Source organism: Enterobacter cloacae (genome assembly GCF_011078175.1).
Taxonomy (GTDB): Bacteria; Pseudomonadota; Gammaproteobacteria; order Enterobacterales; family Enterobacteriaceae; genus Enterobacter; species Enterobacter cloacae_Q.
The window spans coordinates 113,782-171,452 of sequence record NZ_JAALCJ010000009.1; the positions used below are offsets into that span (position 1 = coordinate 113,782).

The following is a 57,671-nucleotide window of genomic DNA, read 5'->3' on the forward strand; positions in this document are numbered from 1 at the left end:
GGCGGGGCCGTCTATTGGCACACGCGGGTTGAGGCGCTCGGCAAGCGCCACATAGCCTTCATAAGGGACGATTTGATAAGCGGTATGGGTAAAGGCGTGAAGCTGTTTTTCGATGGCGGCGATAACTTTAGGATGGCGATGCCCGGTATTCAGCACGGCGATCCCGGCGGCAAAATCAATATACTCGTTACCCTCCACGTCCCACACCGTGGCGTTTTCGGCTTTGTCGGCATAGAAGTTACACATGACGCCGATACCGCGCGGCGTCGCCTGTAAACGCCGGTCGTTCAGTTCGTTATTTTTCACCCTGTCACCCTCTGAAAGTCGCCTGCTTAGCGCATCAGTAAGTGTTTGCCAGGGGGGAGAAATTCGCCAGAGCGGGCGCTAAAAAAACAGAACCCCCGAATTTGCATTCGAGGGTTTTTATCCTTCATATTTCAAGCCGCAGGTGCGTTGGCTGCTCTCGTTCACCCGAATCACTTACTGATGTAAGCTCATCGGGATTCACTCGTTTGCCGCCTTCCCGCAGCCTGAACGATTTCGGCTAAAGGTGTACTTCGCGGAAATTACGCTTCGATAGCGGCGCGAAGTTTTTTCATGGCGTTTTTCTCAAGCTGACGCACGCGTTCAGCGGAGACGCCGTAGCGGTCGGCCAGTTCCTGCAACGTGGACTTGTTATCTTCGTCCAGCCAGCGGGCACGGATGATATCCTGGCTACGCTCGTCGAGGCCTTCCATCGCGAAGGTCAGCTTGTTCGCCGCCTGGTCTTCCCAGTTATCCTCTTCAATGCCGTCAGCAAAGTTAGAGGTTTTATCCTGTAGATACAGAACCGGGGCCATCGGCTGGCTGTCGGACGCGTCATCGTCGGCAGACATATCAAACGTCATGTCCTGCGCGGCCATACGGGATTCCATCTCGCGGACATCTTTGCTGGAAACGCCCAGCTCGCGCGCCACCATTTCCACTTCATCCTGATTGAACCAGCCCAAACGCTGCTTGGTTTTACGCAGGTTGAAGAACAGTTTGCGCTGCGCTTTCGTCGTGGCGACTTTCACAATACGCCAGTTACGCAGAACGTATTCGTGAATTTCAGCTTTGATCCAGTGCACGGCGAAGGAGACCAGTCGCACACCCACTTCCGGGTTAAAGCGACGTACCGCCTTCATCAGGCCAATGTTACCTTCCTGAATCAGGTCCGCCTGCGGCAGGCCGTAGCCCGCATAATTACGAGCAACGTGAACAACAAAGCGCAGGTGAGACAGGATCAGCGTTTTAGCTGCTTCCAGATCGCCCTGGTAATGCAGCTTTTCAGCAAGCTCCTTTTCTTCCTCGGCCGTTAACATCGGCCAGGTGTTCGCAGCCCGGATGTAAGATTCCAGGTTACCAACAGGGGCTAAAGCTAAAGTTTGCATTTCTTTGGTCATTCATTCCTCTCAATGTTTCTTCTGGTCCAGGTTGTCCCCGTCAGGCAACAACCATGCCAAAGCGTTTGAGCAACGAGATTAGCATTCACTCTTTTATCAGACAGTGATTTTATCCACAAGTTCCAGGTGCAACAGTGAATAAATTACGCACAAAATGTGACATGACGATGATTACAGGGGAAGAGACAACAGGGACGCTTTCCCTGCAAGCGAACATCTCGGTGCAGGGAAAGATTATATCACGCTTTTATTAGTCGGGAGTAAAGTGGCGTAAATGTTGAACCGTTGCCAGCCATGCCGCCACCCAGCCGATCATGGAGCACACCAGCAGCAACAGCAGGCACTCATCGAAACCTAAACCACTGATATCAAACTTGGTTCCGAAAACCTGCGCTACCTCGGTGACGGCAGACGACAGCCGCATCACCAAAATTTCTGACAAAATCAATGAAAGAAATGCACCAGAAAAACCTAATAACGCGCCGCCGTAGAGGAACGGGCGGAGGATGAAACCATCCGTTGCGCCAATCAGTTTCTGCACGTTGATGGTATCGCGACGGGCGAAGATGCTCAGGCGTACGCTGTTACCGATGACGAGGAACACCGCCGCCACCATCAGCACGCCGATCATCGCCGACACGCGTCCTACCAGCCCGGTCAGGGCGGCAAGACGGGCAAACCAGCTGTCGTCCATGCGCACTTCATCAATCCCGTTAATGCGGGTAATGCGGTCGCGCAGGGTGTTGAGCGACTCCGTGCCCTGGAAATCGAGCTTCGGGATCACCACCGCCACGGCGGGCAGCGGGTTCTCTTCAAGCATATCCAGCGCGCCGCCAAATCCGGACCAGTTGCGGAACTCGCCCAGCGCTTCATCGCGGGAAAGATAGTTCACCTTCTCCACGCCCTGCTCGGCCTGAATCTGCCCCACTACCTGAGCCGCCGCGTTATCGTCGAGCGCTTTATCCAGATAAACGGTGATCTGCGGTGACGGGTAGTACTGGGACGCCGCCTGGTTTACGTTTTTGTAAACCATGTAGCAGACGCTGGGCAGCGTCAGGGAGATGGCAATCACCATCACCGTCAGGAACGTCGCCAGCGGTTTGCTTTTCAGATCCTGCAACGCGCCCTGGAAGGCGTAGCGCACCTGCTCGTTGAATACGTTGGTTTTGCGGGAATTCGGTTTCGGTGTCGGTTTGGCACGCTTAGGCGCATTACGATTGCCGTCCCCACCGCCCTGAGGCTGGCGGAAACGGTCAAACCGGTTGCTGAACTGCCGAATCTGGTTCATTGCATCACGCTTATTCACCGTGGCCTCCGTGCAAATGCCCGTCGCTCAGGGTCAGCATGCGGTACGAACGGCGGGAGATCAGCCCCATGTCGTGCGTCGCCATCAGTACCGTGACCCCCACGCGGTTAAATTCCTCAAACAGACGCAGGATCCCTTCAGAGAGGGCATCGTCCAGGTTACCGGTCGGTTCATCCGCCAGCAAAACGGCAGGCTTGTTCACCACCGCGCGGGCGATACCCACGCGCTGCTGCTCACCGCCGGAGAGCTGGATTGGGAAGTTCTTCGCTTTGTCCAACAGCCCGACTTTATCCAGCGCTGCCGAAACGCGACGGCGGATATCATCGTAACTGGCACCGGCAATAATCAGCGGAATCGCGACGTTATCGAAAACCGTGCGATCCATCAGCAGGTGGTGATCCTGGAAAATCATGCCAATCTGACGGCGCAGGAATGGAACTTCTCGGTTCTTAAGGCGGCTAATTTCATGGCCGCTGAACCAGATTTTCCCGGCGCTTGGCCGCTCGATCCCACAGATCAGCTTGAGCAAGGTACTTTTCCCCGCGCCGGAATGGCCGGTCAGGAATGCCATCTCGCCTGGCTGGAGGTGAAATGTCACCCCCTGTAGCGCTTGTCTCCCACCGAGATAGGCCTTGCTGACGTGTTCAAAGCGAATCATTGTTAGTCCTCTCGGGCAAATAGTGCCTCAATAAAGTCGTCCGCTTTAAACGGACGTAAATCCTCAATACGCTCGCCCACACCGATGTAACGGATAGGAATGCCGAACTGGTCGGCTACGGAGAAAATCACCCCGCCTTTCGCGGTGCCGTCCAGCTTGGTCAGCGTGATCCCCGTCAGTCCTACCGCTTCATGGAACAGCTTCGCCTGGCTAATGGCGTTCTGCCCGGTGCTGGCGTCGATAGTCAGCATAATTTCATGCGGTGCATCTTCGTCCAGCTTCTTCATGACGCGAACGATTTTCTTCAGTTCTTCCATCAGGTGCGATTTGTTCTGCAAACGCCCTGCGGTATCCGCAATCAGCACGTCCACGTTTCGCGACTTCGCCGCCTGGATGGCATCGAAAATCACGGACGCGGAATCCGCGCCGGTGTGCTGAGCAATGACCGGAATATTGTTGCGCTGGCCCCACACCTGGAGCTGTTCCACCGCTGCCGCACGGAAGGTATCGCCCGCCGCCAGCATCACCGATTTACCCTGCTGCTCAAACTGGCGCGCCAGCTTGCCAATAGTAGTGGTTTTACCCACGCCGTTGACGCCAACCATCAGGATAACAAACGGCATTTTGCCTTCAATATTAAGCGGTTCGTCAACTTTTGCGAGAATTTCACCCATCTCATCTTTCAGCAGGCCGTACAGCGCCTCGGCGTCACGCAGCTGTTTGCGGCTCGCCCCTTCGGTCAGGTTAGCGATGATTTTCCGGGTGGTTTCCACGCCCACGTCCGCAATCAGCAGTTGCTCTTCCAGCTCCTCAAACAAATCGTCGTCGATCTTTTTGCCGCGGAACAGACTGATAAATCCGGAACCTAAGTTTTCTTTGGTTTTGAGCAGGCTGCGCTTCAGGCGCGCGAAGAAACCTTCTTTGGTCGGTTTTTCCTGCTCCTGAACGATCTCTTCTTCAGGCTGCTCTTGCTCTTCCACCGGCACGACGATCACCGCTTCTTCAGCGGCTTCCGCCGCCAGCGCCTGGGCTTCCAGCTCTTCGTCGGTCAGCTCAGGCTCAAGGGCCGCTTCTTCTTCCACCGCCTCAACAATTTCAACGGTTTCCGCTTCGGCCTGCCACTCTTCGGCAGAAACCTCTTCAGCTTTCACCTCTTCCGGCAGCGGCAGATCTTCGTGTTCGACAGCGGCCTGCGGCGCTTCGGTAAGGGTGTCAACGATAACCGGCTCTGGTTTTTCGCTCTCCTGAACCTGTTCAGTAACCTCAACCACCTCTTCGGCAAAGGATTCAATCTCTTCTTTGCTGTGGGCTGACTCTTCCGCTTCGATAACCGCAGCGGTTTCGACAGGCGTTTCAGGCTGTGACTGCTCTTCTACAACCTGCTGTTCTTCGGTTTTCTGTTCTGTTTCTTGCTCTTTTTCACCGAAACCCAACCAGGAAAAGAAGCCACGTTTTTTTTGTTTTGCCATCTGCGACTACACTCCTCGCGGCGCTATATACAGGGAAGCTAAAAAAATGATGAAATAGTCTAACACTTTACTTAATTGACATCACCGCCCGCAATCGCAGGGCAATGGTTAACAGAGCTTTCCTGAGATGAAGAAACCCACCCGCGCCCCGGCCGGTCAAATTCGCATTATCGGCGGTCAGTGGCGAGGCCGGAAATTACCGGTGCCGGACAGCCCCGGTTTACGCCCCACCACGGACCGCGTTCGCGAGACGCTGTTTAACTGGCTCGCCCCGTCTATGGTAGACGCCAACTGCCTGGACTGCTTCGCCGGAAGCGGCGCATTAGGGCTGGAAGCGCTGTCGCGCTATGCTGCGAGCGCCACGCTGCTGGAGATGGAGCGCGGCGTCGCGCAGACGTTGCAGCAAAATCTGGCTACGCTGAAGGCAACCAACGCCAAAGTGGTGAATACCAACACGCTGAGCTTCCTCGCCCAACAGGGGACGCCGTTCAGCGTGGTGTTTGTTGACCCGCCGTTCCGTAAAGGGCTGCTGGAAGAGACATTATCGTTGCTGGAAAAAAATGGCTGGCTGGCGGACGACGCGCTGATTTACGTTGAAAGCGAAGTGGAAAATGGCCTGCCGCCCGTTCCCGTTCACTGGGATCTGCACCGCGAAAAGGTCGCCGGTCAGGTGGCTTATCGTCTGTATCACCGTCAGGCACAAGGAGGATCCGATGCCAGTACTGATTAACGTAGGGCGCTTGCTGATGCTGGGCGTATGGGCATTTTTAATTTTGAATCTGGTGCACCCGTTCCCGCGTCCGCTAAATATCTTTATTAACGTGGCGCTGATTTTTACCGCGTTCATGCATGCCTTGCAGATGGTGATGCTGAAAAACGGTCTGCCGAAAGATGGCCCACCGATGACCGGCTGGCAGCAGCTGCGGGTGTTTATTTTCGGCGTATTTGAGCTGCTGGTGTGGATGAAGAAGTTTAAGGCGCAGGTGAAGAAGTAGGGTGCGGCCTGATACCTCAACCTAACCCTCTCCCACCGGGAGAGGGGACCGATCGCGCATTATTCCGCCCTAAACCCTTCAAACCGCGACCCTTTGTAGTTCAGCGTGCCTTTCTCCCCCACCGTCAGCTGGTGGTACTGCTGCGCCTCCAGGCGGAAGGTCATCTCCAGCCCGCCGGTTTCCGGCTTAAAGCTTGCTTCATAGCGCATCGTTGTGCCGGCAGGCGTCACCTGCTGCTGGCGAGATCGGCGGTCGTTGAGCGGCTTTTCACGCTTGTTCGTCACCACCACGCGCTTTTGCATCAGGGGCGCGGCGTCGTTGTCGGCCTTCTCACGGCGCTGCTGCACGAAGCGAAACGAGGCGGCAATGATGATAATCGCCACCACGATAATGAAAAACAGCGGCATCTTGCTCATTGAAAAATCCCATCAGATTATGCGGAATTCAGGATACCTCGCCTGCCCCGGCATTGCCAAACGCCCGCTCGCGTCACTACACTGGATCAGGAACTGATCATTCAGCCTCAACAGTTACAGGGAGTTAATATGCTTTGGTCATTTATCGCTGTCTGTTTTTCCGCATGGCTATATGTCGATGCGTCTTACCGTGGCCCAGCCTGGCAGCGCTGGTTGTTTAAACCCGTCACGCTATTACTCCTGCTGTTGCTTGCCTGGCAGGCACCGATGTTTAACGCCATTAGCTATCTTGTCCTCGCGGGGCTGTGTGCTTCCCTGATTGGCGATGCCTTAACCCTGCTGCCGCGCCAGCGCCTGCTTTACGCCGTGGGGGCGTTCTTCCTGTCGCATCTGCTCTATACCATCTACTTCGCCAGCCAGATGACGCTCTCCTTCTTCTGGCCGCTGCCGCTGGTGCTGCTGGTGATTGGTGCCCTGCTTATTGCGGTGATCTGGTCGCGTCTGGAAGAGATGCGTCTGCCGGTCTGTACGTTTATCGCCATGACGCTGGTGATGGTGTGGCTGGCGGGCGAGCTGTGGTTCTTCCGACCGACCTCTCAGGCGATGTCTGCATTCTTCGGCGCCGCGCTGTTGTTAATCGGCAATATCGTCTGGCTGGGCAGTCACTATCGCCGCCGCTTCCGTGCGGATAATGCGATTTCCGCCGCCTGCTACTTTGCCGGACACTTCCTGATTGTGCGTTCGCTGTATATCTAAATAACGCTTGACTCTGGAGTCGACTCCAGAGTGTATGCTGCGGTAAATGAGAAAATTATCATTACCGGAGACTGCCATGTCGACTCCAGAAACACCTAAAAAAGCGCCTCAATTCTCGGCCCTTAAGCTCAGCCCGGTTCCGCCAAAAGAGGACTGCTGCTGCGAGGGTACGTGCGAAACGCAGGTCGAAGCGCTGCCTCAAAACGGCAATCACTACAGCTGGGTGGTCAACGGTATGGACTGCGCGGCCTGCGCCCGCAAAGTGGAAAACGCGGTGAAGCAGGTGCCGGGCGTGAACCACGTTCAGGTGCTGTTCGCTACCGAAAAGCTGCTGGTTAGCGCCGAAAACGACGTCAGCAGACAGGTTGAAGCCGCCGTCGGCAAAGCGGGTTATACCCTGCGCAGCGAAACGGCGCCCGCTGAAAAAACGTCCCCGCTTAAAGAAAACCTGCCCCTTATCACGCTCATCATTATGATGACCCTGAGCTGGGGACTGGAGCAGATTAACCACCCGTTCGGCAATCTGGCATTTATCGCCACCACGCTGGTCGGCCTGTTCCCGATTGCCCGTCAGGCGTTGCGCCTGATGAGAAGCGGCAGCTGGTTTGCCATCGAAACGCTGATGAGCGTGGCGGCCATCGGCGCGCTATTTATTGGCGCGACGGCGGAAGCGGCGATGGTGCTGCTGCTGTTCTTGATTGGCGAAAGGCTTGAGGGCTGGGCGGCGAGCCGGGCACGTAAGGGGGTGAGCGCGCTGATGGCGCTGAAGCCGGAAACCGCCACGCGGATTAATGAAGGCAAACGTGAAACGGTCGCCATCAACACGCTGCGCCCGGGCGACGTGATTGAAGTCGCCGCAGGCGGGCGTCTGCCAGCCGACGGGGCTCTCGTTACCGCCACCGCCAGCTTTGATGAAAGTGCCTTGACCGGAGAATCCATCCCGGTAGCGCGCGCGGCGGGTGAAAAAGTACCTGCGGGTGCCACCAGCGTCGACCGACTGGTCCAGCTCAAGGTCCTGTCCGAACCGGGTGACAGCGCCATCGACCGTATCCTCAGGCTGATTGAAGAGGCCGAAGAGCGCCGCGCGCCGGTCGAACGCTTTATCGACCGTTTCAGCCGAATCTACACCCCCGCCATCATGATGGTGGCGCTGCTGGTTACCGTGGTTCCACCGTTGTTCTTCGGCGCGGCGTGGGAGGGCTGGATTTATAAAGGGCTGACCCTGCTGCTGATCGGCTGTCCGTGCGCGCTGGTGATCTCCACCCCGGCAGCGATAACATCGGGGCTGGCGGCGGCGGCACGTCACGGGGCGCTGATTAAGGGCGGTGCGGCACTGGAGCAGCTGAGCCAGATCCAGCATATTGCCTTCGATAAGACCGGCACGCTCACGGTCGGCAAACCGCAGGTAACCGGCGTTTATCCACGGGACATCAGTGAAGACGCCCTGCTGACGCTTGCTGCTGCCGTAGAGCAGGGCTCCACTCACCCGCTGGCGCAGGCGATTGTGCGTGAAGCGCAGTCGCGCGGGCTGAACATCCCTTCAGCAACCGCCCAGCGAGCGCTGGTCGGGTCAGGGATTGAAGCCGTGGTCGAAGGCAAAAAAGTGCTGATCGCCGCGGCAGGTGCGTTCGCGAATCCACAGGCTGAGGCATTAGAGCAGGCCGGTCAGACGGTCGTTGCCGTGATGCAGGACAGTGTACCGATGGGCATGCTGGCGCTGCGCGATACCCTGCGCGACGATGCGAAAGACGCCGTCGACGCGCTGCACAGGCTGGGGGTACAGGGCGTGATCCTGACCGGTGATAACCCGCGCGCGGCGGCCGCGATTGCCGGCGAGCTGGGGCTGGCGTTTAAGGCCGGGTTATTGCCTGCGGACAAGGTGAGTGCCGTAACGGAATTAAACGCGCACGCCCCGCTGGCGATGGTCGGCGACGGTATTAACGATGCCCCGGCAATGAAAGCTTCTACCATCGGCATTGCAATGGGCAGCGGCACCGACGTAGCGCTGGAGACCGCCGACGCGGCGCTGACGCACAACCGCCTGACCGGGCTGGCGCAGATGATAGATCTTGCGCGTGCGACGCGCGCCAATATTCGGCAGAACATCGGCATTGCGCTGGGGCTGAAGGGGATATTCCTGGTCACCACGCTGCTCGGCATGACCGGCCTGTGGCTGGCGGTGCTGGCGGATACGGGGGCGACAGTGCTGGTCACGGCGAACGCGTTGCGGCTGTTGCGTCAAAGGTAAAAGTGAAACGGCAACCGGGTTGCCGTTTCTCGTGTTTGCCCCCTCTCCCCGCGGGAGAGGGCCGGGGTGAGGGCATCAGGCCGCACGCATCACTGCATCCCTAACACCCCCGGCAGCCACAGTGATATCGCCGGGATGTACGTCACCATTCCCAGCACCACCAGCAACATACCGTAAAACGGCAGCATCGCCCGCACCACGTGCTCGATCTTCTGCTTACTCACCGCGCTCGCCACGAACAGCACCGACCCGACCGGCGGCGTGATCAGCCCAATCCCCAGGTTCACCATCATGATCATTCCAAAATGCACCGGGTCGATCCCCAGCGAGTTGGTCACCGGCAGCAGCACCGGGGTCAGGATCAGGATGATCGGCGCCATGTCCATCAGCGTGCCAATCAGCAGTAGCATGATGTTAAGGTACATCAGGATCACGTATTTGTTATCGGACAGCGAGGTGAAGAATTCGGTGATGCGCGACGGCAGCTGCATATAGGTCATCACTGCGCCAAACGCCGCGGCAAAGCCTATTAAAATCATCACGATAGTGACCGTTTTCACCGTCCGGCACATCAGCTTCGGCAGTTCGCTCCATTTGTAATCACGGTAGATGAACATGGTGACGAAGAATGCCCAAAGGCAGGCCACGGCGGCGGATTCGGTCGCCGTGAATATCCCGGACAAGATCCCGCCGAGGATAATCACCACCGTCATCAGCCCCCACAGGGCATCAAGTAAAATCTTCACCGCCTGCTTAAACGGGATTTTCTCACCCTTCGGGTAACCGCGCTTGTGGGCGAATCCGAGACAGAGGATCATCAGGCACAGCCCCAGCAGCAGCCCCGGCAGCACGCCGGCGATAAACAGCGTGGCGATGGAGACCGTTCCCCCCGCCGCCAGAGAGTAAATTACCGAGTTATGGCTGGGCGGGATCAAAATTGCCTGCACCGACCCGCTGGCCGTCACCGCCGCCGCGTATTCGCGCGGATAGCCTTTCTTCTCCATCTCCGGGATCATCACGCTGCCGATAGACGCCGTATCCGCCACCGACGAGCCGGAAATCGCGCCGAAGAACGTTGATGCCACGATGTTCACCAGCGACAGCCCGCCGCGAATAAAGCCGACAAAAACGTACGCGAAGTTAACCAGCCGTCGGGCAATGCCCCCTTCCGCCATGATCGCCCCGGCAAGAATGAAGAACGGGATCGCCAGCAGGGTAAATTTATTGACCCCGCTGGTGATCTGGATCATCAGCGCCTCCAGCGGCAGGTCAATCCACAGCGCGCCCGCCACGGCGCTTAAGCCGACAGCGAAGGCCACCGGCATCCCCAGCGCCAGCAAAATGGCGAGGGTGAATAACAAAACAAACGCATCCATTGTTCACCCCTTAACTGTGATTGCCGATCAGCACGACCGGACGGTTTTCCTGCGAGCCAAACAGCAGGCGTTCAAGCACAAACAGGATCAAAATGGCCGACCCGACAGGCAGCGGCAGATAGCTTTCGCCGGAGGTCAGGAGCGGAAACTCCGCCACCGGCTGTTCCCACAGCTCGACGCACAGCCAGTAGCTGTACCAGCACATCAGGCCGGAGATGAGCAGCATCAGCAGATCCACCGCCCGGGCGCACACGCTTTGCAGCGACGCGGGCAGGCGGTCGGTGAGCATGTTGACCGCTATATGCGACCCGGCGCGGTAGCTCACCGCCGCGCCGATAAAGGTAAACGTCACCATGCAGATAATGGCGATCGGCTCCGGCCAGGATTCGCCGCGATTGAGCACATAGCGAGAGAAAATGCCAATGGGGATCACAATCGTCATCACCAGTAGCGAGAGACCCGCCACCACCATGGCAAGCAGGTACAGACGGTCCATCCACTTCAGGTAGAGTTCGGACATACGTACTCCGGCTTACTGGACGTCAGCGATGGCTTTCATCAGATCCTGATGCTTGTCGCCATACTGCGCGCGCACCGGCTCTGTCGCCTTGATAAACACCGTTTTATCGATGTCGTGGAACTGCACGCCGCCAGCCTTCATTTTCGCCAGCGCCTGGTCGTTATACGCATTCCACAGCTTGCGCTGCTCGAACTGCGCTTCGCGGGCCAGCGTCAGGATCTTTTGCTGTTCGTCAGCGCTGAGCTTGTCCCATTTCACTTTGGAGTAGAGCAGCATTTCCGGGGTGATAAAGTGGCCGCTTAGCGTGTAGTTTTTGGCGACCGGCATGTAGTTATGGGCGATAAAGGTTGGCGGGTTGTTCTCCGCGCCGTCAATCACTCCGGTCTGCATGCCGCTGTACACCTCGCTGACGCCCATCGCCACCGAGTTTGCCCCCATCGCTTTCAGCGTGGCCAGCGCTACCGGGCTGCCCTGCACGCGGATTTTCTTCCCTTTCAGATCGTCCGGTTTGACGATCGGCTCTTTGGTGATCAGGTTGCGGGTGCCGGAATCCATCCAGCCAAGGAAGACCAGACGCGATTTCGGGTTGGCGGTGAGTTTGTCGCCGATCTGCCTGCCGATATCCCCGTCGATCACCTTGTGCATGTGGTCTTCATCGCGGAACACGTAGGGCAGCGTAAACACTTCGATATCCGGCAGGATGGCGGCCACCGGTGCCATGGAGACGCGGATCATGTCGATCGCCCCCATCTGCGCCTGCTCAATCATCTGCTTTTCATCCCCCAGCACGCCGCCGGGGAAGACCTTAATCTCCAGCCTGCCATCGGTTTGTTGTTTGAGTTTTTCACCCATGTGCTGAACCGCCACCACGTTCGGATAGCCTTCAGGATGCACATCGGCAGCTTTTATGGTTTGTGCGGAGACGGTGCAGGCAAAAGCAGACAGGCACAGCGCGGCCAGTAACGGCTTGAGGGTCGTTTTCATTGAGTCAACTCCAGGGCAGTGAGATAAGCGTTAAAACAGTGTTTTAGTTTTTGACGTTTAAAAAATAGACTACGGCTGGAAAAGGGAGGGTGAAGCGCCTCACAAAAAGCGCGAAATTTTGAAACGCTGGTTTAGAAAGGCTTTCTTCCTCTCCCTGTGGGAGAGGGCCGGGGTAAGGGCTTATCCCTTACGAATCAAATACCGGTACGGCAAGGTCTCGGTTTGCTGCGCCACCAGTTCATGTTCCATAAAGGTACAAAAGCCGGGGATATCACGGGTGGTAGCCGGGTCATCGGCGACGATCAGCAGCGTTTCGCCGCTCTGCATGTTACGGACGGTTTTACGCACCATCATTACCGGCTCCGGGCAGCGGAGGCCCTGAGCATCAAGCGTGTGGTCTGGGCTGGAAAACAGGTCGGTCATTTTCTTCTCGTTCAGGTAAAAACGGCTGTAGTTTACGCCCCGCTATCGTCAATGCAAACCAGGTTAACGATTGCGTGAAAATTAGCCATTGCAAAGTGTCGTCAAAGCAGTATCATGCGGCGGCTTTATTGGGTTCCCTCACCCCAAATATTAATCAAAAAGGTACAATATGAACTCCTTTACACAATCGCAGCGCGTCAAGGCGTTGTTCTGGCTTTCGCTATTTCATCTGCTGGTGATCATCTCCAGTAACTATCTGGTACAGCTCCCCATCTCCATTTTTGGTTTCCATACCACCTGGGGCGCGTTCAGTTTCCCGTTTATTTTCCTCGCGACGGATTTAACCGTGCGTATTTTTGGCGCACCGCTGGCGCGGCGGATTATTTTTGCGGTGATGATCCCGGCACTGTTCGTCTCCTATGCCATCTCCTCGCTGTTTTACATGGGCAACTGGCAGGGCTTCGAAGCGCTGACGCACTTCAACCTGTTCGTCGCGCGTATTGCCACCGCCAGCTTTATGGCCTATGCCCTGGGGCAGATCCTCGATGTCCACGTGTTTAACCGCCTGCGTCAGAACCATCGCTGGTGGATGGCGCCAACGGCCTCCACGCTGTTCGGGAACGTGAGCGATACGCTGGCCTTCTTCTTCATCGCCTTCTGGCGCAGCCCGGACGCCTTCATGGCAGAACACTGGATGGAAATCGCTCTGGTGGACTACGCCTTCAAGGTGCTTATCAGCCTGGTCTTCTTCCTGCCAATGTACGGCGTACTGTTGAATATGCTGCTGAAAAGGCTGGCAGATAAATCTGAAATCTCCGCATTGCAGGCAGGTTAAGGGTTCGCTTTATCAGTTGTGATAAGATGAACGAATGAGCCGTTATGGCCGTTTATCGAAAGGAAGAAGTCAATGCGCAATCTGGTTAAATATGTCGGGATTGGCCTGCTGGTTGTTGGCCTTGCAGCCTGTGATAACAGCGACACCAAAACGCCTGCTCAGGGCGCGTCAGCAGAAAGCAACGCCAGCGGTCAGCCGGTGAGCCTGATGGATGGCAAACTCAGTTTCTCTCTGCCCGCGGACATGACCGACCAGAGCGGTAAGCTGGGCACCCAGGCGAACAACATGCACGTCTATTCCGATGCCACCGGCCAAAAAGCGGTGATTGTGATCGTCGGTGACGATACCAGCGAAGATCTGGGCGTGCTGGCCAAACGCCTGGAAGATCAGCAGCGCAGCCGCGACCCGCAGCTTCAGGTGGTCACCAACAAGTCTGTTGAACTGAAAGGCCACACGCTGCAACAGCTGGACAGCATCATCTCTGCCAAAGGCCAGACGGCGTACTCCTCCGTGGTGCTCGGCAAGGTGGACAATAAACTGCTGACCATGCAGATCACCCTGCCCGCAGACAATCAGCAGAAAGCGCAGACCGCCGCTGAAAACATCATTAACACCCTCGTGATCCAGTAATCATTCACCAGGCTACCGTGGCCTCCGTCGCTTGCGCCGGGGGCCATTTTTTTGCCACGACTTTCAGACTAACGCTCCAGACGAAGCCCATCCGGCGCACTACAATTAACACGCCCCCCGGAAAAAGGAATTCTTATGACTGCCAGCCCGCCCGATAAAGTCGGACTTCATATTTTATTAAAACTTGCCTGCCTGGTGGTTATCCTTGCGGGTATCCACGCCGCGGCGGATATTATTGTTCAGCTTCTGCTGGCGCTGTTTTTCGCCATCGTGCTCAACCCGCTGGTGACATGGTTTTTACGCCGGGGCATCAGCCGCCCGGTCGCGATTACCATTGTGGTTATGGTGATGCTGGTTGTCCTGACGGCGCTGTTCGGCGTGCTCGCCGCCTCGCTGAGCGAATTTTCCACCATGCTGCCGCAGTACAATAAAGAGCTGACGCGCAAGCTGGTCGATCTTCAGCGCATGTTGCCGTTCGTGAATCTGCATATCTCACCGGAACGGATGCTGCGCAGGATGGATTCCGAGAAGGTGATGACCTACGCCACCACGTTGATGACCGGGCTTTCCGGGGCAATGGCCAGCATTCTGCTGCTGGTGATGACGGTGGTGTTTATGCTGTTCGAAGTGCGCCACGTGCCCTATAAACTGCGTTTTGCCCTGAACAATCCGCAGATCCACATTGCCGGCTTGCACCGCGCGCTGAAGGGCGTGTCCAAATATCTGGCGCTGAAAACGCTGTTAAGCCTGTGGACCGGTGCGATCGTCTGGCTGGGGCTGGTACTGCTTGACGTGCAGTTCGCGCTGATGTGGGGCGTGCTGGCGTTTTTACTGAACTACGTACCCAATATCGGCGCGGTGCTTTCCGCCGTTCCGCCGATGATCCAGGCGTTCCTGTTCAACGGTTTTTATGAGTGCATGCTGGTAGGGGCGCTGTTCCTCGTCGTGCATATGGTGCTGGGTAATATTCTTGAGCCGCGCATGATGGGTCACCGTCTGGGCATGTCGACGATGGTGGTGTTTTTATCGTTACTGATCTGGGGATGGCTGCTGGGTCCGGTGGGTATGCTGCTCTCAGTGCCGCTTACCAGCGTCTGTAAAATCTGGATGGAAACCACGAAAGGAGGCAGTAAACTCGCCATTCTTCTGGGTCCGGGTCGGCCAAAAAGCCGTTTGCCGGGATAACCGGATGAGCAATGCGGCACTTTAGATTATATTATGGGGGAAACCCGCCCGATTGATTGCGAATTTATTCAGAGCAATAACTTTGCCTTTGGCGGCATCAATACCTCGATAATCATTCAACGCTGGGCGTAACTATGTACCAGTTTGTACTGGGAAAGATCTCCACCCTTAGCGCGGACCCGCTGGCGTCAACGCTCGCAGACATGGCACCACAGGGTGCACGACACGCTTCCTGGCTTGCAGGCCGGACGCTGCTCGCCAGAACCTTATCCCCCTCACCGCTTCCCGAGATAATTTACGGCGAGCAGGGAAAACCGGCCTTCGCTAACGGTCATCCGCTGTGGTTTAACCTGAGCCACAGCGGGAACGACATTGCGCTGCTGATGAGCGATGAGGGTGAAGTGGGCTGCGATATCGAAGTGATCCGCCCGCGGGAGAACTGGCAGGCGCTGGCAAATGCCGTTTTCAGCCTCACCGAACATGACGAGCTGGAACGTGAAGCGCCGGAAGAGCAGCTTTCCGCATTCTGGCGCATCTGGACGCGCAAAGAGGCAATCGTCAAACAGCGCGGCGGCAGCGCGTGGCAGATTGTCAGCATTGACAGCACCGCCCAGTCGCTCCCGGTCAGCCAGCTACGTTTTGGCTCGCTGAGTCTGGCGGTCTGTACCCCTACGCCTTTCACCTTAACGGCGGAATGTGTTACTTACCCCGACATTTCTGCGGCATAAAAAACGGCCATGCCGGTAAAATCCAACATGGCCGATGTCCCGTTCACGTGTTACCGATCTTATTTTAAATTTTCCGGGAAGTTTGCAGGCAGCTCGCTGGCCGCGCAATTGATCACGCTATCATCATTCGCACCACAGTCGCGCACGAAGGTGATGGTGGCAAATTCATCAATCACTTCTGTCGGATACGCCGGCCCGGCATCACGGTAGCTGTTCATCAGCGGAATGTGATCGTTCTGGAAGCAGACGGTTTTTTCCGGATTATTCATGACCCAGCGCGGGAAGAAGATGGTGCCGTGGAACAGGCTGTCGCCCAGGTTCACGATCAGGCTCACGTCGGTACCGGTTGGTTCCGTCCAGGAAATTTTATAGATGCTTTCCCCAACGCGAACGATATATGCCTGCTGATCTTTTACCCAACGGTTACCCACCAGACCACTGTGAATACGGTAGTCGAGGGTATTCTCGTTTTTGACGTAAATTTCGTAGTTCCAGCCATTATCGTAGGTATAAACCAGATGTTTGCCGACGAAGCCGCTTAAATCATGTTTGTCGAAGGTGTTCATAAGATGTCTCCTTTGTTTTGATGAGACGATCGTACTCCTTTAAAAATCGAATGAATAACGCTATGTTTGAATCAAATTCATCCAAAATTTAGATCAGTTATGCATAAGACGACGCTCGAACAATGGGCCTTGCTGGAGAGAGTCATCGAGGCTGGCAGCTTCGCTAAGGCGGCGGAAGAGACCCACCGCAGCCAGTCCTCAGTCAGCTACAACCTGTCGCTTTTGCAGGAGCGGCTGGGCGTGGCGCTCTTAATGACAGAAGGCAGACGGGCCGTGCTGACCCCGGCGGGCGAGCTGTTGCTGAATCAGGTTAAACCGCTGTTGAAAGCTTTCGCCTATGTTGAAACGCGCGCTGCGACCCTGCGCAGCGGGATGCGAACCCGTATCGACTTGATGGTCGACAGTATTTTTCCGCGCAGCCGGCTGTTCGCGATTTTGCGCCAGTTTCAGCAGTTGTACCCGCAAACGCAGGTTCGGCTCACCGAAGTGCTGGAAAACAGCCGCGCAGATGCGCTCAATGATGAAGCCGACGTGATGGTCTTAACCCGCCGCCAGGACATTACCGGCCTGGGCGAATGGCTGATGAATATCGATTTTGTTGCCGTCGCGCATCACGCGCACCCGCTGTTTGCGCTGGATACACCGCTTAACGACGAGATCCTACGACCGTGGCCGCGCATTCAGATCGCAGACAGCCAGCCCACCGTTCGCCCCTCCGGGGAGTCGTGGACATTCTCCACCATCGATGCCGCGATCGAAGCGGTGATGTATCAGGTTGGATACGGCTGGTTACCGGAAGAACGCATTCAGACCCCGCTCCAGCAGGGCATCCTTAAAACGCTGCCGCTCAGCCACGGCGTACGTCGCGCCACGCCGCTGCACCTCATCGTCAAACGCTCCCTCAGCCCTCTGGACGAGCAGGTCGAGACGCTGTTGCGCCTTTTTAAAGAGGGTCCGCCATCGTCAACTGCTACGCTTTAAGCGTAAAGGCATAAGACGACAAGGAGCGAATGATGAAAATTGATTTAACGGGGAAAGTGGCGCTGGTGACCGCGTCTACCGGCGGTATTGGATTTGCCATCGCCCGGGGGCTGGCGGAGAGCGGTGCGGAAGTGATCGTGAACGGGCGCAGCGTCGACTCGGTGAACAAAGGCATTCAGGCGCTACAGCAGGTGGTGCCTGGCGTGCAGGTCCGCGCCGCCATCGCCGACCTGAGCTCGCAGGAGGGCGTTGACGAACTGCTCAGGGTTGCCACGCACGTCGATATTCTGGTGAATAACGCCGGGATTTATGGCCAGCAGGATTTTTATTCCACCGACGACGAGACCTGGGAACGCTACTGGCAAACAAACGTGATGTCCGGCGTGCGTCTCTCCCGCGCCCTGCTACCCGGCATGGTACAAAAAGGCTGGGGTCGTGTGGTGTTTATCTCGTCAGAATCGGCCTGCAATATTCCTGCGGATATGATCCACTATGGCGTGACGAAAACCGCCCAGCTCTCGCTGGCGCGCGGGCTGGCGAAGTTCGTGGCTGGCAGCGGCGTCACGGTGAACAGCGTGCTGCCGGGCCCGACAATGTCGGACGGTTTTGCTGCGATGATGAAAGACGAGATCGAGAGAACCGGTAAATCGCTGGAGCAACTGGCGAAAGAATTTGTCATGGCCAACCGCCCCAGCTCGGTTATCCAGCGTGCGGCCACGGTAGAAGAGGTGGCCAATATGGTGATTTATGTTTGTTCGCCCCAGGCCTCCGCCACCTCGGGCGCAGCGTTGCGCGTCGACGGTGGCGTGGTGGATGACATCGTCTGATCCCGTTACGCTGCACTGCCCATCACACGGCGGGCCGTGATGTAATGTGCCTGCCAGTAGTTATCGGTCAGGGTGGAAACCGTCACACCCTGGCTGCTGGAGGCGTGAATAAACCGGTTGTCACCGATGTAAACGCCGACATGCTTGCGGTTTGGTCCCGTCTGGAAGAAGACCAGGTCGCCGGCTTTAAGACGGTACTGCGCCACCCGCACGCCGCGATGGATTTGCTCGCTGGTCGTGCGCGGTAAATTAAGATGCGCCGCATCGCTGAACAGGTGCTGCATTAGCGCAGAACAATCCACGCCGCGGTGACTTGTGCCACCCCACTTATACTGGGTACCCTTCCACTTATGGTATTGGTCGAGAATGCGCGAGCGCAGCGGGCCCGTTTCCTGATGAAACAGCGCCGATTTCGCGGGTGATTCCGCAAATGCAGCGTTCATTGAGATCATCGATGCGGGCAGTTGAAAACTCATTGCAGAAAACGAAGCAAAACTGAGTGTGAGGATTGAAATAAGCGATCTTAACGTCATATCAAAAATCGTGGCTTAGCGTGAATTTTTCCTTACGTGTGGGGGCCAATGTTCCCCCGAAATATCTTTCGATGTGGCGATAATATAGACAGTTCATTTTTTCACCAACGACTATCGAGACCAAAAATGGACTCACTTTCAGATCGCAAGATCGTGAAAAAAATGGTGGTGATGTAAGGACTGTTCAGATAAAGCAGGTAAACTGATCCGCAGAATGTGTATTACAGCTAAGACGTATTTATGACCAATATGATTGCCGACGAAGCCGTGGCGAAGTCCAGCGTGCTCTCTGTCTTTGACTTTGATGGTACGTTGACGCACCACGACAGTTTTATCCCGTTCCTGCGCTTTGCCTTTGGCAAGCGCTACTTTGCTGGCCGACTGGTGCGCATGGCCCTGCCTACGCTGCACTGTGTGCGCCGCAAGCTGACGCGTGATGAGCTGAAAGAGGTGTTGATCAAAACCTTCCTGACGGGGGTGGATGAGCACTGGTTACGTCAGCAGGCGGAAGCCTTCTGTGAAAAATACTGGAACAAGCTGATGCGCCCGGAAGGCGTGCTGGCCGTCGCCAATGAGGTCAATTCCGGTGCGGAAGTGACAATTTGCTCCGCCTCCCCGGCGCTGGTATTGCAGCCGTGGGCCGATAAGCTCGGCATTAAGCTGATTGGCACGCAGCTGGAAGTGAAAGACGGTAAGCTGACCGGGCGGATCACCGGTCATAACTGCCGTTGTGCACAGAAGGTGGCGAGGCTGGAGAAAGTCTATGGCGATCTGAACGCGTATCACCTGCGCGCCTGGGGCGACACGCGTGGCGACCATGAGTTGCTTGCCGCGGCGCAGGATCCACACTGGCGGCATTTTCATCCGCCAGGCAAGCGCCGGAATTCACCGATTAAGCGTTAATCAGCTGCGGTCTGGTGCCGTCATCCCGGCCCTCTCCCACAGGGAGAGGGAGAAAAGAGATACATCAGGCCTCACGTTTTCCGGGGAACATTATGCTCGCAATGATCCCCAGCGCCAGTACCCCCAGCACCACAAACAGGCTTGCCGTGGCACCGATGTTATAGCCGTGATGCCAGAAGTGGTCGGTCGCATTCAGCCCCAGCTTGAACGCCACGAAAAACAGCAGTAACACCACCGCTTTTTCCAGATGCACCAGATACTGCTTCAGCGCTTCCAGCACGAAGTAAAGGGTACGCAGGCCGAGGATCGCGAACATCATGGCGCTGTAGATAATCAGCGGCTCACGGCTGACGGCAATGATTGCGGGTACGGAATCGAAGGCGAACATCACGTCGGACAGCTCCACCACCGCGACGCAGAGCAGTAACGGCGTCGCGTAGCGCTTCGCCTTCTTCACGCGGCCGACCATTACATCCTTGTTTTCAGGCTTCTCCAGTTCGGCATCTACCTCTTTTTGGGTCAGGATAAACGCATGGCTGCTGATTTTTGGCCAGACCGGGTAGAAGCGTTTCACCAGGCGGTACGCCAGATGGCCGGAGTAATCTTCTACTTCATCGCTCTCTTCATTGCGCTTCAGCATCATCACCGCCGTCCAGCCGACGACCAGCGCAAAAATGACCTCAACATACGGCCCCAGGCTCAGCAGGCTGGTACCGATGGCAACAAAAATACCGCGGAACACAATTGCCCCGAGCACGCCCCAGTAGAGTACGCGGTGACGATATCTATCCGGCACGCCGAACCAGGCGAAGATCGCCATCATCACAAACAGGTTATCGACGGAGAGCACTTCTTCCAGCGCATAGCCGGTCAGGAACAGACTGGCCATCTCCGCGCCGTGGTGCACGTATAAGAATCCGGCGAAGGCCATCGCCATCATGACCCAGAAGATGGACCACATGACCGCGCTTTTCAGCGAAATCGGCTTATCGTGACGGTGCATGAAGAGGTCGATAAACATCGCCCCAACGGCCATCACCACAAAAACAACAACGGTTTCCGTCGGGAAACCGAGATGAGCAGCTGACATAGACAACCCTTTTAAGAAGACAAAACACCATGCACACAATAAAAAGCGTGAACCCGTTAAGGACGCAGCACGCTAAAGAAATAAATATTAACCGTTCTTTTCAGCCAGTGCCTGCGCGCATGCCCAGGCACTGGCCCACGCCCACTGGAAGTTATAGCCGCCGAGCCAGCCGGTCACGTCCATCACTTCACCAATGAAATAAAGACCCGGCACGTTGCGGGCTTCCATCGTGCGGGATGAGAGTTCGTTTGTATCCACGCCGCCCAGCGTGACTTCCGCCGTGCGGTAACCTTCGGTGCCGTTTGGCTGTACGCGCCAGTTCGTCAGCGTCTCCACCAGCGTTTCCTGCTCGCGGCTGTTGAGCTGCTTGAGCGCAACATCCGGAATTTGCCCTAACACCTGCAAGCACTCCACGAGACGCTTCGGCAACTGCATCGCCAGGGTATTTTTCAGGCTTTGATTCGGGTGCGCGGCGCGTTGCTCGTTGAGGAAGGCGTCCAGATCGCAGTCCGGCACCAGGTTGACGGAGACAAATTCCCCCGGCTGCCAGTAGCTGGAGATCTGCAATACCGCCGGCCCCGAGAGTCCGCGATGGGTAAAGAGCAGGTTTTCACGGAACACCGTGCCGTCTTCGGCCGTAATGACCGACGGCACAGACACGCCGGAGAGCGTCTGAAGCTGTTCCAGCAGCGGCTTATGCAGCGTGAACGGTACCAGACCGGCGCGGGTGGGCAGGACCTTCAGGCCAAACTGCTCGGCGATTTTATAGCCGAACGGTGAGGCACCCAGCCCCGGCATCGAGAGGCCGCCGCTGGCGATCACCAGGTTATCGGCGCTGACGGTTTCACCGTTGAGTTGCAGCGTGTAGCCCTGCTCGTCACGGGCGACGTCCAGCACTTCGGTGCGCAGGCGCATTACTACGCCGCCTTTTTCGCACTCGGCCACCAGCATATCGACAATTTGCTGCGCGGAGTCGTCGCAGAACAGCTGTCCCAGCGTCTTTTCATGCCACGCGATACCGTATTTACCCACCAGTTCGATAAAATCCCACTGGGTGTACCGCGCCAGCGCAGACTTGCAAAAATGTCGGTTCTGGCTCAAATAGGCGGCAGGCTCAACATATAGATTAGTAAAGTTGCAGCGCCCGCCGCCAGACATCAGGATCTTGCGGCCAGGCTTTTTTCCGTTATCCAGCAGCAGCACGCGGCGACCCGCTTGCCCGGCCATCGCCGCACAAAACATACCCGCCGCACCGGCGCCAATTACTACGGCATCAAACCTTTCCACGTCAAAATCCTCTTCATTAACTGCCGCGGATTGTAAAGTTTCCTCAGTGGTCGCACCAGCGTAAAAAGATATTACAAAGCCATTTCATTGATATTTAAAGATTATCCTTTCAGGCACATTTCTCAAATCAGGTGGTATGTCAAAAAAAGTCTATATTTCACTTTGCCCGTTGCGCATTTGTCCTGGATAATGCGCCGCGTTCATGTCCTCAAAATGGCGTAACGTCCTATGCTACATTTGTTTGCCGGCCTGGATTTACATACCGGGCTTTTATTATTGCTTGCTCTGGTTTTTGTTCTGTTTTACGAAGCGATCAACGGCTTCCACGACACTGCAAACGCAGTAGCAACGGTTATCTACACTCGCGCAATGCGATCGCAACTTGCGGTCGTTATGGCGGCGGTATTTAACTTTTTTGGTGTCCTTCTGGGCGGACTGAGCGTTGCGTATGCGATCGTGCATATGCTGCCAACGGATCTGCTGCTTAACGTGAGTTCCGGTCATGGCCTTGCCATGGTGTTCTCAATGCTGCTTGCTGCCATTATCTGGAACCTCGGTACCTGGTATTTTGGCCTGCCTGCATCCAGCTCTCACACCCTCATCGGCGCGATTATCGGCATCGGGTTAACGAACGCCCTGATGACCGGGACATCCGTCGTTGATGCGCTGAACCTGCCTAAAGTTCTGGGCATTTTCGGTTCTCTTATCATCTCCCCTATCGTGGGTCTGGTGGTTGCGGGTGGATTGATTTTCATCCTGCGTCGCTACTGGAGCAACACCAAGAAACGGGCACGTATCCACCTGACGCCAGCAGAGCGTGAGAAGAAAGACGGTAAGAAAAAGCCGCCATTCTGGACGCGTATCGCGCTGATCATTTCCGCTATCGGCGTGGCCTTCTCTCATGGCGCGAACGATGGGCAGAAAGGCATTGGTCTGGTGATGCTGGTTCTGATCGGTGTCGCACCGGCAGGGTTCGTGGTTAACATGAACGCCTCTGGTTATGAAATCACCCGTACCCGTGATGCCGTCAACAACGTTGAGACCTATTTCCAGCAGCATCCTGATCTGCTGAAAAAAGCAACCGGCGTTGATCAGCTGATCCCGTCTCCGGAAGCCGGTGCAACCACCGCGCCTGGCGAATTCCACTGCCATCCGGCAAACGCGATTAACGCGCTGGAACGCGCCAAAGGCATGCTGGGTGATATCGAAAGCTACGACAAACTGGCCGTTGAACAGCGTGGTCAGCTGCGTCGTATCATGCTCTGCATCTCTGACGTGACCGATAAAGTCGCGAAACTGCCAGAGGTGAATGCTGACGACAAGCGTCTGCTGAAGAAACTGAAAGGCGATATGCTCAACACCATTGAGTACGCGCCAATCTGGATCATTATGGCCGTCGCGCTGGCGCTGGGTATCGGTACAATGATTGGCTGGCGTCGTGTGGCAACCACCATCGGCGAGAAGATCGGTAAGAAAGGCATGACCTATGCGCAGGGGATGTCCGCGCAGATGACGGCGGCGGTATCTATCGGTCTGGCGAGCTACACCGGTATGCCAGTATCCACCACCCACGTACTCTCCTCGTCCGTGGCAGGTACCATGATTGTTGACGGTGGCGGTCTGCAACGCAAAACCGTGACCAACATTCTGATGGCCTGGGTGTTCACCCTTCCGGCGTCCATCCTGCTGTCTGGCGGTCTGTACTGGATTTCGCTGAAGCTGATTTAATCGGCTGAGGTGACAAAAAGCGGGTCAGGAAACTGGCCCGCTTTTTTTATGCTCAGTGCCAAATCATCAGTGCAATCATACTCACCACAACCAGACCACACAGGGCGCTGGTTAAAATGAACTGACGACGCAGGCGCTCGCAGCGACGGATAAACTCTTCATCGTGGTGATCGCGGTAGCGCTGGTAGTAGATATATCCCACCAGTCGCATCTGTTTGCTGGGCTGTCCATGCGAGGTGAAGAACCCTCCACCGTCCACATACTGATAAAGCAACGGATCGCAACCACGAAGTACCACTAACAGCGCACGTAACGATGAGAAGTAGCGCGCCATATTCACTATGCAAACCACGCATAACGCCCAAAACAATGCGACGGTGCTAATCATACATCCTCCCCGGCGTCCGCCCACGAAGCAAGGCTCCTGAGCTACCGCACCCCAATGCCCTGACAGACAGTTCAGTGAAAGAATGACCAAAAGTCGATCCGGTTCGCGTTTTAATATCCGAACGGCTCATTAAATAGTGTAGGAGATCCGTTAATTTTTTTGCCACAAGGTTAATCGTTATCAACACCAAAGCTTGAAAAATATGTTTAACTGGGCCGTAATGAAAGCATCAGACGACGGCTTTCCCATTTAGTCATCGATAACTTAAGGAAGGAGTAACACTATGGCTTACAAACACATTCTCATCGCGGTAGACCTCTCTCCGGAGAGCAAAGTGCTGGTTGATAAAGCGGTATCCATGGCACGTCCCTACAACGCGAAAGTTTCCCTGATTCACGTTGATGTGAATTACTCCGATCTCTACACCGGTCTGATCGACGTGAATCTCGGTGATATGCAGAAACGCATCTCCGAAGAGACACACCACGCCCTGAGCGAACTTTCCACCAATGCGGGCTACCCAATAACCGAAACTCTGAGCGGCAGCGGCGACCTGGGCCAGGTTTTGGTTGATGCGATTAAGAAATATGACATGGACCTGGTGGTATGTGGTCACCATCAGGACTTCTGGAGCAAGCTGATGTCGTCAGCGCGCCAGCTGATCAACACCGTTCACGTGGACATGCTGATTGTTCCACTGCGTGACGAAGAAGACGAGTAAGTGCAAAAAAGCCGGGTGGCGCTAACGCTTACCGGGCCTACAAGGTAAAAACAAAACGGCAACATGGTTGCCGTTTTTAATATTTGTTCCCTCTCCCTGTGGGAGAGGGTTAGGGTGAGAGCATCAGCCCGCACTATTCCGGTGTACCTGAGTAGATATCAAACCGGTGCCCTTTCGTGGTCACCGCATTGGTCGTAGCCACGTCCGCCAGCGGCGGCGCGTAGTCCGGGCGCTTCACCACTACCCGCTTTGTCGCGAGCTGACGAGCCGGCTCCAGCAGGCCATCGGCATCTAAATCCGGCCCCACCAGCGACTGAAACACCCGCATCTCTTTCTTCACCAGCGCACTTTTCTGCTTATGCGGGAACATCGGGTCAAGATAGACCACCTGCGGGCGCGGGGTGATATCGGTCAGCGCCGTCAGGCTGGAGGCATGAATGAGTTGCAGCCGTTCCTGTAACCACGGGCCGATTTCCGGGTCCGCGTAGCCACGCGTCAGCCCGTCGTCGAGCAACGCGGCGACAACGGGATTACGCTCCAGCATTCGCACATGACAGCCGACAGACGCCAGCACAAACGCATCACGTCCCAGCCCCGCCGTGGCGTCGACCACGTCCGGAAGGTAGCTCCCTTTGATGCCGACCGCTTTCGCTACCGCCTCACCACGGCCGCCGCCAAACCTGCGCCGGTGCGCCATCGCGCCGCCGGCAAAATCGACAAAAATCCCGCCGAGCTTCGGTTCGTCGCGCTTGCGTAATTCAAGGTGCTCCGGCGTCATCACCAGCGCCATCAGGTTATCTTCATCGTGCTCTAGCCCCCAGCGGGCCGCCAGAACAGATAAGGCGCCGTCTCCGGCGCCTGTTTCATCTACTAAGCAGATCTTCACGAACAATCAGCCTTTGATCCCGTAATGCTCAAGCATCGCATCCAGCTGCGGCTCGCGACCACGGAAGCGTTTGAACAGCACCATTGGCTCCTCAGAACCGCCGCGAGTCAGGATGTTATCGAGGAACGACTGCCCGGTTTCACGGTTGAAGATCCCCTCTTCTTCGAAGCGGGAGAAAGCATCCGCCGCCAGCACGTCGGCCCACAGGTAGCTGTAATAGCCCGCCGCGTAGCCGCCTGCGAAAATGTGGCTGAACGCGTGCGGGAAGCGGCCCCAGGTTGGCCCGGGAATCACAGCAACCTGTTTCTTAATCTCGGCCAGGGTTTCAAGTATTTTCGCCCCCTGTTCCGGGCTGAATTCGGCGTGCAGACGGAAATCAAACAGGCCGAACTCCAGCTGACGCAGGATGAATATCGCCGCCTGGTAGTTCTTGGCCGCCAGCATTTTATCCAGCAGTTCCTTCGGCAGAGGTTCGCCGGTCTCATAGTGACCGGAGATAAACGCCAGCGCGTCCGGCTCCCAGCACCAGTTTTCCATAAACTGGCTTGGCAGCTCGACCGCATCCCACGGTACCCCGCTGATACCGGCCACGCCTGCGGTTTCGATGCGGGTCAGCATGTGGTGCAGACCGTGACCGAACTCGTGGAACAGGGTGATCACTTCGTCGTGAGTGAACAGCGCAGGTTTGCCATTGACCGGACGGTTAAAGTTACAGGTCAGGTAAGCGACCGGCTTTTGCAGGGAACCGTCGGCTTTACGCATCTGGCCGACGCAGTCATCCATCCACGCCCCGCCACGCTTATTCTCACGCGCGTAGAGATCGAGGTAGAAGCTGCCGCGCAGCTCATTCTTGTCGTCATACAATTCGAAGAAGCGCACGTCCGGATGCCAGACGTCGATATCGGTTCGCTCTTTCGCGGTGATGCCGTAGATGCGCTTCACCACTTCGAACAGGCCGTTAACGGCTTTGTTTTCCGGGAAGTACGGGCGCAGCTGTTCGTCGCTGATGCTGTAGAGATGCTGCTTTTGTTTTTCGCTGTAGTACGCAATGTCCCACGGCTGAAGCTCATCCACGCCGAACTCCGCTTTCGCAAAGGCGCGCAGCTGAGCCAATTCTTTTTCACCCTGAGGACGGGCGCGTTTCGCCAGATCGGTCAGGAAGTCGAGTACCTGCTGCGGGTTCTCGGCCATTTTGGTGGCAAGAGATTTATCCGCGTAGCTGTCGAAGCCCAGCAGCTGTGCCAGCTCGTGGCGCAGGGCGAGGATCTCCGCCATCACCGGGCTGTTGTCCCATTTGCCCGCATTCGGCCCCTGATCGGAGGCGCGAGTGCTGTAAGCGCGGTACATCTCTTCACGCAGTGCCTGATTGTCACAGTAGGTCATCACCGGCAGATAGCTCGGGATATCCAGCGTTAACAGGTATCCTTCCTGCTCTTTCGCTTCGGCCTGCGCTTTCGCGGCCGCCAGCGCGCTTTCCGGCATACCGGCCAGTTCGGATTCATCGGTAATCAGCTTCGTCCAGCCCATGGTGGCATCGAGGACGTTGTTGCTGTACTGGTTGCCCAGCTCGGACAGGCGAGCGGCAATTTCACCGTAGCGAACCTGCTTCTCTTTTGGCAGGCCAATCCCGGACAGCTCGAAATCACGCAGGGCGTTATCGACCGATTTTTTCTGCGCCGTGTTTAGCCCGGCATAATGGTCGCCGTCGCGCAGGTCGCGATACGCTTTGTACAGCCCCTCGTGCTGACCAACCCAGGTGCTGTACTCCGAGAGCAGCGGCAGGGTTTGCTCGTAGGCTTCGCGCAGTTCCGGGCTGTTTTTCACCGAGTTCAGATGACTCACCGGGGAGAAGATGCGCCCCAGCACGTCGTCCACTTCGGCCAGCGGCTGACACAAATTTTCCCAGGTGTACGGCGCGCCCTGCGCCACCACGCTTTCTACCGCCGCGCGGCAGTTGTCCAGCGACTGGGTAACGGCTGGAACCACATGCTCAGGGAGGATTTTAGAAAACGGCGGCAACGAAAAAGGCGTCAGTAATGGATTGGTCATAAACGCTGTCCTGTTGAAATAGGTGAATGAAGCGCGCATCCGGCGCTGCGCATAATGTTCAGTAATGGGGTTAAGTGTAGAGGATTTCAATGCCGAAGGTTGGCGAAAAACGCCCTGTGGCGCTGCGCTTGCCGGGCCTACGGGTAATCTGTGCCGTTCTGCTGTAAACTGTGGCAAATCGTCAATTCAGCGGAAAATCATTACCCATGCTCAGTTATCGCCACAGCTTCCACGCTGGCAACCATGCCGACGTCCTTAAACACACCGTTCAGAGCCTGATCATCGAATCGCTCAAAGAGAAAGATAAGCCGTTTCTCTATCTGGACACCCACGCGGGCGCGGGTCGTTATCAGCTGAGCGGCGAGCATGCCGAGCGTACCGGTGAATATCTGGAAGGGATAGCGCGTATCTGGCAGCAGGACGATCTGCCTGCCGAGCTGGAGCCGTACATCGGCGTGGTGAATCACTTCAACCGCAACGGCCAGCTGCGGTACTACCCGGGCTCACCGCTGATTGCCCGCCAGCTGCTGCGCGAGCAGGACAGCCTCCAGCTGACCGAGCTGCACCCGAGCGACTTCCCGCTGCTGCGCTCTGAGTTTCAGAAAGATAACCGCGCCCGCGTGGACAAAGCCGATGGCTACCAGCAGCTGAAAGCGAAGCTGCCGCCGGTTTCCCGCCGTGGCCTGGTGCTGATCGACCCGCCATACGAAATCAAAACCGACTATCAGGCGGTGGTGACCGGCATCAACGAAGGTTACAAACGCTTTGCGACCGGCACCTATGCCCTGTGGTATCCGGTGGTGCTGCGCGCGCAAATTAAACGCATGATCAAAGACCTCGAAGCGACCGGCATTCGTAAAATCCTGCAAATTGAACTGGCGGTGCGCCCCGACAGCGACCAGCGAGGCATGACCGCTTCCGGCATGATTGTGATTAACCCGCCGTGGAAGCTGGAAGCACAGATGAACAACGTGCTGCCGTGGCTGCACAAAACGCTGGTGCCAGCCGGTACAGGCCACGCCACCGTCAGTTGGATCGTGCCGGAGTAATCGCAGCCATCGGTGGAAACTATTGATTTCAGGTATACAATCGCGGCAATTCACGATTAAGGGTAAAAGCTATGACTAAGCATTATGACTACATCGCAATCGGCGGCGGCAGCGGCGGCATCGCCTCCATCAACCGCGCGGCCATGTATGGCCAGAAATGTGCGCTGATCGAAGCTAAAGCGCTGGGCGGCACGTGCGTGAACGTGGGTTGTGTACCGAAGAAAGTGATGTGGCACGCGGCGCAAATCCGCGAAGCGATTCATATGTACGGCCCGGATTACGGCTTTGACACCACCATCAATCACTTTGACTGGGACAAGCTGATCGCCAGCCGTAACGCCTATATCGACCGTATTCACACCTCGTACGACAACGTACTGGGTAAAAATAACGTCGACGTTATCCACGGCTTCGCCCGTTTTGTGGACGCGAAAACGATCGAAGTGAACGGTGAAACGATCACCGCCGATCATATCCTGATCGCCACCGGCGGCCGTCCAAGCCACCCGGACATTCCGGGCGTGGAATACGGCATCGACTCAGACGGTTTCTTCGAACTGCCTGCCCTGCCTAAGCGTGTTGCCGTGGTTGGCGCGGGTTACATTGCGGTAGAGCTGGCGGGCGTGATTAACGGCCTGGGCGCGGAAGCCCACCTGTTCGTGCGTAAACACGCGCCGCTGCGCAGCTTTGACCCGCTGATTGTCGAGACGCTGGTTGAAGTGATGAACACCGAAGGCCCAACCCTGCACACCAACGCGGTGCCGAAAGCGGTGGTGAAAAATGCGGACGGCAGCCTGACGCTGGAGCTGGAAGATGGCCGGAGCCAGACCGTTGATTGCCTGATCTGGGCGATTGGTCGTGAGCCGGCAAATGACAACTTCAATCTGGCCGCGACGGGCGTGAAAACCAACGAAAAAGGCTACATCGTTGTCGATAAGTTCCAGAATACGAGCGTACCGGGCATTTATGCCGTCGGTGATAACACCGGTGCCGTAGAACTGACGCCAGTTGCCGTGGCCGCGGGGCGTCGTCTCTCCGAACGTCTGTTTAACAACAAGCCTGACGAACATCTGGATTACACCAACATCCCGACCGTGGTCTTCAGCCACCCGCCAATCGGCACCGTTGGCTTAACCGAACCGCAGGCGCGCGAGCAGTATGGCGACGACCAGGTGAAAGTCTATAAATCCGCGTTCACCGCGATGTATACCGCAGTGACCTCGCACCGTCAGCCATGTCGTATGAAGCTGGTCTGCGTGGGCCCGGATGAGAAAATCGTCGGCATACACGGCATTGGCTTCGGCATGGACGAGATCCTGCAAGGCTTCGCCGTGGCGCTGAAGATGGGGGCAACGAAGAAAGACTTCGATAACACCGTCGCGATCCACCCGACGGCGGCGGAAGAGTTTGTGACCATGCGCTGATCCGTCTGATCGGAACGTAAACCGGCCAGCTGGCCGGTTTTTTTATACCCAGACGGGTAAACCCAACGAGATGTACAAACGGTAACAAAATAACCCGCTCCACGCGGTGGAATTAACTAATCTTAGAAAGCGCTATGCGTTTGCCTGTTACAACGGATAAAGATTAGAGATATGAAAATGCACGTGAAGATCACCGCAAAATTGATGGCTAAAATGCACCTTGTCCTCGCGCTGGTATGGGCGATACTGACTATTCCCACCCTGCTGTGGTGGAAAAACAGTATTCTCTGGGTGTCATTAATGAGCATTTACGCCATCGTGATTTCCCATCTGGCTGCGTACAGCGCCGCCCATGCGGAAAAAGCGGCCAGCAAGGCAATGGATAAAAGCGAAGGCGCCAGCCAGAAAGCCAATCAAACCGCCAACAGCCTTTCAGGCGATGCGCGACAGGCGCACTAATCCCTGCGTTATGCAGAATACCGAATGCTCTGAATTTTATTCCTGCTGTATATCCAAAGATTCTCATTTAACGGTTTAATAATCAAAGTGATATCAGGTTTTCAGCGTGTTTAAATCCATTTTTAAAGCGTGATCTACCGCACACTTCGCACCGCATTAACCGAAGCGAATGTCTACGCTTAAAAGATAGCCGGGAAAAACCCGTATTTGTTACGACAAAAACCGGAGGTCCTGAACACCATGTTCAACCAGAAACTACAGACTGCTGAGGATATCGAGTTCGAAATTGCAGAAGAACTGTGCTACGAAACCGATCCCTGTGAGTTAAAACTGGATGAGATGATCGAGGCAGAGCCGGAACCGGAAATGATTGAAGGACTGCCGGCGTCCGATGCCCTGACGCCCGCAGACCGCTACCTTGAACTGTTTGAACACGTCCAGTCGTCGCGGCTGTTTGCCGACAGCAAAACCTTTCCCGACTGTGCGCCGAAAATGGATCCGCTGGATATTTTGATCCGTTATCGCAAGGTGCGTCGTCATCGTGATTTTGACCTGGCGCGCTTTGTTGAGAATCACTTCTGGCTACCGGAGGACTACAGCAAGGAGTACATCTCCGATCCCGGCCTCTCACTGAAAGAACATATTGATAATCTCTGGCCAGTGCTGACGCGCGAGCCGCAGGATCACATCCCGTGGTCGTCGCTGCTGGCGCTGCCGCAGGCCTATATTGTGCCCGGCGGGCGATTCAGTGAGACCTACTACTGGGACTCTTACTTCTCCATGCTGGGGCTTGCTGAGAGCGGACGTAACGATCTGCTGAAATGTATGGCCGATAACTTCGCCTGGCTTATTGAGCGCTACGGGCATATCCCGAACGGCAACCGTACCTACTACCTCAGCCGCTCCCAGCCGCCCGTCTTTGCGCTGATGGTGGAGCTGTTTGAAGAGGACGGCGTGCGCGGGGCGAAGCGCTATCTTGAGCACCTAAAGATGGAGTACGCCTTCTGGATGGACGGGGCGGAGTCGCTGCTGCTCAATCAGGCCTATCGCAGTGCGGTACGTATGCCGGACGGCTCGTTGCTCAATCGTTACTGGGACGATCGCGATACGCCTCGGGATGAATCGTGGATTGAGGACGTTGAAACCGCCCGTCATTCTGGTCGTCCGCCAAACGAGGTGTATCGCGACCTGCGCGCCGGGGCGGCCTCAGGATGGGATTACTCGTCCCGCTGGCTGCGCGATCCTGCACGGCTGGCCAGCATCCGCACGACGCAGTTTATCCCCATCGATTTAAACGCGTTCCTGTTCAAACTGGAGAGCGCTATCGCCAATATCTCAGCGTCGAAAGGGGATAAAGAGACGGCTGAACTGTTCCGCCAGAAAGCCAGCGACCGGCGTGCGGCGGTGAACCGCTATCTGTGGGACGAAGAGAACGGCTGTTATCGTGATTACGACTGGCGGCGTGAAGCCCTGGCGCTGTTCTCTGCGGCCAGCATTGTGCCGCTGTATGTGGGCATGGCGACGCATGAGCAGGCTGAACGGCTGTCCGATGCCGTTAAAGCACGTCTGCTCACCCCGGGCGGTATTCTCGCCACCGAATATGAAACAGGTGAGCAGTGGGACAAGCCGAACGGCTGGGCACCGCTACAGTGGATGGCGATCCAGGGGTTCAAACAGTACGGCAATGACTCGCTGGGAGATGAAATCGCCTGGAGCTGGCTGCATACGGTGAACCATTACTACAAAACCCATCATAAGCTGATTGAGAAGTACCACATCGCCAGCAGCACGCCACGCGAAGGTGGCGGGGGGGAGTATCCGTTGCAGGATGGCTTCGGCTGGACGAATGGTGTGGTGCGGCGGCTGATTGGGCTATATGGTGAACCTTGAGCCTTGCCCCTCACCCTCTCCCCTGAGGGGAGAGGGAAAAGTTAACGAATCACCTCATAAATGGCAGTCTGGATGGACTGCCATTTTTTTGTACTGGCATCGGGCTGCGTCTTCGCGCGGCGCGTTGCCATATCGGCGTCGTGCTGCTGGCGTTTCACTACCGCGGGAACGGTACAGAATGCTTTCAGGTACTGCTTACGCATCGACGTCAGCGTTTCGCCGTTCGCCATCGCATGGCTAAGCGTATTAATAAATCGTCGGCAGGGCTTCTGCTCTGTCATTTGCAGGCGGTAGCGCAACATGATTTCCAGTACATCGTCGTAGCCTGCCGACAACGCCTCCTCCGTCCATGACATTTTCCAGTCCATCCCCCCCTCCAGGAACAGGAGCGCCACGCGGGTGTCATTGCGATTGATGGCCGAACGGAAATTATTCTCATCCCAGGTAACACCCATGCGGGTTAACGTCTCGCGTGAGGAAGGCGTTTCGCGCATCTCCTGCACCGGCGCGGGAGATGCCGTACTGGCCACATCTGGCTGCGGTTTACTGCTGGTCACCAGCCAGAATCCCCCCACGACAATCGCGATAACCATCACGCCAACCGCTCCCCACAGCACGCCGGAAATCAGCTGCTCGCGCTGCTCAGGCGTACGCGTGGCCCGCTGGGTCGGTTTCTCAATGCTGTCACGCACTTCAAAAAGATCCCCGCCTGTGGTGCGGTCCACTTTTTGCGCCTTTTCCCAGAACGCGTGCAGCTCGCTTTCATCCACCGCCATCAGCGCTGCCGGGTTAACGCGTGTCCGCCCTTCCTCAAACGCACGCTGGACGGAGCGGGTGATCTGCGTGTAATAGCTGTCGAGCAGCTGGATTTGCGCCCCGCTTAACGGCTGCTGTACGGTGATGCTGTTGCGGATTTGTCGAATATCTTCGAGGAAGGTTTGCAGGGTTTTGCGCGGCTCCACCAGCAGCGTCAGCATGTCCGGGGCGTTAAAGAGTGATGCGTAGTAGCGGCTAAATTCTTTTTTATCCACCAGCAGTTGGGCCAGCTCGCTGAACAACATGCCGCTCAGAACATCATTAATCTCGCCGTTTTTAAGCCAGCGCCGCACGCGTTCAGCGTTAAACAAGGTCTTAAGATGGTTATTCAGCCGCACCGGGTCGGGCCACGCCTGCTGTATCAGCCCCTTTATCATCAGCTCAATGGCACGCACCTGTTTCTGCGCCTGAAGCTGGCTCTCCTTCTCTGGCACCCTCCCGGTATCGTAAGTCAGCAGGGGCTGTTGCAGACGCAAATATTCAAGCGCCGTCACGAAGCGCATCGCCGCAATCAGCTGGTTTTCGCTGACATCCTGTCCGCTTTCATACTGAGGGACTCGCTGCTGAAGCAGGCGTAATTGCAACGTAAAGGCCGTCATTTCCGCATCATTCAGGTTCAGCTTCCTGGCCACGGCACCCCACCCACCCAGCGCCAGGCGGGCGCTATCCAGTTGTTCCAGAAACCAGCGTGGATCTTTTCCTTCATGAACATGTACATTCAACAGAAGTAAGATTTCAACAGACGCCAGACGGATCGTCGCCAGGCAGTGTTCAAACTGTTCGCGGGTATGATGCGATGAGCTAATCATCATTGTTTTCCTTGAGACAACGAATACCGCGAAGGCGGTGTTAAAGGTCGGTTTTCTTTTTATTTATATGAGGTTAAACATACCTGAGTTTCTGTTGAAATAAAGTGACAACCTTATAATCATTTGCAATGCCTCTGGAGGATCGTCATGCCCGTCTTAACCACCCCGCGTCTCACCTGCTCGCCGCTGCAAGAGCAAGACTGGCCCTTTTTTCTGTCGCTACAGCAAAATCCTGAGGTTATGCGTTTTGTCGCCCCTGCGCGTAGCGAAGCGGACATTCGGGAGGCCTTTGAGGCTCGTCTGTTGCCGTGGACGCCGGGCAGCGCACATTGGCTCTGCCTCGTCGTGCGTGATGCGACCAGCCAGACGCCGCTGGGCGTAACCGGCTATGTGCATCGGGAAGCCGACTGTGCCGAAGTGGGTTTTCTCTTTGCGCCCTCTGCGCAGGGGAAAGGCTACGGCTTTGAATCTCTGCGGGCTGTGTGTGACTTCGCGCTGACTCAGGGCAATATCCGTCGTCTCATCGCGACCGTTACTGCGGGAAATATCGCCTCAAGGCGACTGCTGGAAAAAACAGGTTTTCTGCTGGAAGGTGAGTTGCGCGAGAGTTATTTCCTTTCAGGGCAATGGCATAACGACTGGCTATTCGGCTTGCTGAAAAAGGAATACCCGTTCAGTTAAACCTGATCAACAGCCATTTGGCGGATATTTCCCGGACGGCGTTTCCTCTATAGTCACGCCATTAAGAGGAAACGCTTATGACGGGTTATGCAATGCAGATATCTTCTGCTGCAATCGCATTAATTAAAAAACAACAGGGTCTTTCCCTGGAGAAATACCGTGACGAAAAGGGAATATGGGTTATTGGCTATGGTCACGTTATTCGCCAGTGGGAAAATTTTAACGGTCTCATCACACCGGCTAAGGCGGAGTATTTGCTTTTCAATGATATTCAATTATATGAGGCGCAGCTACGGGAAATGAACAAACGCCCATTAACCCAACAACAGCATGATGCACTGGTATTAACCCTTTTCAGTTTTGGGGAAAAGTCCCCTCTGCCAGAGAAGATCCTTCAGGCCGTTGCCCGGGTGTAATACATCGCGGCCTGCGTCCGGTTCTTGACATCAAGACGGCGGAAAAGCGTCTCAAGATGGGCTTTTACCGTTGCCGCACTGATATTGAGATTACGCCCAATTTCTTTATTGGACTCTCCGGCCGCCAGTAACTTCAACACCTCACGCTGGCGCTCGCTTAACAATGACAGTTCATCCTGCGAAGAGTGCTGCTTCAGCCACTCGCCGGGAAAACAAACCATTCCTCGCGATACAGAATCCAGCACTGCGGAAAAGCGTTCGGGATTCGCATTGCGGGGAATTATCGCCACCACGTTGCGCTGGAACATTTGCTCAACCCAACGTCGCTCTTTTTTCGTTAACACCAACACCACGCGCGCCGTTGGAAAACGATCCATAATCTCTTCCAGTAAAACCACACCCTTATTATGAATTAAATCCCCATCTATCATGACGATAGCGGAGGGTGACGCGGATAATTGCGCCCATAATTCATCAGTCTGACGAGCCCCTGTCATATCTATATCCGGAATCAACTTCTGCAAACTGCACTTCGCTCCATGAATAAATAATGACTGCCTGTCAAACATGATTACTCGCATCATTTTACTCCTCTGAGAATAGCGAAAGGGGATTCTACAGAGGCATTTTTTAAGAAAAAACTCAATGAATGGAGAGGTTACAAATCACGCAGCTCTTTTTATATCTTCCAGGATTTAGACATACTTGCATTAAGAATTTCCTTAAGGGGGTTCCCTCCCCTTAAGACTGAACATTACAGGAACATACCACCTGAAACTTCAATACGCTGCGCATTCATCCAGCCCAGTTTGTCACTGAGCAACGCCGTGATGGCGTCACCAATATCATCGGGCAGGCCCACGCGTCCCAGCGCCGTCTGCGAGGCCAGCTGCTGGTTAAGCTCCGCATTATCCCGTACGCGTCCGCCACCAAAGTCGGTTGCAATCGCGCCAGGCGCGATGATATTGACGGAAATCCCACGCGCGCCAAGCTCTTTTGCCTGATAGCGGGTCAGCACTTCCATCGCCCCTTTCATTGCCGCGTAAGTGCCTGAACCTGGCTGAGTAAAACGGGCCAGTCCGCTGGAGACGTTCAGGATCCGCCCGCCGTCTTTTATTAGCGGCAGCAGCTTTTGCGTGAGGAAAAACGGCCCTTTGAAGTGAATGTTCACCGCATCATCAAACTGCGCTTCTGTCGTCTCGGTATAGGGTGCGTATAAGCCTGTGCCAGCGTTGTTCACTAAATAGTCAAAGGTGTCACGTTGCCAGACGTGTTTAAGGGTATCCTCCACCTGTTGAGCAAAGCGCGAAAAGCTTGCCATATCGCCGACGTTAAGCTGCAATGCCACCGCTTTTACGCCTTTTTTCTCAATTTCCCGCACAACGTCCTGCGCCTCCTGTTGGCTGCTGTTCCAGGTCAGGATGATACTGATCCCTTCCGCGGCGAGCTTCAAAACGGCATTTTTGCCCAGGCCACGGCTACCGCCAGTCACTATAGCAATGCGTTCACTCATGATTTACCTCGTTTCGGCTGTGATGAAGATTGAGAAAGAGCTTATTAGATGGTAGAAAATCAATAAATACTGTCGCTAACGCTTCACTGTTTCATTCATAACAACAATGACTAACACCTATGGATAAAATACACGCAATGCAGCTTTTCCTACGCGTCGCGGAACTGGAAAGTTTTTCCCGTGCGGCGGAGACGTTAAGCCTGCCGAAGGGGAGCGTATCGCGACAGATCCAGGCGCTGGAAAACGTGCTTGGCACTCAGCTGCTGCACCGCACGACCCGCCGCGTCAGCCTGACACAGGACGGTATGGTTTATTACGAGCGCGCCAAAGATCTGCTGATGAATCTGGACGAACTGGACGGCATGTTCCTGCACGACCCTTCAACCATCAGCGGCCGGCTACGTGTGGATATGCCCGTTTCCATTGCGCGAAATGTAGTCATTCCGAAACTACCTGCATTTTTACAACAGTATCCCGGTATTGAGCTGGAGCTGAGCAGCAGCGATCGTCTGGTCGATGTTATCCGCGAAGGATTTGACTGCGTGGTCCGCGTGGGAAACCTGAAGGACTCAGGGCTTATCGCCCGCCCGCTTGGAAAACTCTCGGTGATTAACTGCGCCAGCCCGGATTATCTGACGCGATTCGGCTTCCCGGAGACGCTGGACGATTTGGCTTCGCATGCCCTCATTCACTACTCCTCCACGCTGGGAACGCGTCCGCAGGGTTTTGAGTATTACAACGGTGGCGCGACCCAGTGGGTTAAAACGGGAGGCGTATTGACGGTGAACAGCACGGAAACCTATCAGGCCGCCTGTATCGCCGGGCTTGGCATTATTCAGGTCCCGCGCGTCGGGGTGCGGGACGCCCTGCGCACGAAAAAACTCGTCGAGATCCTGCCACAATACCGGGCTGAACCGATGCCCGTCTCCCTCATTTATCCCCATCGCCGGAACCTCTCCCGCCGGGTGCACGTGTTTATGGAGTGGCTAACCGAACTCACAAAAGGTTACGTGGACTAGTCGCAAGCTATAATTCAGTAACATCCAGCTCAACGAAAAGGAAAATGCGCGTGACGCCGGAAAATAACCCGCAACGACCGACTCAACATTTAGATTATGAACCCATCAAAAAGATGGATAACGAGCCTGAAGCGCCGAAAGAGCCTGGAACGGCCAGCAAAGCGCTGGGCACCGTGACCGGCATAGCCGAAAAAATTCAGCAAATACCCGCGATTGCTCACCTGATCCGCGCCGCTGAGCGCTTTAACGACCGCATGGGAAACCAGTTCGGCGCGGCGATCACTTACTTCTCTTTCCTGTCGATGATCCCCATCCTGATGGTGTCGTTTGCCGCCGCCGGTTTTGTGCTGGCGTCTCACCCGACGCTGTTGCAGGACATCTTCAATAAGATCCTGACCAACGTCAGCGACCAGACGCTCGCTACGACGCTCAAAAGCACCATCAATACCGCCGTGCAGCAGCGTACCACCGTGGGTATCGTCGGGTTACTGATTGCGCTCTATTCCGGGGTGAACTGGATGGGCAACCTGCGTGAGGCTATTCGCGCCCAGTCGCGTGATGTCTGGGAGCGTACGCCGCAGGATCAGGAGAAGATATGGGTGAAGTATCTGCGAGACTTTATTTCGCTGATTGGGCTGCTGGTGGCGCTGGTCATTACGCTCTCGATCACCTCGGTCGCCGGTTCCGCGCAGCAGATGATTATCTCCGCGCTCTACCTGGATTACATTGAATGGCTGAAACCGGCCTGGCGCGGCATTGGACTGGCCATCTCCATCTTTGCTAACTACCTGCTGTTCTTCTGGATCTTCTGGCGTCTGCCCCGCCACCGTCCGCGCAAGAAGGCACTGATGCGCGGGACGTTGATTGCCGCCATTGGCTTTGAGGTGATCAAAATTGTGATGACCTATACGCTGCCGTCGCTGGTAAAGTCTCCCTCCGGCGCGGCCTTTGGTTCGGTGCTGGGACTGATGGCTTTCTTCTATTTCTTCGCTCGCCTGACGCTGTTCTGCGCCGCGTGGATCGCCACGGCAGAGTATAAAGATGACCCGCGCATGCCGGGAAAAACCCACCGCTAATGTGCTCTCGGGCTGATATTTCAGCCCGATCCGCCATTTCAGCATATAAATCCAGTCCGTAACTTTTATTTAACGAGAAACCAGTTTTAATGACTGATATTTAAAAAGTGTGAAGCATTTCATGGAAGTGTTTTTGCTGGTCTGAAAATTATCCGCTTTTTGTTGTTTTTATGACCACACCACGCTTTTGTTACAGATTGAAATGTCGCTTTTGCTATGCCTAATATGGCCCTTCGTTCGTCCAAAATAAGAAAATATTATGCAAGCAACAGCCACCACACTTAACGAAGGGGCGGAACACGTTCCGGTCAACTCGCGCAATAAAGTCGTCGTCGCATCGCTGATTGGCACTGCCATTGAGTTCTTCGACTTTTATATTTACGCCACCGCTGCGGTCATTGTCTTTCCGCATATTTTCTTCCCACAGGGCGATCCGACGGCAGCTACGCTACAGTCTTTAGCCACCTTTGCTATTGCCTTCGTTGCGCGTCCGATTGGTTCAGCGGTCTTTGGCCACTTTGGCGATCGCGTCGGCCGTAAAGTGACGCTGGTTGCCTCGCTGCTGACGATGGGGATCTCCACCGTCGCTATCGGCCTGCTGCCGACCTATGAAACTATCGGCATTCTGGCGCCTGTGCTGCTGGCGCTGGCGCGCTTTGGTCAGGGCCTGGGGCTGGGCGGGGAATGGGGCGGCGCGGCACTGCTGGCGACCGAAAACGCCCCGGCGCGCAAGCGTGCCCTGTATGGCTCTTTCCCGCAGCTGGGCGCACCGATTGGATTCTTCTTTGCTAACGGCACCTTCCTGCTGCTCTCATGGCTGCTGACCGATGAACAGTTCATGAGCTGGGGCTGGCGTATTCCGTTCGTCTTCTCTGCCGTGCTGGTGCTGATTGGCCTGTACGTGCGCGTGTCGCTGCACGAGACGCCTGTCTTTGCTAAAGTCGCCGCGGCGAAAAAGCAGGTTAAAGTTCCGCTGGGTACGCTGCTGACCAAACATCTCCGCGTGACCGTGCTGGGCACGTTCATCATGCTGGCGACCTACACGCTGTTCTACATCATGACCGTTTACTCCATGACCTTCAGTACCGCCGCCGCGCCGGTCGGCCTGGGCCTGCCGCGTAATGAAGTGCTGTGGATGCTGATGATGGCGGTCATCGGATTCGGTGTGATGGTACCCATCGCGGGCCTGCTGGCGGATAAATTTGGCCGTCGTTCAAGCATGATTGTCATCACCTCGCTGATTATACTGTTCGCGCTGTTTGTCTTTCCGCCGCTGCTGGGTTCAGGTAGCCCTGTGCTGGTGATGGCGTATCTGCTGATTGGCCTGAGCCTGATGGGGCTGACCTTTGGCCCAATGGGCGCGCTGCTCCCGGAGCTGTTCCCGACTGAAGTGCGTTACACCGGCGCGTCGTTCTCCTATAACGTTTCGTCGATTCTGGGCGCCTCGGTGGCCCCGTATATCGCTACATGGCTTCAGGCGAACTATGGCTTGTTCTATGTGGGTGTCTATCTGGCGGCAATGGCAGCGCTGACGCTGATTGCGCTGCTGCTGACGCATGAAACGAAGCATCAGGCGCTGTAAGTGAATACCGGGTGGCGGCTACGCCTTACCCGGCCTACACCTCTGTAAATCACTGCGGCCTGATGCCCTCACCCCGACCCTCTCCCACAAGGCTGAGGGTTCCCCAGTAATTTCAAAGCAGAAGCAATAACGTTGCCTTCAGAATAACTGAAGGCTTTCAGCGATGCCCTGAGCCACTCTGGCACGTTCACCGGTTATGTTGTGACGAAGTAGCAAGGAACATAAGGTGAACGGAATAACCTCCCGAGCCGTATGTTCCCCTCACCCCAGCCCTCTCCCTCAAGGGAGAGGGGGCCGTCTGTGCAGGGATTATTTTGTGGTGAACCCTCAGCCCACAGGGAGAGGGCGAAACGGGGCTACTTCTTCATCTGCGACAAAATCGTCCGACACTGATTCGCTTCGCCTTCTGACGGCGAAATCAACGCCAGTAGCGCTGCCGCAGGCGTGACCAGCGTGGCGAGCGCGGCGGCGACGGCACCGCGCGCAATCAACGGACCGGCCTTCACGCCCGCCTGCGGATTTTTGAAGGTCCCGCGGACGTACAGCGGCGAGCGCAGGGTAATAATACGTATGCCTTTACTTTCCGGATCGATGGTTAAATCCAGCTGCTCGGACGCCATGCTGGCGGTACCGGTGACGTTGATAACCGCATTTTCCGTGTCGAAGGCGAAGATCTGCGGACGCGCCACGCCGTTGACCAGATCCAGATTTGCCGCTGCGCAGTTAACCCGCACTTCATCGTCACCAAAGATTTGCCCAATGATAAAGTTCCCGACGTTCAGCCCCAGGATCTCCATCAGGTTACGGCTCACCAGCCCGTCATTCATCAGCAGCTTCAGATTGCCATTTCCGCTGCCCAGCAGCGCCGCCACGGAGTTGCCCGTACCGCGAATATCCGCGTCGCCGTTCATCTCACCGAGGGTTTTCTGCATCAGCTCCACGTCCGGCATCAGCTCTTTCAGCTTCAGCCGGCGCGCCTGGATCTCCGCCCTTCCCTGCATCGGCTTTTTATCCCCCTCCAGGTGGATATTCGATGAAATGGTTCCCCCGGCCATGCCAAACTTCAGCGGTTGCAGGCGCAGGTCGGCGTTTTTCAGGATGATATGGGTCGAGAGGTTGCTCAGCGGCAGCGTGCTGCCATGCTCAATTTTACGTCCTTTGAAGCGCACATCCGCATCCATCACGTCCCACTTGTCGGTTTCGAAGCGGTCATAGGGCAGCACTTTACCCGCAGGCTGAACGTCCTTTTTAACCTCTTTAGACTTCGTGCCTTTGCCCGAATCTACGCCAATCAGCGGACCAAGATCGGCCAGACGCAGCTGGCGGGATTCAACGTCCCCCTCCAGTTTCGGGCGCGGTTTTCCGGTGGTGTAGGTCAGCGTGCCGTGTATATCGCTGTCGCCGATGCGCCCGTTAAAATTCCGATAGTCAAAAACGGACGATTTTTCGGTGTTGATTTTGGCAACCAGGTGCCCGTCCGTTTCAAACGGCGGGGTATCCGGCAGCAGCACGCCGGTGAGATCGTACAGTTCACCCAGCGAATCACCGGCAAACTTAAGCTGGAGGTCAACGCCGCCCATGTTCATCGGGTCGTTAACCGTGCCCACGAACGCCACGCGGGTATTGCCCGAGCGGAAATCCGCCTGCACCGGGAACGGCGTGCCCTCGCTCCTGAGCGCCAGCATACCGCCGATTTTGCCTTTACCGGTGAGCGGCTGGCCGTTGTAGCGCCCTTTCGCCGTCAGGCCGAAGACGTAATCGCCCGCTTTGCTGTCATCGCCTTTGGCTTTGCTGCCCGTCACTTCGCTAAACGGCAACGGCTTGCCCAGCGGATCGACGAGGATCTCCACGTCCGCCTTGCTCACTTTATCGTCAATGGCGATCCGCCCTCGATCGAACAGAATATTGTCGAGGCGGAAAGACCACGAAGAGGGCTGCGCATTCGGATCTTTATCGCCGCTGCTGGCAAGATCGAACGTCCAGTTATTGTTTTTCTCTGACAGGCGAATCAGCCGCGCGTCGGGCTGCTGGAGTTTGATCCACGGCAGATACACCGTTTTGGTTAACAGGGCTAACGGCGCCAGCGTGGCTTCCACGCGCGGCAGGTGGATCATGGTCACTTCGGGGATGTCAGGAGGATTGCCGAGAATGATGTCGTCGGCGTGAACGTGCGGCCATGGCACCCAGCTTCGCCAGCCGGTTTCCTCTTTCTGGCGCGCCCATACGACGCCCAAATCGCCACGTATTGCGAAGGGGCGGTTCAGCTCGGCTGAGACTTTCTGGTTGATGGTCGGTTTGAGGCGGTTCCAGTCAAACGTGGCGATAATGATGATTAAGACCACGATCAGCAACAAGAAAATCCCTGCTGTCCAGGAAATCACCCTGGTTGTTTTTGTCATTGTTGTCCCCTTTCCTGATGAACTTGCCTCTAAAACTATAGTTCAGACAAAGGGAAGCGGGCAGATCAGAGGATAGTGATCACCTTTTCCAGGGTATCCATAGGGACAGGACGAGAGAGGAAATAACCCTGTGCGGCCGCGGCCGGGGAGTGTTGCACATCGCGCCATTCCTCCAGCGTTTCTACGCCTTCCACAATGACGCCCTGGCAATAGCGGTTCATCAGTTGCAAGAGCATAGTAAACAGGTTCCGCCCTTCCGGCGTCTGGCGCAGCATAATAAACAGATCGCGGGCCACTTTGATGTAGTCATAACGCACTTCGCTCAGGGCGGAAAAGTTCGCCATACCGGTACCGAAATCGTCCAGCCACAGCGGGCCAAATTCACACATTGAGGCAAACGAGGAGTCCTGCGGCAGCCGAACATGCTCCACAAGCTCGAAGCGCATCCACGGCAGGGTGGCAATCAGCGCCTGCAACGTCGCATTCTGACGTAGCGCCATCAGGGTCGGGCCATCCACGTTCACCGACGCCAGAATACCGTGCTGCTCGAAGAACGCTTGCTTCGTCGCCAGCATTCTCAGCTGCTCTTCAAGCACGTCGATACGCTGACGCACGGCAACCTCTGCAAAATAGCGGTCCGGTGCGATACGCTGTGAAGGATTCGATGGATGAGTGACGACCGTTAACACCTCAATCGCCATTAACCGACCGTCGGTACGGTAGATGGGCTGATAGGTGTACGCTCGCTCACATTGCAGCCAGTAGCGATGCTCCTGCAAGTTCTCAATACTTGCCTCAGGCGTAGTGCTCAGCCGCTGGATAACCTGCTCTGACTTCATTTCGGATGTCCTGTTGTATGGGATAGCCTTTCTGGACTCGTCACTGAGTTATCGGCCTGCCAGGTGAGAACTTTATGTTCAATTCACGAGGAAAATGAAATTAAGATGACAGAAATATGCCGTAACACGCGCTGGCTCAAAAAAAATAATGGAACGTCGTTTTAATATAGTTGACCGTAAAAAACACACAGCGCACACTACCTTTAATTACTCTGTTCAGGTTCACGACTATGTCTAAAAAAATTGCCGTGATTGGCGAATGCATGATTGAACTGTCCCAGAAAGGCGCGGAAGTCAGCCGCGGTTTTGGTGGCGATACATTGAACACCTCCGTTTACATTGCCCGTCAGGTCTCCCCCGACGCGCTGAGCGTGAGCTACGTTACCGCGCTGGGAACGGACAGCTTCAGCCAGCAGATGCTGGAAGCCTGGCAGAGTGAAAACGTTGGAACTTCGCTGATCCAGCGAATGGAAAATCGTCTGCCGGGCTTGTACTACATCGAAACCGACAGCACCGGCGAGCGCACCTTCTACTACTGGCGTAATGAAGCGGCCGCAAAATTCTGGCTGGAAAGCGAGACCGCCGCTGCGATTTGCGAAGAACTGGCTACCTTTGATTATCTCTACCTGAGTGGGATCAGCCTGGCAATTCTGAGCCAGGGGAGCCGTGAAAAGCTGCTGTCACTGTTGCGTGAATGCCGTGCCAACGGCGGTAAAGTGATTTTCGATAACAACTACCGTCCGCGCCTGTGGGCCAGCCGTGAAGAGACGCAGCAGGTATACCAGCAAATGCTCGAATGCACCGATATCGCCTTCCTGACGCTGGATGATGAAGATGCCCTATGGGGAGAAAAACCGGTTGATGAGGTCATCGCCCGGACGCAGGCTGCCGGGGTCAGTGAAGTGGTGATTAAGCGCGGAGCGGAGTCTTGCCTGGTGGCGATTGCAGGTGAAGCCGTGACAGAGGTACCGGCGGTGAAGCTGGCGAAAGAGAAAGTGATTGATACCACTGCGGCGGGAGATTCTTTCAGCGCCGGGTATCTGGCGGTACGTCTGACCGGGGGTACGCCGGAAGCGGCGGCGCAGCGCGGTCATTTAACAGCCAGCACGGTGATTCAGTATCGCGGAGCGATTATACCGCGCGAGGCGATGCCTGATTAAGAACGGTGCGGGCAGATGCCCTCACCCTAACCCTCTCCCACAGGGAGAGGGCACTCAGAGCCTTACTGACCCTGAGGAATATCGCTCGCATCCTGATGCAAATCATCGGCCGCCGCCTGTACTGGCTGCGGCGGCGTCGCCATGATGGCGTTCCAGGTGGCCTTTAACTCTTTCATGTCGTACTCCGGCTCACCTTTCGGCTGCAACAGAATCAACGCCATATCCTGAGACAGCTGCTGACGCAGATCCTGATTCAGCATTTCAACGGTCAGGCCGTTCAGGAAATCCTGACGCAGTTTCTGGTACTGCTCCGGCGCGATGTCCACGACCTGATTCTGCAAGGACCGAATACGCTGGCTGATTAAGATATCGGTATCGGCGCGGGCATAGGTGGCGAACAGTTTCTGTAATTCGAGGGATTTCTGCGCCACCAGCGCGTTGAACTCCTCTTCAGACAGGCCCTCTTTACGCACTTTTGCCAGCTCTTTCGCCACCACGCCGAGATTCGCGTTCAGCTTGTCGCCCGGCGATTCAACGTTAATGGCGCACTGTGCACGCTGGAACAGCACGCGACAGTCAAAGCCCAGGCCAATATCTTTCACGTTGTTCTTGCTGAGCGTCTGCTGAACGTGCCAGAACAGCGCTTCACGCGCGAGATCCGCACGCCAGTAACGCAACAGGGCGGAAGACTCGCGGATCGGCTGCCAGGCCGTATCCCACATCATTGAGAGACGATCCTGACGCACGGTATCCGTCATGATGCTGACCGTCTCAGGACGCAGCGGGGACAAAGTAGGAACAGGGGCGGGCGTTTCACGCTTCCCTTTAAGATCGCCAAATGCTTTGTTGATCTGTTCTATCACCGCACGGCTGTCCACGTTGCCCACGACAATCAGGGTCATGGCGTCCGGGGTGTACCACTGCTGGTAGAACGATTTCACCTGCCCGGCATCAACCGGCTGTTTCAGCGGCTCTGCCGGATCGTGGCCAAGCAGCGTTGACCCTTTCAGGCGGTAGCGCCACCAGCCTTCTTTGGTATCCGTCGGCCAGGTTGCCACCATGTCGCTGTTGCTCAACGCATAGTTAACGGTCTCAGGCGTAATCGCCAGTTTGCCGGTGGCATCGGAAAGATAGGTAAGAGCTTCTTTAAGCAGATCGTTACGGTTGTTGGGCAGGCTCAGGTTAAACATGGTGTAGTCATAGGAGACCACAGCCGGGGGCAGCGGGCGTTTCGGGTCGATGGCCTGTTGCCACAAAGAACGCACCTGAACCGCCTGCAAACTGCCGCTCTGAGTGAGCGCCAGTCGAGGAATAAAATGGCTTAAGCCGGTCTGCTGGGTGCTTTCAGTGAGGGAGCCGGTATTCACAGAAAGACGGATTTCAATGCGATCGCTCGGACGTTGCGGAGTGGATAATACCTGCCACTGGAAACCATTCGCCAGTGTTCCCTGTTGCCAGGCCGGGTCTGGCTGGAGCGCATCTGCCTGCACATAACTGGCTGCTGCCATCATCAGCAAACCGCCGGTTAAGAGTCGAATTTTTGTGCCCTGCATGTGAACCCCTGATCAACATTCCTGGTTAAAGAGAGTGTCTCGCGACGTGAGCACTCAAAGATGACGATGAAAACCTTCCGATTAGACAGCGTGTTCTGCTAAACGTCACGGGCGGAAGTGAAATATACCCAAAAAAAATCTTGTCGAATTATGACAGGTATGAACGGTTATTATGCGCAGGTGCCCGCATCCCCACAAGGGAATACGGGCATTTATGAGGGATTAAGAGGATAAACCGGGGGTTTTGTCCTCAGATGTGCGGTTATTCAGCGTATCGTTAAGCTTCTTGTGATCCAGCTCTTTCACCCACTTCGCCACCACAATCGTCGCCACGCCATTGCCAACCAGGTTGGTTAACGCACGGGCTTCAGACATAAAGCGGTCGATACCGAGGATCAGGGCCAGTCCCGCCACCGGCAGATGTCCCACTGCTGAAATGGTGGCCGCCAGCACAATAAATCCGCTGCCCGTAACGCCCGCCGCCCCTTTTGACGAGAGCAAAAGCACCACCAGCAGCGTAATCTGATGGAAGATATCCATGTGGCTGTTAGTAGCCTGGGCAATAAACACCGCCGCCATCGTCAGGTATATCGAGGTGCCGTCCAGGTTAAAGGAGTAGCCCGTAGGAATAACCAGCCCCACCACGGACTTTCGGCAGCCCAGCTTTTCCATTTTATCGAGCATGCGCGGCAGCGCGGATTCAGAAGAGGATGTGCCGAGGACAATCAGCAGCTCTTCACGAATGTAACGGATAAATTTGAAGATGCTGAAGCCGGTCGCACGGGCGATGGAGCCGAGCACCACCACCACAAACAGAATACAGGTGATGTAGAAACAGACGATCAGCTGGCCCAGCTGTACCAGCGTGCCGACGCCGTATTTCCCAATGGTGAAAGCCATCGCGCCAAAGGCGCCAATCGGGGCCAGACGCATGATCATGTTGATGATGCCGAAGATCACCTGCGAGAAGCTTTCAATAACGTTAAAAATCAGCTGGCCTTTACTGCCCAGACGGTGCAGGGCAAAGCCGAACAGCACGGCAAACAGCAGCACCTGGAGGATGTTTCCGCTGGCGAACGCGCCAATCACGCTGCTCGGGATCACGTCCAGCAGGAAGGCAACAATCCCCTGATCTTTCGCCTGTTCAGCGTAAACCGCCACCGCTTTCGCATCCAGCGTGGCCGGGTCAACGTTCATGCCCGCGCCAGGCTGTACCACGTTGACAATAATCAGGCCGATAATCAGCGCGATGGTACTGACAATCTCGAAGTACAGCAGGGCAACCGCCCCCGTACGCCCGACCGCCTTCATGCTTTCCATGCCAGCGATGCCGGTCACCACGGTACAGAAAATGACCGGCGCGATGATCATTTTGATGAGCTTAACGAACGCGTCGCCAAGCGGTTTCATCTGCGCGCCCAGCTCCGGGTAGTAGTGACCGAGCAGAATACCGATGGCGATGGCTGTCAGGACCTGGAAGTAAAGACTTTTGAAGAGTGAGGTTTTCATAGGGTGTCCCTGGAAAGAAAAACTACAGGCTTTGTAAGGTTATGGTTAACCTGCGGCTTTAAAATAACACCCACATAACAGGACAGAAATAAACGGGGTTCAAATTTGAAACACAAATGTTAAGAACTTTGAGCTGGCTCGCACAAGCCAGCAACAAAATTACACTTTTGCGTTATTGCCAGCGTCGGCGAGATAGCGTTGCTCAAAGATGTCCGTCGGCACGGCGCGATCAAACAGGAAGCCCTGTCCGCTCTCTACGCCCGCCGCAGCCAGCCACTCACGCTGGGCGTCGGTTTCAATACCCTCGGCAATCACGTGCAGATTCAGGCTGTGCGCCATTTGAATAATAGCCTGTACCAGGCTGCAATCCTCCGGCAGCCCATCCACAAAGGTTTTGTCGATTTTCAGCACGTCCACCGGCAGGGTTTTCATGTGCTGGAGCTGACGCAGGCCGGAATATCCCATACCAAAATCGTCCAGCGCAATGCGGATCCCGGCATTACGCAGCGGTTTCAGAATGGCGACAGCGTCGTCAGGATTGTCGATACAACGGCTCTCGGTGACTTCCAGGATCAACGTGTGGGGCAGGATGCGGTAGCGATGGATCAACTCAAGCATCTCCGGCACCATGGTCGGGTGCATCAGCTGTAGCGCAGAGAGATTCACCGACAGCGGCAGCGTGATGCCCCGCTGTTGCCAGGCCGCAAGCTGGCGGCAAGACTCTTCCAGCACCCAGTAGCCGACGGTGACCATCAGGCCGCAGGACTCGATACGTTCGATCATCCCCTCGGGCAGCTCCCACGTGCCGTCCGGCTGTTGCATACGCAGCAACGCTTCGGCGCTCGTCACTTCACCCGTGCGCAAATTGACCTGCGGCTGTAGCCAGAGCGCAAACTGGCGATTGTCCATCGCCGCCAGAATGTCGCTCTCTTCCGTCAGGCGCTGCTGGGCTTTTTCCATCTGCTCCGGGTCAAAGAACTGGATCTGGTTTTTCCCTTTCCGGCGCGCGGTGAACGCGGCCGAGAAGGCCCGACGATAAAGCTGCTCGGCGGTCAGGCCACCGTAGTACATCGCAATACCGATGCTGGCGCTCGGGCGAAGCTGGATACCCTGAATGGGCAGCCGTTCATTAATAACAGTGAGTACTTGCTGACCTAGCGTAATGGCGTGCCACGGCTCTTTTACGCCGTGCGCGATCACCACCAGGTCATAGCCGCTGACCTGGGTGAGCACCATGCGCGGCGCCAGAACAGATTTCACCTTTTCCACCAGCGTCAGGAGCAGCATCTCGCGCTGGCTCTCTTTCAGCACGCCCGCCGTGTCCTGCAAGGTTTCGCAGGCGATCACCATCAGCGCGGTGGGCTGCTGGCGGGCGACGGTCTGCTCCAGCAGGGCCATTAAAAACGCTTTGTTTGGCAGATCGGAAACCGGAAAACGGGTGGCGTTGTTACTGAGCTCTTCCTGCTGACGCAGGACACGCTGCTGGTTGATATTGTAACTCCGGACCAGCATGCCGATTTCATCGTCGTAATGAAGGCGCGGCAACGGTAGCTGATGCCCCATGTGCTCCTGCGGAGAGAGGTCGTTCAGCTCCCGCGCGATGCGGCGCAGCGGATGGACAATTAACCGGTTGATGCACCACGTCAGCGCCACGCTCAACATTAAGGTCAAGAGTAAGTAAGTGGTTACCAACGTAGCAACCCAGCTCATGACGAATTTATACATGCGGTACGAGTCCGCCTGTAGCACCAGGTAAGCCAGCGGCTGCGGGTTAGCCGGTCTTTCCAGGGAATAAAGAGGCAGCGAAATCTGCACCGGCAGTTCAAACAGGCGCATCACCATCATCGGGACGGGACGCTCCGGGATAAAGCTCATCCTCAGCGCCTGAAACTGGTTCGGCAGCACGACGTCGGCGCGGCTCACGATACCGGCAGGCTGGATGCGCTTCAGAATGGATTCCGCCTCGGGGATATCCCCTTTCAGGATCGAGGCCGACAGAGGTTCCCGCACCGAGCGGGCAATACTTTCCAGTTGCGAAGCCGTGTTATAGCGGTTTTGCTGTACGGAATGAAACAGCAAAATGACGCAGAAGATGAAGACAAACAGCATTGTGACGGCAGACACCATCGCCATCTGTTTGATCGTTAAAGAACGGCTGACACGCAAAATGACTCTCCACAAAACTCGAAGCGCAGGGCGCACCAGGGTGTAAACCTGGTGCGCCCGAGTATACCCGATAGCTGCACTTTTAAGAGAGACTTACAATTAGATTAAGTAAAAATCCGATCACCAGTCTGCATAAGGCACAAGCGGTTCCGGCGGTAAGTCCATATCACCCTGCCAGCCTGCGGCAGAATACCGAACGTAGAGCAGCGCATGGCTCGGGGTATAGTCTTTCGCTTCCTGAATATCAACGCCCAGACCGACAAACCAGTTGGACGTCACGCGGCGTTCAACAATCGCCCTTGCGGTATAACCCGTCCCTGACGAGCTGCTTCCGGTTTCCATCACACCTTTATCGGTATAACGGCCCCGCTCATTGTCCGGGATCAGCCCCTGCAACGGATAACGCATCACATCTTTTGTTTTTGAATGGGACCAGGAGACGGAGCCACCCAGCTCCCATGACCAGTTCTCCGTGCGTTTACGCCAGTTTACCGGTAAGGCGAACGACACATACTCCTGCGGGCTGTAGTACCCCCCCTGGCCCAGCGAATAACCGCTTAAATCCTTATCGTAATGCCAGAGCATATTGGACACGCCGACCGTCAGGCGCTCGTTGTTCTGATTGATAAGCTTGTAGTAATAGCCGGTCATCCAGCGAACGCGCCAGTTATCTTCGACATTCTTCCCGCTGAGGCTGTCGGCACTCAGGCTTGACCAGATACCGTTAGCTTCACCTTTGTCGTAGCTCACGCTCACGCCGCCACCGGTGGCACGCACGCCGCCCCAGGTGGTGTCGGTATTGGGATCTTTTTGCCCGGCGAAGGCCAGCACGGAGCTGGAAATCGGACGGCGATGGGCGTTCAGGGTGTAGCCAATCGGCCCTAAGTCGTTGCTGTAGCTCAGGCTGCCCACCACATCGACCACGTCGAAGCCCATCGGCGTTGTACCAACATCCCACGCCCAGGTTTTATTCTGCCAGCCGACGGCCACGCTGGCGCCGTTGGCCGACTGATTCGTGCTGCCGCGACATGGCGTTTCGGCGCAGGTGCCCCAGGTTGGATCGTAAGTGCCTTTGTCCGTGTCAAAAGAACCGGCGTTCATATTGACCAGATCGCTACGGAAGAACATGCGACCATCCGACAGCGGCGCATCAACCTGAAGCATGGTGGTGTGCGCTTTCAGGTCGGAATAGCCCCCCGTGCCGCTGGAGCCCCAGTAGTCGTGTTGCAGCGTGACGTTCAGATCCTGCTGACGATAAAGATCGCCTGCATCGCTGCGCACGCCGCGCTTCAGCCAGTCGTCTTTCTCATCGTTACGCGTGAGCCGCGTGAAGCTGTCGTTATCGGTCGGACGGGTCGACGTGATGCCCGATGAGACCATCGCATCTTTCAAGGTGTCCAGCGCCTGCTGAGGCTGGCCGTTTTGTGCCTGGAATCGGGCGGCATCACGCATCACCAGCGCGTTTTCCATAGAAGGCGGCTGCGATTTTGCCTGAGGAATAATGGCGTTGAAGGTCTTTTCTGCCGCGGCAGGATCACCCAGACCGGCCTGCGCCATGGCGATCCGGCGCTGCATATTGAGGGAGAGCGGTTCGCCGTTCTGTGCCGCGGGCAGTTTCGCCAGCGCCGCGCGCGCCGCGTCCTTGTTGCCCTGGGCAAGATAGACCTCGGTCAGGCCGAGGATCGCGTCTTCGTTCTGCGGTTCGCGTTGCAGAACGGTGTTGTAGGCGGTTTTCGCGGCCTCATGATCGCCACGCTGTTCAGCCCAGTCCGCCAGCGTCAGGTCGATACGGGTAGACGGAGGCTGCTGGCGAAGCAACGTTTCCGCCTCCTGCTCTTTTCCACCGTCGCGCAGGCGGTTGGCGGTTTCCAGCACCTGGTTACTTTGCAGGCGGTCCGCCAGCGCCTGAATGTTGCCGTTCCACCTGTCGCGCGGCAGCGTGTTCAGATGCGCCAGCGCCGCCCGGTCCCGATCGTTACCCGACAGGTACAGCCCGCTGGCGTAAACCTGATCCGGATCGCCCGGTTTCTGGCTTGCCAGCTGACGCATCAGGTTATCGGCCTGGCTGCGCTGACCCGCGCTATACAGATCGCGTGACAGTCGGTAGGTGATCCACACGTCGCCCGGGGAAAGCGCAAGGCGTCGGCGCTGAATTTCTGCGGCCTGCGCATATTTCCCCTCGCTTTCCAGCTGTTCGGCCTGGGCTGACAGCTGCTCGTTCGTCAGGCTACGTTCAATATCATCAATGCTGCGGCGCTGGCTGGCAGAGAGCGACTGAATAAACTGCGTCGCCTTCTCCGGTGACTGCGCGCGATAAATATTGGCGAGACCACGCACCGCATTGTTGTTGCCGCTGTCCATCCGTAACGCCTGACGGTAATAGCGCTCGGCCGCGTCGTTATTTTTACGCGCCGCCGCCGCATCACCCAGCCCCAGAACCGCGTAGCTATCTGTATTGTCAACGTTGCGCGCCTGCTGGTAATAGCGCTCCGCCTGGGCCGTATTGTTAGCTTTCAGGGCGTTATCCCCCTGCTGGATCAGCAGCCAGTATCGGTTGACCTTCAGCAGGCTGTCCCATTTGCCCCGGTTATCGCTCTGCGGATCGAGGGCGATCGCCTTTTCAAACTGCGCAACCGCGCGTGCGCGATCGCCTTTCTGGGAATAGGCCTGCCCCAGCGCGCCGACGGCTTCACTGTCGGCGAGGTTGGCGCTGACCACTTTCTGCAACTCCGTCACCGCTTTACTGCCCTGCCCGGCATCCACTGCGGCTAACCCTTCGGCTTTGGCGCGGAACGCCGGATCGGCGAGCTGTTTTTGCTGCGCTTCAAGCTGGGCGCGCGCCGCCGTCACGTTATCGCCATCGCTGAACACGTTCAGGTATTGTTGCAGCGCGCTGACGCTGGCGCTGCTGGCCGGCCGATCTTTGATCTGCTGGTACCACATATCCGACGCCTGACTGCGGCCATTGTTCGATTTAGCCATCTCCTGTAACACCGCAAACCCTTCATCACGGCGTCCGCTCTGGAACAGAAGCTGCGCCAGCGAGGACTGTAGCGGGACGTTGCCCGGGCTGCTGGCGTTTATTTTCTTAAGCTGGTTAATGGCCGAATTGCGGCGGGCGGGCTCTTTCGCCACCACGTTCCAGTACTCCGTCGCGATGTCGCCGCTGGGCGGCTTACCGTCAAACAGTTTGTCATACGCGGCAATGGCTTCCTGCGTGTGCCCGGTGGTGGCAAGCAGGCGGGCCTGCTGAAGAGCCTGACGACCATCCGGCGTGGAGAGCAGCATGGTAGTACGGGAGGACTGATAGGCACTGGAATCGGGTGCCATTCCTTTCAGGCGATCCAGCTCTTTTTGCGCGCCCGCCGTATCGCCCTGTCGTAACAGGTATCGGAAGCGCGCGGCAATCACGTCCGGGTTATTGGGGTCGATCAGCTCAAGGCGATAGAGCGACTGGCGCACCAAATCCTCACGCTGGGTGGATTCGCCCAGACGGACCTGTTCCAGCAGCTGTCTCTGCTGCGGAGAGTTGGCGGCATGGGCCAGAGGCATTAGCGCCAGGCCAAGCGATAAGGTGAGGAGATTTAGTGTGAACGTGCGCATTCCTGGCCCCAATCCGGTAGTAATTCACCTTGCGCGGTGAAGCGAAAACGATGCTGATCCCACCCTTGTCCAAAGAGGGTCAGAACGTAGCTGTAATAAGCATTGTTATCGGGAAAACGATCGGCGACGTGCTGACGTTGCACCGCCTGCGCGTCCCGGTTTTGTAAAAACGGAAGGAGGGAGGCAGAAAACCCTACCGGCCCATCTCCGGTGCGTTTCCCGGTCGCGACGTCCACTTTCTCCGGCGGCAAGCCTTGTTTGATTGTGGTGGTCGCCATGGGCTTGAAACGCGCCAGTAGCCGTGCTTTTTGCGGATCGTTATCGTTCATCATCCCTACCCACAGATAGACGCGAATCGCATCGTAGCTGCCGATCAGGGACGCATCCTGCGACAGCTGCCAGCCGCCCTTTTTCTGGTATTTCACCCAGTTTGGGGAAAATCCTTTAGGCGCGGTCTCCAGCAGCAGACGCAGGTTGGTTTCACGGAGCGTCGTCCACGGCGCGCCAAAACGGGTGAAATAGCTCGCGAGCTGCGGCGGCAGGTAGCTGGGGTTAAAACGCCAGACATTTTCTTCGGCAAAACCGACTTTACCCGGCAACAGCATCGAACCCAACCCCGGCACCTTCACCACTTCCTCACTGGCAATGCGCGTCAACAGCGCTTTACCCGTGCGCGTGTAATCGGGATTTTTCCACAGCCGCCCGGCTTCCAGCAGCGACCAGGCAATCCAGATATCGGCATCGGACGCGGAGTTAGGGTCGATAACCGCCCATGTTTTGTCGTCCTTTTTTCCCCATAGCCAGGCCGGGAGACGTTGGGCTAAATCTCCCTCGGCAAGGTTATCGCGCGTCCACGCCAACAGCAGATCGAACGCCTTGCGATCGTTTGCCGCGAGGGCAAAGAACAATCCATAGCTTTGCCCTTCGGAGGTGGTGATTTTACGCGCGTCACTGGGATCAATGACGCGCCCACTTTCGCTCATATAATCCTGCTTGAACGTCTCCCAGGCAGGCCAGCGACAGGCGGCGTGAAGATTCGCCGCCGCCAGCATCAACGCTGCGATTACACACCCGCGAAAGATTTTCATCACCGCTTACTCATGGTCCGGGTTAAGACGACGACGGCTGATGATTCGCAGCAGACGCCACAGTACCCACGCCAGCAGTACGACGCTGAGCGCAGCCAGCACGGCCAGCAGCACCGGGTGGTTAGACAGGGCGTACCACAGGCGTTCGAACCACGGCAGATGACCGACGTAGTAAACATCCCCCACGCGCAGGCTGTTTACCCCCGACTCACGAATAACCGAGACGGAACCGTACATGGCCGCCCGTTTACCGCTGTCGTTCATGGCCGTATTGAGCAGTTCATAACCGCGCGGACTATCCGCCAGCAGGGCGATAACGCTGCGCTGGTCGTTATACGGCGACTGGAAGCCGACAATCGCGGCCATCGGACCCGTTGAGCTTACGGTCGTCCTGATATTGGCCTGACGATCGCCACTGTCCGGCATGATGCTCGGGAACTCGGTCTGACGCAGCGGCGTATTGACCCAGGACTGAGCCGCCTGCACCAGCAGATCGACGCGCTTCTCGTCTTTCAGCTTGTCCGGAATGTTGCCGATGACCATGATATCGGCATCTTTATTCTGGATTTGGCTACCGTCATCCGTCACCGTCACGTTGATAGCCGGCAAGCCGGTTTGCGCCCCGACGGTGCCCATGGTGTCCAGCAACGTAGTAACCTGGCCTTCGTTGGCCGCTTTTGGCATCACGACTATCGATTCAGAGAGGTCCGCCATGCGGCTGAACGGGAAGCTGGCGTTAGCAAAGGCTCGAAGATCCGGCATCGCGATAAAGTGGTAATACTTCGAGAAGTCGATCGTGGAATCGTCACCAATCACCACGTGGTTTTGCACCGGCTGGAAGGTAATACAGTTTTCCACCGATCCACCCGGCATGGGGTTCATATACTGGAAGTTAAACCGCAGCTGGTTCACCGCACCGAGCTTCAGCGCCGGGATCGACACATCGGTTTTGCCGTCCAGCAGCCCCTGCAATACAGGCAGACGAAGCATCAACCGGTTTGTCTCCTGGCTGCTGGTCAGGCTGAACGATTGCAGGAACTGGTTGTTGAGGCTGATATCCATGCGCGAGCTGTCTTTGGTTGCCGGCGCGGTGTAACGGTAGTTCAGGTTGATATCAATGCCGTTGGTGCGCAGCAGATAGAGATCCGGCGGCAGGTTCAGCGACAGGCTGACAGGAGAAGGTTCAAGCCCGGTTGACTGCAATTGCTCTTCATAAGTTTTCAGTTCGCCAAATGTGATGGCCCGGTCGGTACGTACCCAGTTCGGCGCATCATAAGGCTTACGCGCCAGCAGCGGTTTCACCTCATCCACCACAACGCTGTTGCCGCGGAACAGGATATTCCCCTGCGCAATGCCTTTCGCCGCCTGCACCAGATCTTTGTCATCACGACCGAAGATCACCAGCAGCTTCACGTACGGATTGTCCGGATGGCTGATCATCTCGATGGTGGGCGCTTTCACCTCCGGATGGTCACGCAGAAATGCCGGGCGTTTGGCGTTGGTGGCAAACACGATCGCGTTCTTGTCCGGCATTTTGTCGTACATGACCGGGAAACTTTGACCACGCCAGCCGGAGCGGGAACCAAACCAGGATGCCACGATAGAGGCCGCCAGCTGTTCGGTCACATCAGGAGAGCCGGCAAAGACCATCGGCAGGTTCAGCGGACGGTTGTCACGCGGGTCGAAGAACGGCACCGGGAAGGCGGAGAGATCGTTTTTCAACGCCAGCGGCTGATAGGTCATCTGTAGCGAAGAGTTACGGCCGACATCCAGCCACAGGGTGCTGCTGGCCGGGTTTTCACAGACATCGCGATAGTGGCCGACAAATTCCAGACGCACACGGTTAAAGTCGGTGATAAACAGCGGATTAATCGGCACCTGAGCCAGAGTTTTCTTACCCAGTTGCTCTTTGGTGACGGGCAGAACGTCCATCAGCTCGTCATTCAGATAGACCTTAAGCTGGGACTGCACCGGCAGCAGCGACGGCGATGGGGTGTATTCCAGGTTGAGCATCGCTTTAGACACGACTTCATCGCTGCGCATACCGAATTCGATACCGCCATTTGGGTTGATGCCACGCAGTACCATGCTGCCTGGAGGAGGAGCAATCTGGGCGAACGTCAGCTTAACGTCACGCGACGGCGTATTTTCGGCAACCACTGGCGCACTGGCTCCCGGCACGCCAGGCATGACCTGCCCAATCACCGGATTGTCGGCGGGCAGCGTATTCCCCGTCGTCGGCTGATTCGGGACAACGTTCTCCGTCTGCCCCGGCGCGGCCGTCACAACCGGATCCGTCGCTTGCGCGACGACAGGCACCGTTGGCGCGGGTGTGGTCGCTGCGTTATCAGGCGCCGCGTTAGCCACTGTTGCAGGGAGCGCACTCATCCCCATTGCCACTGCACATAACCAGGAAAGTTTTGTTTTCATCGCGTTATCATCATTGTTGAGCCATAACCGGGTCCGCCTGCTTCGCTTCATCTCGCTCAGGTCGACGCGGAATGAACGACACGACCCAGGAAACCAGTGAAGTAAGTGACCGGAAAATTAATTTCACCGACGACGGGGCAAATTCTGCAAGGTGACGATAGCCACGGAACCCCAGCTTAAGAATATCCAGCAGGCTTTCCAGAGGCTTATCCTCAGGGAAGCTGTCCTGCCAGAGAGCCCACGTATCCGCGCGGGCAAACGTACACTGCACAAAATCA

At 56.3% G+C, this 57,671-nt stretch carries 52 protein-coding genes and 1 pseudogene (2 of these 53 only partly in view); 24 read left to right on the top strand and 29 right to left on the bottom strand.

Annotated elements, in window-relative coordinates; genetic code table 11:
• From G6Q29_RS18530 to ftsY, 5 genes are all read right to left on the bottom strand, one after another.
• Positions 1-306, bottom strand: the start of a protein-coding gene (locus G6Q29_RS18530; RefSeq protein WP_165466575.1) for a 4-aminobutyrate--2-oxoglutarate transaminase. 960 nt of this gene lie to the left of the window's left edge; the window shows 306 of its 1,266 coding nt (coding positions 1-306); its start codon is at positions 304-306; its stop codon lies off the left edge, out of view.
• Positions 307-566: 260 nt separating this feature from the next.
• Positions 567-1,424 carry an RNA polymerase sigma factor RpoH gene (rpoH, locus tag G6Q29_RS18535; RefSeq protein WP_000159624.1) on the bottom strand — a complete coding sequence of 286 codons (858 nt, stop codon included), beginning with the start codon at positions 1,422-1,424 and terminating at the stop codon, positions 567-569.
• A gap of 250 nt (positions 1,425-1,674) precedes the next feature.
• Complete coding sequence (gene ftsX / locus G6Q29_RS18540) at positions 1,675-2,730, bottom strand: permease-like cell division protein FtsX (RefSeq protein WP_165466576.1); 1,056 nt, start codon at positions 2,728-2,730, stop codon at positions 1,675-1,677.
• Positions 2,723-3,388, bottom strand: coding sequence for a cell division ATP-binding protein FtsE (gene ftsE / locus G6Q29_RS18545; protein ID WP_006812284.1), 666 nt, complete (start codon positions 3,386-3,388; stop codon positions 2,723-2,725). Before ftsE ends, ftsX begins: the two co-directional genes overlap by 8 nt.
• Positions 3,389-3,390: 2 nt before the next feature.
• Positions 3,391-4,857, bottom strand: a complete 1,467-nt coding sequence (ftsY, locus tag G6Q29_RS18550) for a signal recognition particle-docking protein FtsY (RefSeq protein WP_165466577.1) — start codon at positions 4,855-4,857, stop codon at positions 3,391-3,393.
• Positions 4,858-4,984: 127 nt separating this feature from the next.
• Between ftsY and rsmD the strand changes: the two genes are divergently transcribed.
• Together rsmD and G6Q29_RS18560 are read left to right on the top strand one after the other, a co-directional pair.
• Complete coding sequence (gene rsmD, locus G6Q29_RS18555; RefSeq protein ID WP_165466578.1) at positions 4,985-5,587, top strand: 16S rRNA (guanine(966)-N(2))-methyltransferase; 603 nt, start codon at positions 4,985-4,987, stop codon at positions 5,585-5,587.
• Positions 5,571-5,852 carry a DUF1145 family protein gene (locus G6Q29_RS18560; protein ID WP_006812287.1) on the top strand — a complete coding sequence of 94 codons (282 nt, stop codon included), beginning with the start codon at positions 5,571-5,573 and terminating at the stop codon, positions 5,850-5,852. The genes rsmD and G6Q29_RS18560 overlap by 17 nt, the downstream gene beginning before the upstream one ends.
• Positions 5,853-5,911: 59 nt before the next feature.
• Here G6Q29_RS18560 and G6Q29_RS18565 read toward each other — a convergent pair whose 3' ends face one another.
• Complete coding sequence (locus tag G6Q29_RS18565; protein WP_165466579.1) at positions 5,912-6,268, bottom strand: DUF2500 domain-containing protein; 357 nt, start codon at positions 6,266-6,268, stop codon at positions 5,912-5,914.
• Between the two features lie 129 nt (positions 6,269-6,397).
• On the opposite strand from G6Q29_RS18565, the gene G6Q29_RS18570 reads away from it, so the two are divergent.
• Together G6Q29_RS18570 and zntA are read left to right on the top strand one after the other, a co-directional pair.
• Entirely contained in the window at positions 6,398-7,024 is a 627-nt protein-coding gene (locus tag G6Q29_RS18570; RefSeq protein WP_165466580.1) for a lysoplasmalogenase, read from the top strand.
• 76 nt (positions 7,025-7,100) lie between these two features.
• Positions 7,101-9,272, top strand: a complete 2,172-nt coding sequence (zntA, locus tag G6Q29_RS18575) for a Zn(II)/Cd(II)/Pb(II) translocating P-type ATPase ZntA (RefSeq protein WP_165466581.1) — start codon at positions 7,101-7,103, stop codon at positions 9,270-9,272.
• An 89-nt stretch (positions 9,273-9,361) separates the two neighbouring features.
• Here zntA and G6Q29_RS18580 read toward each other — a convergent pair whose 3' ends face one another.
• From G6Q29_RS18580 to tusA, 4 genes are all read right to left on the bottom strand, one after another.
• A complete protein-coding gene (locus tag G6Q29_RS18580; RefSeq protein WP_165466582.1) occupies positions 9,362-10,648 on the bottom strand; it encodes a TRAP transporter large permease in 1,287 nt (428 codons plus the stop codon).
• A 10-nt stretch (positions 10,649-10,658) separates the two neighbouring features.
• The gene (locus G6Q29_RS18585; protein WP_165466583.1) at positions 10,659-11,168 is read right to left on the bottom strand and encodes a TRAP transporter small permease; all 510 of its coding nucleotides are present in this window, start codon (positions 11,166-11,168) and stop codon (positions 10,659-10,661) included.
• Positions 11,169-11,180: 12 nt separating this feature from the next.
• Positions 11,181-12,152, bottom strand: coding sequence for a TRAP transporter substrate-binding protein (locus G6Q29_RS18590; protein ID WP_165466584.1), 972 nt, complete (start codon positions 12,150-12,152; stop codon positions 11,181-11,183).
• 180 nt (positions 12,153-12,332) lie between these two features.
• On the bottom strand, positions 12,333-12,575 hold the full coding sequence (gene tusA, locus G6Q29_RS18595; RefSeq protein ID WP_000130627.1) for a sulfurtransferase TusA: 243 nt from the start codon (positions 12,573-12,575) through the stop codon (positions 12,333-12,335).
• A gap of 169 nt (positions 12,576-12,744) precedes the next feature.
• Between tusA and G6Q29_RS18600 the strand changes: the two genes are divergently transcribed.
• From G6Q29_RS18600 to acpT, 5 genes and pseudogenes are all read left to right on the top strand, one after another.
• The gene (locus tag G6Q29_RS18600; RefSeq protein WP_165466585.1) at positions 12,745-13,410 is read left to right on the top strand and encodes a 7-cyano-7-deazaguanine/7-aminomethyl-7-deazaguanine transporter; all 666 of its coding nucleotides are present in this window, start codon (positions 12,745-12,747) and stop codon (positions 13,408-13,410) included.
• A 72-nt stretch (positions 13,411-13,482) separates the two neighbouring features.
• Positions 13,483-14,040: a DcrB family lipoprotein gene (locus tag G6Q29_RS18605; RefSeq protein ID WP_165466586.1), complete on the top strand. Its 558-nt coding sequence runs from the start codon at positions 13,483-13,485 to the stop codon at positions 14,038-14,040.
• Between the two features lie 135 nt (positions 14,041-14,175).
• On the top strand, positions 14,176-15,225 hold the full coding sequence (locus G6Q29_RS18610; RefSeq protein ID WP_165466587.1) for an AI-2E family transporter: 1,050 nt from the start codon (positions 14,176-14,178) through the stop codon (positions 15,223-15,225).
• A pseudogene (locus G6Q29_RS18615) lies at positions 15,226-15,357 on the top strand (beta-ketoacyl-ACP synthase); the annotation flags it as partial. It abuts the gene before it with no gap.
• Positions 15,358-15,359: 2 nt separating this feature from the next.
• Entirely contained in the window at positions 15,360-15,953 is a 594-nt protein-coding gene (gene acpT, locus G6Q29_RS18620; protein WP_165466588.1) for a 4'-phosphopantetheinyl transferase AcpT, read from the top strand.
• A 59-nt stretch (positions 15,954-16,012) separates the two neighbouring features.
• Here acpT and G6Q29_RS18625 read toward each other — a convergent pair whose 3' ends face one another.
• Positions 16,013-16,519 (bottom strand): phenolic acid decarboxylase, encoded by a 507-nt coding sequence (locus tag G6Q29_RS18625; protein WP_006812311.1) that lies wholly within the window; start codon positions 16,517-16,519, stop codon positions 16,013-16,015.
• 99 nt (positions 16,520-16,618) lie between these two features.
• Between G6Q29_RS18625 and G6Q29_RS18630 the strand changes: the two genes are divergently transcribed.
• On the top strand, positions 16,619-17,500 hold the full coding sequence (locus tag G6Q29_RS18630) for a LysR family transcriptional regulator (RefSeq protein ID WP_165466589.1): 882 nt from the start codon (positions 16,619-16,621) through the stop codon (positions 17,498-17,500).
• 32 nt (positions 17,501-17,532) lie between these two features.
• A complete protein-coding gene (locus tag G6Q29_RS18635; protein ID WP_165466624.1) occupies positions 17,533-18,327 on the top strand; it encodes an SDR family NAD(P)-dependent oxidoreductase in 795 nt (264 codons plus the stop codon).
• Positions 18,328-18,332: 5 nt separating this feature from the next.
• On the opposite strand, the gene G6Q29_RS18640 is transcribed toward G6Q29_RS18635, so the two are convergent.
• Positions 18,333-18,779 (bottom strand): NlpC/P60 family protein, encoded by a 447-nt coding sequence (locus tag G6Q29_RS18640; protein WP_242637229.1) that lies wholly within the window; start codon positions 18,777-18,779, stop codon positions 18,333-18,335.
• Positions 18,780-19,100: 321 nt separating this feature from the next.
• Between G6Q29_RS18640 and G6Q29_RS18645 the strand changes: the two genes are divergently transcribed.
• The gene (locus G6Q29_RS18645; RefSeq protein WP_207309806.1) at positions 19,101-19,763 is read left to right on the top strand and encodes an HAD family hydrolase; all 663 of its coding nucleotides are present in this window, start codon (positions 19,101-19,103) and stop codon (positions 19,761-19,763) included.
• 64 nt (positions 19,764-19,827) lie between these two features.
• On the opposite strand, the gene G6Q29_RS18650 is transcribed toward G6Q29_RS18645, so the two are convergent.
• Together G6Q29_RS18650 and G6Q29_RS18655 are read right to left on the bottom strand one after the other, a co-directional pair.
• Complete coding sequence (locus tag G6Q29_RS18650; RefSeq protein ID WP_165466591.1) at positions 19,828-20,853, bottom strand: TerC/Alx family metal homeostasis membrane protein; 1,026 nt, start codon at positions 20,851-20,853, stop codon at positions 19,828-19,830.
• 87 nt (positions 20,854-20,940) lie between these two features.
• Positions 20,941-22,140, bottom strand: coding sequence for an NAD(P)/FAD-dependent oxidoreductase (locus G6Q29_RS18655; protein ID WP_165466592.1), 1,200 nt, complete (start codon positions 22,138-22,140; stop codon positions 20,941-20,943).
• A 228-nt stretch (positions 22,141-22,368) separates the two neighbouring features.
• Between G6Q29_RS18655 and pitA the strand changes: the two genes are divergently transcribed.
• Positions 22,369-23,868: an inorganic phosphate transporter PitA gene (gene pitA, locus G6Q29_RS18660; protein WP_165466593.1), complete on the top strand. Its 1,500-nt coding sequence runs from the start codon at positions 22,369-22,371 to the stop codon at positions 23,866-23,868.
• A 52-nt stretch (positions 23,869-23,920) separates the two neighbouring features.
• On the opposite strand, the gene uspB is transcribed toward pitA, so the two are convergent.
• Positions 23,921-24,256: a universal stress protein UspB gene (gene uspB, locus G6Q29_RS18665; protein WP_003861224.1), complete on the bottom strand. Its 336-nt coding sequence runs from the start codon at positions 24,254-24,256 to the stop codon at positions 23,921-23,923.
• 283 nt (positions 24,257-24,539) lie between these two features.
• Here uspB and uspA point away from each other — a divergent pair, with 283 nt between their 5' ends.
• Positions 24,540-24,977, top strand: a complete 438-nt coding sequence (gene uspA, locus G6Q29_RS18670; protein WP_003861223.1) for a universal stress protein UspA — start codon at positions 24,540-24,542, stop codon at positions 24,975-24,977.
• 133 nt (positions 24,978-25,110) lie between these two features.
• On the opposite strand, the gene rsmJ is transcribed toward uspA, so the two are convergent.
• Both rsmJ and prlC read right to left on the bottom strand, forming a co-directional pair.
• Positions 25,111-25,863 (bottom strand): 16S rRNA (guanine(1516)-N(2))-methyltransferase RsmJ, encoded by a 753-nt coding sequence (rsmJ, locus tag G6Q29_RS18675; protein WP_165466594.1) that lies wholly within the window; start codon positions 25,861-25,863, stop codon positions 25,111-25,113.
• 6 nt (positions 25,864-25,869) lie between these two features.
• Entirely contained in the window at positions 25,870-27,912 is a 2,043-nt protein-coding gene (prlC, locus tag G6Q29_RS18680) for an oligopeptidase A (RefSeq protein ID WP_165466595.1), read from the bottom strand.
• A gap of 206 nt (positions 27,913-28,118) precedes the next feature.
• On the opposite strand from prlC, the gene G6Q29_RS18685 reads away from it, so the two are divergent.
• The 4 genes from G6Q29_RS18685 to G6Q29_RS18700 all read left to right on the top strand — a co-directional run bounded on the left by G6Q29_RS18685 (position 28,119) and on the right by G6Q29_RS18700 (position 32,734).
• Complete coding sequence (locus G6Q29_RS18685; protein WP_006808562.1) at positions 28,119-28,961, top strand: 23S rRNA (adenine(2030)-N(6))-methyltransferase RlmJ; 843 nt, start codon at positions 28,119-28,121, stop codon at positions 28,959-28,961.
• A 71-nt stretch (positions 28,962-29,032) separates the two neighbouring features.
• Positions 29,033-30,385: a glutathione-disulfide reductase gene (gene gorA / locus G6Q29_RS18690; RefSeq protein ID WP_165466596.1), complete on the top strand. Its 1,353-nt coding sequence runs from the start codon at positions 29,033-29,035 to the stop codon at positions 30,383-30,385.
• A 171-nt stretch (positions 30,386-30,556) separates the two neighbouring features.
• Entirely contained in the window at positions 30,557-30,844 is a 288-nt protein-coding gene (locus tag G6Q29_RS18695) for a hypothetical protein (RefSeq protein ID WP_006808564.1), read from the top strand.
• A gap of 240 nt (positions 30,845-31,084) precedes the next feature.
• A complete protein-coding gene (locus tag G6Q29_RS18700; protein ID WP_165466597.1) occupies positions 31,085-32,734 on the top strand; it encodes an alpha,alpha-trehalase in 1,650 nt (549 codons plus the stop codon).
• A gap of 41 nt (positions 32,735-32,775) precedes the next feature.
• On the opposite strand, the gene G6Q29_RS18705 is transcribed toward G6Q29_RS18700, so the two are convergent.
• Positions 32,776-34,362, bottom strand: a complete 1,587-nt coding sequence (locus tag G6Q29_RS18705; protein ID WP_165466598.1) for an STY4199 family HEPN domain-containing protein — start codon at positions 34,360-34,362, stop codon at positions 32,776-32,778.
• 144 nt (positions 34,363-34,506) lie between these two features.
• On the opposite strand from G6Q29_RS18705, the gene G6Q29_RS18710 reads away from it, so the two are divergent.
• On the top strand, positions 34,507-35,040 hold the full coding sequence (locus G6Q29_RS18710) for a GNAT family N-acetyltransferase (protein ID WP_165466599.1): 534 nt from the start codon (positions 34,507-34,509) through the stop codon (positions 35,038-35,040).
• A 77-nt stretch (positions 35,041-35,117) separates the two neighbouring features.
• Positions 35,118-35,456: a lysozyme gene (locus G6Q29_RS18715; RefSeq protein ID WP_165466600.1), complete on the top strand. Its 339-nt coding sequence runs from the start codon at positions 35,118-35,120 to the stop codon at positions 35,454-35,456.
• On the opposite strand, the gene G6Q29_RS18720 is transcribed toward G6Q29_RS18715, so the two are convergent.
• A complete protein-coding gene (locus tag G6Q29_RS18720; protein WP_165466626.1) occupies positions 35,435-36,037 on the bottom strand; it encodes a helix-turn-helix transcriptional regulator in 603 nt (200 codons plus the stop codon). The genes G6Q29_RS18715 and G6Q29_RS18720 overlap by 22 nt on opposite strands.
• Before the next feature lie 173 nt (positions 36,038-36,210).
• Complete coding sequence (locus G6Q29_RS18725) at positions 36,211-36,969, bottom strand: SDR family NAD(P)-dependent oxidoreductase (RefSeq protein WP_165466601.1); 759 nt, start codon at positions 36,967-36,969, stop codon at positions 36,211-36,213.
• 119 nt (positions 36,970-37,088) lie between these two features.
• On the opposite strand from G6Q29_RS18725, the gene G6Q29_RS18730 reads away from it, so the two are divergent.
• The 3 genes from G6Q29_RS18730 to G6Q29_RS18740 all read left to right on the top strand — a co-directional run bounded on the left by G6Q29_RS18730 (position 37,089) and on the right by G6Q29_RS18740 (position 40,646).
• On the top strand, positions 37,089-37,988 hold the full coding sequence (locus G6Q29_RS18730) for a LysR family transcriptional regulator (RefSeq protein WP_165466602.1): 900 nt from the start codon (positions 37,089-37,091) through the stop codon (positions 37,986-37,988).
• 50 nt (positions 37,989-38,038) lie between these two features.
• On the top strand, positions 38,039-39,064 hold the full coding sequence (gene yhjD, locus G6Q29_RS18735) for an inner membrane protein YhjD (RefSeq protein WP_165466603.1): 1,026 nt from the start codon (positions 38,039-38,041) through the stop codon (positions 39,062-39,064).
• Between the two features lie 259 nt (positions 39,065-39,323).
• Entirely contained in the window at positions 39,324-40,646 is a 1,323-nt protein-coding gene (locus G6Q29_RS18740) for an MFS transporter (RefSeq protein WP_165466604.1), read from the top strand.
• A gap of 356 nt (positions 40,647-41,002) precedes the next feature.
• Here the strand turns inward: G6Q29_RS18740 and G6Q29_RS18745 are convergent, their stop codons facing one another.
• Positions 41,003-43,045 carry an AsmA family protein gene (locus G6Q29_RS18745; protein WP_165466605.1) on the bottom strand — a complete coding sequence of 681 codons (2,043 nt, stop codon included), beginning with the start codon at positions 43,043-43,045 and terminating at the stop codon, positions 41,003-41,005.
• A 65-nt stretch (positions 43,046-43,110) separates the two neighbouring features.
• Positions 43,111-43,884, bottom strand: a complete 774-nt coding sequence (gene pdeH, locus G6Q29_RS18750; RefSeq protein WP_165466606.1) for a cyclic-guanylate-specific phosphodiesterase — start codon at positions 43,882-43,884, stop codon at positions 43,111-43,113.
• A 230-nt stretch (positions 43,885-44,114) separates the two neighbouring features.
• On the opposite strand from pdeH, the gene G6Q29_RS18755 reads away from it, so the two are divergent.
• A complete protein-coding gene (locus G6Q29_RS18755) occupies positions 44,115-45,044 on the top strand; it encodes a sugar kinase (protein ID WP_165466607.1) in 930 nt (309 codons plus the stop codon).
• Positions 45,045-45,106: 62 nt separating this feature from the next.
• Here the strand turns inward: G6Q29_RS18755 and G6Q29_RS18760 are convergent, their stop codons facing one another.
• From G6Q29_RS18760 to bcsA, 7 genes are all read right to left on the bottom strand, one after another.
• Entirely contained in the window at positions 45,107-46,597 is a 1,491-nt protein-coding gene (locus tag G6Q29_RS18760; RefSeq protein WP_165466608.1) for a M16 family metallopeptidase, read from the bottom strand.
• A 222-nt stretch (positions 46,598-46,819) separates the two neighbouring features.
• Positions 46,820-48,106 (bottom strand): C4-dicarboxylate transporter DctC, encoded by a 1,287-nt coding sequence (gene dctA / locus G6Q29_RS18765; protein ID WP_015571524.1) that lies wholly within the window; start codon positions 48,104-48,106, stop codon positions 46,820-46,822.
• A 159-nt stretch (positions 48,107-48,265) separates the two neighbouring features.
• Positions 48,266-50,272, bottom strand: a complete 2,007-nt coding sequence (hmsP, locus tag G6Q29_RS18770; protein WP_165466609.1) for a biofilm formation regulator HmsP — start codon at positions 50,270-50,272, stop codon at positions 48,266-48,268.
• Positions 50,273-50,392: 120 nt separating this feature from the next.
• Entirely contained in the window at positions 50,393-53,875 is a 3,483-nt protein-coding gene (gene bcsC, locus G6Q29_RS18775; RefSeq protein WP_165466610.1) for a cellulose synthase complex outer membrane protein BcsC, read from the bottom strand.
• On the bottom strand, positions 53,857-54,963 hold the full coding sequence (bcsZ, locus tag G6Q29_RS18780; RefSeq protein WP_165466627.1) for a cellulose synthase complex periplasmic endoglucanase BcsZ: 1,107 nt from the start codon (positions 54,961-54,963) through the stop codon (positions 53,857-53,859). The genes bcsC and bcsZ overlap by 19 nt, the downstream gene beginning before the upstream one ends.
• A gap of 6 nt (positions 54,964-54,969) precedes the next feature.
• A complete protein-coding gene (bcsB, locus tag G6Q29_RS18785) occupies positions 54,970-57,393 on the bottom strand; it encodes a cellulose biosynthesis cyclic di-GMP-binding regulatory protein BcsB (RefSeq protein ID WP_165466611.1) in 2,424 nt (807 codons plus the stop codon).
• Positions 57,394-57,403: 10 nt separating this feature from the next.
• A protein-coding gene (bcsA, locus tag G6Q29_RS18790) for a UDP-forming cellulose synthase catalytic subunit (protein WP_165466612.1) crosses the window boundary here: on the bottom strand, positions 57,404-57,671 show its end. Its footprint extends 2,348 nt past the window's final position; 268 of the gene's 2,616 nt are visible here — the last part of the coding sequence; its start codon lies beyond the right edge, outside the window — the gene reads right to left on this strand; it ends in the stop codon at positions 57,404-57,406.

Coding starts and splice junctions, on each gene's coding strand:
- G6Q29_RS18700 (WP_165466597.1), top strand. CDS start 31,085: ATGTTCAACCAGAAACTACAGACTGCTGAGGATATCGAGTTCGAAATT.
- ftsY (WP_165466577.1), bottom strand. CDS start 4,857: ATGGCAAAACAAAAAAAACGTGGCTTCTTTTCCTGGTTGGGTTTCGGT.
- tusA (WP_000130627.1), bottom strand. CDS start 12,575: ATGACCGACCTGTTTTCCAGCCCAGACCACACGCTTGATGCTCAGGGC.
- G6Q29_RS18650 (WP_165466591.1), bottom strand. CDS start 20,853: ATGTCAGCTGCTCATCTCGGTTTCCCGACGGAAACCGTTGTTGTTTTT.
- G6Q29_RS18745 (WP_165466605.1), bottom strand. CDS start 43,045: ATGACAAAAACAACCAGGGTGATTTCCTGGACAGCAGGGATTTTCTTG.
- pdeH (WP_165466606.1), bottom strand. CDS start 43,884: ATGAAGTCAGAGCAGGTTATCCAGCGGCTGAGCACTACGCCTGAGGCA.
- prlC (WP_165466595.1), bottom strand. CDS start 27,912: ATGACCAATCCATTACTGACGCCTTTTTCGTTGCCGCCGTTTTCTAAA.
- G6Q29_RS18715 (WP_165466600.1), top strand. CDS start 35,118: ATGACGGGTTATGCAATGCAGATATCTTCTGCTGCAATCGCATTAATT.
- G6Q29_RS18725 (WP_165466601.1), bottom strand. CDS start 36,969: ATGAGTGAACGCATTGCTATAGTGACTGGCGGTAGCCGTGGCCTGGGC.
- G6Q29_RS18565 (WP_165466579.1), bottom strand. CDS start 6,268: ATGAGCAAGATGCCGCTGTTTTTCATTATCGTGGTGGCGATTATCATC.
- G6Q29_RS18695 (WP_006808564.1), top strand. CDS start 30,557: ATGAAAATGCACGTGAAGATCACCGCAAAATTGATGGCTAAAATGCAC.
- G6Q29_RS18570 (WP_165466580.1), top strand. CDS start 6,398: ATGCTTTGGTCATTTATCGCTGTCTGTTTTTCCGCATGGCTATATGTC.
- bcsB (WP_165466611.1), bottom strand. CDS start 57,393: ATGAAAACAAAACTTTCCTGGTTATGTGCAGTGGCAATGGGGATGAGT.
- G6Q29_RS18580 (WP_165466582.1), bottom strand. CDS start 10,648: ATGGATGCGTTTGTTTTGTTATTCACCCTCGCCATTTTGCTGGCGCTG.
- dctA (WP_015571524.1), bottom strand. CDS start 48,106: ATGAAAACCTCACTCTTCAAAAGTCTTTACTTCCAGGTCCTGACAGCC.
- G6Q29_RS18560 (WP_006812287.1), top strand. CDS start 5,571: ATGCCAGTACTGATTAACGTAGGGCGCTTGCTGATGCTGGGCGTATGG.
- ftsE (WP_006812284.1), bottom strand. CDS start 3,388: ATGATTCGCTTTGAACACGTCAGCAAGGCCTATCTCGGTGGGAGACAA.
- G6Q29_RS18740 (WP_165466604.1), top strand. CDS start 39,324: ATGCAAGCAACAGCCACCACACTTAACGAAGGGGCGGAACACGTTCCG.
- uspB (WP_003861224.1), bottom strand. CDS start 24,256: ATGATTAGCACCGTCGCATTGTTTTGGGCGTTATGCGTGGTTTGCATA.
- G6Q29_RS18705 (WP_165466598.1), bottom strand. CDS start 34,362: ATGATGATTAGCTCATCGCATCATACCCGCGAACAGTTTGAACACTGC.
- G6Q29_RS18645 (WP_207309806.1), top strand. CDS start 19,101: ATGACCAATATGATTGCCGACGAAGCCGTGGCGAAGTCCAGCGTGCTC.
- G6Q29_RS18610 (WP_165466587.1), top strand. CDS start 14,176: ATGACTGCCAGCCCGCCCGATAAAGTCGGACTTCATATTTTATTAAAA.
- G6Q29_RS18685 (WP_006808562.1), top strand. CDS start 28,119: ATGCTCAGTTATCGCCACAGCTTCCACGCTGGCAACCATGCCGACGTC.
- G6Q29_RS18630 (WP_165466589.1), top strand. CDS start 16,619: ATGCATAAGACGACGCTCGAACAATGGGCCTTGCTGGAGAGAGTCATC.
- G6Q29_RS18640 (WP_242637229.1), bottom strand. CDS start 18,779: ATGATCTCAATGAACGCTGCATTTGCGGAATCACCCGCGAAATCGGCG.
- G6Q29_RS18730 (WP_165466602.1), top strand. CDS start 37,089: ATGGATAAAATACACGCAATGCAGCTTTTCCTACGCGTCGCGGAACTG.
- G6Q29_RS18720 (WP_165466626.1), bottom strand. CDS start 36,037: ATGCGAGTAATCATGTTTGACAGGCAGTCATTATTTATTCATGGAGCG.
- uspA (WP_003861223.1), top strand. CDS start 24,540: ATGGCTTACAAACACATTCTCATCGCGGTAGACCTCTCTCCGGAGAGC.
- gorA (WP_165466596.1), top strand. CDS start 29,033: ATGACTAAGCATTATGACTACATCGCAATCGGCGGCGGCAGCGGCGGC.
- G6Q29_RS18760 (WP_165466608.1), bottom strand. CDS start 46,597: ATGCAGGGCACAAAAATTCGACTCTTAACCGGCGGTTTGCTGATGATG.
- bcsZ (WP_165466627.1), bottom strand. CDS start 54,963: ATGAAAATCTTTCGCGGGTGTGTAATCGCAGCGTTGATGCTGGCGGCG.
- G6Q29_RS18635 (WP_165466624.1), top strand. CDS start 17,533: ATGAAAATTGATTTAACGGGGAAAGTGGCGCTGGTGACCGCGTCTACC.
- acpT (WP_165466588.1), top strand. CDS start 15,360: ATGTACCAGTTTGTACTGGGAAAGATCTCCACCCTTAGCGCGGACCCG.
- G6Q29_RS18585 (WP_165466583.1), bottom strand. CDS start 11,168: ATGTCCGAACTCTACCTGAAGTGGATGGACCGTCTGTACCTGCTTGCC.
- G6Q29_RS18710 (WP_165466599.1), top strand. CDS start 34,507: ATGCCCGTCTTAACCACCCCGCGTCTCACCTGCTCGCCGCTGCAAGAG.
- G6Q29_RS18625 (WP_006812311.1), bottom strand. CDS start 16,519: ATGAACACCTTCGACAAACATGATTTAAGCGGCTTCGTCGGCAAACAT.
- rsmD (WP_165466578.1), top strand. CDS start 4,985: ATGAAGAAACCCACCCGCGCCCCGGCCGGTCAAATTCGCATTATCGGC.
- G6Q29_RS18600 (WP_165466585.1), top strand. CDS start 12,745: ATGAACTCCTTTACACAATCGCAGCGCGTCAAGGCGTTGTTCTGGCTT.
- pitA (WP_165466593.1), top strand. CDS start 22,369: ATGCTACATTTGTTTGCCGGCCTGGATTTACATACCGGGCTTTTATTA.
- G6Q29_RS18755 (WP_165466607.1), top strand. CDS start 44,115: ATGTCTAAAAAAATTGCCGTGATTGGCGAATGCATGATTGAACTGTCC.
- zntA (WP_165466581.1), top strand. CDS start 7,101: ATGTCGACTCCAGAAACACCTAAAAAAGCGCCTCAATTCTCGGCCCTT.
- rpoH (WP_000159624.1), bottom strand. CDS start 1,424: ATGACCAAAGAAATGCAAACTTTAGCTTTAGCCCCTGTTGGTAACCTG.
- bcsC (WP_165466610.1), bottom strand. CDS start 53,875: ATGCGCACGTTCACACTAAATCTCCTCACCTTATCGCTTGGCCTGGCG.
- G6Q29_RS18605 (WP_165466586.1), top strand. CDS start 13,483: ATGCGCAATCTGGTTAAATATGTCGGGATTGGCCTGCTGGTTGTTGGC.
- G6Q29_RS18590 (WP_165466584.1), bottom strand. CDS start 12,152: ATGAAAACGACCCTCAAGCCGTTACTGGCCGCGCTGTGCCTGTCTGCT.